A 49,605-nucleotide genomic window follows, 5' to 3' on the forward strand; every position below is an offset into this window, starting at 1 on the left:
TTCGGCATGGTGCACATCCTTCCAGCGCCGACACACATCGACGCAGATCAGATGTCACCTATCCGTGCAGCGGACCCGTCTACCGGATGTCGCTACTCAGTTGATTGCACTTCGGCATCGACCGAAGATGAGGCCGGCGGACTAGATGATGCCTTCGTTCGAGTTGCCGTCAGGTTGGATGCGGTACCGCAGGTTTTTCGCGCACGAGATGGCGCAAACGAAGTCTGGGTGGTGTTCCGGTCCGTCTGGGCAGCGGATAGGTTGCGAACGCTACGGTCTCTCGGTCCGAACGCGACACGAATCGCGTTAGGACGTCGTGCCGATGATGTCTGGGATGATGAACGTATGGCTCGACTTCACGGCTCATACCTTGGCTCACCTCCCCCACAGATAGCGGAATCTCCGCGCTTTACGAGCACCTTGGGAGACACGAAACTCGCCAGCAAGAACAGCGACGATAACGAAGACTCTCAGCCCGTCCTCGAGACCGCAGTACGTGGCGAGGCGGAGGCAGGTTCCGAGGTCCGCGCCTCAAGTCCCTCTCCCGAGCCGGACCCAACACCACGGTTGCGAACGACGACGACGGTGCGTGGCGAAGGCGATGAAACCGAGACAAAGAGCCGTGGCGAGCTGGCCTACACCGAGCCGGTGCCAGAAAGGACCGGCACCTTCAGTCGTGGGGAAAGCGACTACGACCAGCGTCTTGTGAGCCTGGCCAACATGGCATCGACCTTGACCCATGACGACCGGGGCGAGTCGGACGACAACTACACGGCTCTGCACGAGTTACTCGCCGACGATCCGGCCGACCGCCGCCGCATCACTCCACTAGGCGTCATCGCGGCACGCCAAGACGCAGCGCTGAATCGTTGACCAACTTACTGTTCGTCGCGCCCTACGACGACGTCCACGCGCGCGTCGTCGCGGACCACGTTGGTAGCCGTGCGGACGTGCAATACATCGACCTACACGCCGCGGTCACCAAGCCGCTGTACATCGGTCCCGGTGAGCACGTCACCAGCGCCGGCATGAGAGTCGCAGTCTCTGGAACCACGGTCTGGTGGCGCCGTACCGGGTTCGTTCCGCCCGATGACCGCACCAGCAACGCCGAGAACCGCCTCCGAGCGGAGGAAGCGCGCGCCCAACTCGTTGGTGGCTTGCTGTCCCTGGAGGTGACCTGGGTCGACCATCCCGGCGTCGTTGAGACCGCGGAGCACACGTTGCTTCAGCTCGCCACTGCGCGCCGTGCCGGCGCCGTCACCCCGGCCACGGTGGTAACGAGCGACCCGGACGTGGCGCGCGCCTGGCGCGATCAATACTCGCTGATCGCCAAATCCATCTCCTCAGGCCTCGGCATTGCCCCGTACGCAGATCACGTCGACGACGACATCCTCGATTTGGTGCCTAACGCGCCAACCTTGCTTCAAGAGCACATCACCGGAACTGCAGATTTCCGCGTCGTCGTTGTCGCCGACCGTGCGTACGTCTGGCGGCGTGCGAAGGTGCCCGGCGAGCCATTTGACTGGCGAAACCCAGATCCTTCCGGAGCTGGGTTCGAGTTTGTGGGTGACCCTGGCGTCGGTGCCCTCGCCATCGATATCACCCGCCGAATGGGACTGACATATTCCGCCCAGGACTGGGTAGAGACCCCGACCGGCCCTGTCTTCCTCGAGTCGAACCCCGTCGGGCAGTGGCTCTTCCTCCCTGGCTCCGCCAATGTAGTTGGGCCCGCCCTCGCGGACCATCTCCTCGCACACGGATCATCGTGACCGACACGCAGCCGCCCGAACCCGATAACGAGGACACGCCAGCCGAACCGAGCCGCGTGCCCGCCCCTAGGGCACCTTCGGCATCTCCAGTCCGCTGGCGAGCAAGAGCCGGCCATGGTCTCATCAGGCTCTTCCGCGTCCCGCCTGACCGCGTCGACAGCAAAGGGGCTAGGTGGCCGTCCACCAAGGAGCAGTTCATTTGGGACCTGCTCCCCGATGAGCTTGCGCCGAATAAGGACGGCATTATCGAGCCGAAGTTCAGCGACAAGCTCAAGTGGACCGAGGACGTCGCCGACGATGACGTGCTCGACATGTACAGGACGTCGCGCGAGTACCGGCAAGCTGCGGACGACACCACGCGGAACCTCGAGCTCAAGGCTGCGCGCCTCGCCACCGTTCTCGTCGCACTCCTCACCGCGAACGCTGCGCTCGTCGTCTACGAGATCACGCGACTCGGCCACGACCCAAGCGCCTGGCGCTGGGGCCTAGTAGCCAGCAGTGCCTTGCTGGGGCTCGCTTCCGCGGGCTGGCTTGTTGTCGGCCTGACCCGGGCGGTGGATGCTGACCAACGAATGGGTATCACCAGCCGCTCCAGTATTGAGCATGTCGCCCACGACGAGCGTGTGGCAATGGTCTCCGAGGTCCACGGATACTACGTTTCGGACTGGACCCGTCGAAATAAGGCCGACCGACTCTTGAACGCACGCGCAGCAGTGTCCCGCTCGATGGTTTGCCTTATTAGCTCGGCGGTGTTCGCATTGGCCCTCACGGTGCACACGACCCTCGCTGATGAGCCGACAACGCCTCCCAGCGAAACAACCTTCACGCCGCCTCCCACGCCGACGCCGAGCACAACCCCCACCCCGACACCCTCGCCATCGAGAGCCCCTTCGACGAGACCAACCAAGAAGCCCAAGCCCAAGGTGAGGTTGTCCAGCACGCCTTGAATCGGTCGGCACTGGCGGTTACATCATCTCGTGTCACGCTAATCGGCAGTCGTTCCGCGCGAACCGTCGTGGTCGGGTATGTCGAACCAGGGCTCCCCGGTGAACTCCGCCGGAGCATTCATCTTCATCGTGACCGGTTCTGGACTCGGTAGTGGTTCGGGAACGAAGGCCTCATCGTCTGGGTGATGAAAGATGGATTCCGCGGCGTTCGCGACGGTGTAGCTATTCAGGAATTTCTCCATGCTGGTCGTGCCGGCTTCGATCGCGTCCGCACGCCCGCGATGCACATGCTCGACGGGAATTTTCAACTCGATAAGTGGATCAATGCTGCTCATTAGAAGTCCGATCTTCCTGGTCAACGGGAACGTAATGCCCCATGCCGTCATGTAACCGACTCCCTGCCACTGTTCGTCGCGTGGGTCGCCGATAAGGCCGACCGGAGCATCTGAGGTCACGAGCGAGCGTCTGTCGAATCTAATGAGCGTCCAAGGACGGGCGATGATGTATTTGACAAGTTCTTCGGACAACTCGGCCATGTGTTGAATGTGTTCAACATTCGTCTGTTTGATGGGAGGTCCCTCGAGTCGGGTCGCCTGTGCCCAGAGGTCCTCGACAAGGTCGTCGTTTACTTCTCGTCCCTGATCCTCCAACTGGCGCCTAAATGCAGCCTTGCCGCCTGCGCCGATCTGGAGCCGCAGCATCTGTGCGCCGACGTAGTCCATCGTCTTGCGCAGCGCCGGAACCCGCGTTGCCTGAAGGGTAATGAAGTAGCCGAGTGCCGATCGGTCCTCGAGGTCCAATGGCCACGACCCGGCGATGACCTTCTCGAAAATCGTTGCCGTCCGGCCTTCGACCTCCGAGAGCGCCCTCTCGACGACGTCTGCACCCTCCTCATGGCCGTCCACCGTGTAGAAGTGCTTCTCGACTGCAGCGTCGTTGACGGACTGAAGGAATCGCTGATCTCCGGGCAGTCGAATTGTGGCGATCTGGTCCTCGCGGGCAAACCCACGAAGGTAAAACTTGGGGACTGTGTGGTGTCGCTTGGCAACTTGCGACGGGGTGTCGTTCACTCGCCAATCGTTTCGCAGCTATTGCGGGTGGCGCATCGGGACACGGTGTAAGGAGCGAAAGGATTCAAGATCGCGGCGAGGTCGCTGGTGGTCGAGTTGGGCCTAGGCGCGCCTCACCAGCAGTGGCTCCAGGGCTGCGGGCGCGCCACTGATGCGGCGAGCACTCGGGCTCAGCCCAAGTCCGAGTGCGTAACACCGCTGCGTGGTAGTGGTGGCCCGCACGGATATGCAACGCGGCGTGCCACCTCTTTGATTTTCTTAGACCTGGGTGACCCGCTGGACCGACGATGCTCCAGCCGCCGGTCAACCGGATCGACTAGCGATCTCGGTAGGGTGCCAGCCATGGTGACCCAGACAGAGCTCGAAGCCCTGCTGGCCGCCGGGAACGAGATCCGCTCCTTTGAAGTGAAGGGTCCCGGAAGCCCCGGTGGGCTTGGCGACAAGGCGTACGTCGCAAGAATCGCCCGCGCAGCTATGGCCATGGGCAACCACCGAGACGGCGGCCTGGTGGTCCTTGGGATCGACGACAAGCAGATGGGCGCCATGGTGCCCGGCTTGGGTCCGACACAACTCAACGAGTGGTCTGACTACGACAACGTCAGTTCTGCCCTCGCGAAGTACAGCGATCCGCCCGTGACCCTGGCCTTGCACCGATTCACGCTGAGCAGCGGCGCAGAAGTAGTTGTCCTCGAGGTCTCTCAGTTCGAGCACGTTCCGCATGTGTGCAAGCGCAACTTCCCCGATGTATTGCAGGACGGGGCGACCTACGTCCGCTCGCTGCGGAAGCCCGAGTCGGTGCCCATCCCCTCGTCAGTCGAAGGACGTGAGTTGCTCGACCTCGCAACCGACAAGGGCGTGCGGGAGTTCGTTGCTCGGGCCGCCGCCGCTGGGCTACTCCCTGGCGCCTTGACTCCGCCGTCTCAAGCCCAAGTGGGCGAAGCCGCCTTCAACGCCGAAGCCGAGCAGGGGTGGACCCCGTGAGCACCTCAAACACTCAGTTGGAGATCTCGTCCGCCGGCCACTTCGACGCAGCCATCCGCCCCGCACCGCACGACGCCCGCCGCATCCCGCCCGCACACCTAGTGGACTTCCTGCGCAAGCACACCGTCAGGATGCGCGGGTGGCCGGTGCCCTTCATGGACGGCGGACAGCCGGTACATCGCCACGGGAACTGGATCGGCCAAGAATACGAGGACGGTCGGCACAAGGAAGCATGGCGGCTCTTCACGAGCGGCCAATTCCTGCACCGCCGAGTTCTAGTGAGTGACCTCGTCCAGGACCAACAGCTGGCCGCTGACCAAGCGTCCGCAACCGGTTCCGTCGTCGTGTGGGATGTGCTGCTCTACACCGTCGAACTGGTTGAACTGGCAGCCCGAATCGCCACCGATCTGCGCTGCGACACCGTCACGGTCAATCTAAATCTGGTCAATATCGAAGGTCGACAGCTTGTCTCCGGGGACTGGTCTCGAGAGCTACACGGGCCGTACCTAGTCAATAGCGGCCGTCTCCTGGCGCAACGACTCCTCACCACTACCTCACTGCTGGCCGATCCTCGCGGGATCGCCGTGTCTCTAACTCAAGATTTACTCGGGCAGTTCGGCGTCGACGTGCCTGGCCAGGTCCTCATGGACTGGCAGGAGAAGACGTTCAATCGCTGAACGATTCGATCGGTTCTAGTCGAAGGGGAGACCCACTCGAGCGCCCCGACCCTTTCTGGGCCGAGTCCCTGCGTCGCGGCTCCTCCCGGCAGACGCACGTGCCCCGGTTGCATCATTGCCGCCTAACGGCGCAAGGGACACCCGCTATGTCGACGTCCATTGTTGGCGCCTGACGTCGGTGTCCGCGCCCAATCAGGGGGTTGCCCACTCCAGCCCGAGAACGGCCATTGCGGCAATCAGGTCGGGGTGGTCCAGCTCTAGATCGACGTGCTGGCGGTCAGATATCCGGGGCGAAACGTCCGCGTCGCCGGCACGCTCGTAGACCGCCCACAGTTTCAGGTCGTCGCCGTGGCGGGAGAGGAACTCGATGCCGTGGAGCTGGTGTCCGTCGTGAAGCACGATCTCGTACAACCGCGTCGACACAGCCTGCGTGAGCGCCCGGGCGCGCCCGTCCTTAAGCGCGGCTGCGTCGAAGTCGCCGAGCCCCATACCTAGAGCGAGGGCGACAAAGCGCATGTGCAGGGCCGCGATCGAGGCCATCGAGGTGATCTGGCAGTAGCGGCCATCGAGCAGCGCAGTGCCGGCGACCCGCGGGTCCAGCCAACTCCTGGGCAACTGGCCTGCCGGCGCCGTCGGGAAGAGCGCCGCGTCATCGTCGTCCTCGACGATTTCGTCGAGCTCGGCGACCACGCTCGGGTCCGGCCGGAAACCGACGAGGAGCTCGACCAGGCAGGCCATGAGCGAGGCGCCGGCATAGACCGTGCGGAACTGGCCCTCAGCGTCGTCCCAGCGTCCGTTGAAGCGTCCGCCGGTTGCCCAACGCCAGTCCACCCAGCACCACGGCTCAGGTCGGTAGCCAACTCGCCACACCTCTACGTCAGCCAGGTCGACGACATCGAGGGGGCTGCGGCTCGGGTCGGGCACCCTCAGCCCTCGGCCGCGAACGCGCGCGCCGCGGCGAGCACCTGCGGACCAACGTCGTCGAGGTCGCCTTCGCGCAGCAGCCTGGCCGGGGCGACGTCACCGAGCTGCGGATTCATGCCCTGGAACCACACCTGGACGACCTCGGCCGAGTCCTTGTCTCGAAGCAGGCCGGCGACCTGGAGGGCGGTCCGGAGCCGGCGTACGACATCTGCGGAGGGCTCGCGCTCGCCGGCGGCCCACTGGCGCACGGCCCTAGTCTCGCGCACCGACCCGAGGTAGGCGACCAGCTTGGCGCCGAGCATGCTCATCAGGCGCTCGGAGACCTCAGCCGTCGAGAGTCGCATCGCGTCGTTGTACGCCGCTAGGTCGGCGCGGGCGGTGGTCGGGCTCATGACTTGATGATGCCACGCCGTACACCACAACACAATGCATTACACACCCGTGATCACATGCTAATCACAGGTCGAATCACAACAATTAATACCGCTGTCGGCCGAGCCCGCCCGCGTCTGTCCGCCGCCGCCAGCCTGTTAAGCTCAGCTCTTCCGCGGTGGAACTTGGACTAAGCGTCCTGACCCAATGTTTGCAACGCCCGGCACGTCGAGTACAGATGCGAGCTGTGCGGCCACCATGGCCGGACCGTGCGCGCTCCTTGACGAATTGCATGCATCGCCCTCACGGCATCGAGTCCTGTGGCATGACGAGCCTTGGCGCACTAGAACGGGTGCAACGATCACGGCGTGAGTGCGACCTAGAGCATCGACCCGAACGTTGCCGGGACCACGGCTGTCGCCATCGCCTACGGCTTGACGTTCAGGACGCCCTTGGCGTCGTTGATGGCCTTGATCTTGGCCTGCAGCGCCGCCGTGCTGTCGTCGTACAGCGCTGTAATCACGTGGTCGAGGATTGTGACGCCCTCGAGCACCTGGCTGGCCGACAGCAACTCGTCGTGGCTGCCCTCGTTGCCGATGTAACTGATCGCCTTCAGAGCATTCGCCAGGTCCAACTCGGTCGCCTCGTACTCTTCAATGCGCTTGCTGAGGGGGCGGAAGCCACCGAACGAGGTCTTGGGTGCGACGCCCTCATGAGTGAGAAGTTCCTCGGCGGCGTAGCGCAGCCGGTTGGCTGCGGCGCTCGGGCTAGCCCAGATTATTCTCGAGGCACTCTCTACGCCGTCTCGAACCTTCGCCGGCGTGCTGGCAGGGAGTGTCATGAGCCGCACAGGCGGGTTCACGTATTGCACCTGGTAGATGTCGGCGAACTGGCCCTTTGCGGGGTCAGAGCCATCATTAACTACGAACTGCCAGTTTCCGGCGACGGTGACCATCTCGGCACAGCTGCTGTTGTCGCACTGCAGGTGGCCGTGGAACGTACCTTCCAGCTCCTCGGGCGGACCCAAGTTCTTGTGGTGCAGATCGACCATCTCGGTTCCTGCGACGTCAGTGAGCGTGGTCATCTTGGACTCGTCGAGCGCAAGGCTGCCGTCGCCGCAGGTCGGACATGCAACGCGCGGCCAGTCGTACTTGCCCAACCAGCCGTCGAACTCCCTGATGTGCTTCGCCACACGATGAAGGTACGTGAATAGGTTTAGGCGAGACCGATCAATCGTTTGCGTCACTCCGCCCTGGGGTGCATGGCTGAAGTCTGCTCCACTGCTGCAGTCCGCCGGCCGGAGCCCAGTTGGATTGAACGGTTTCGTCCGAGCGGCCAGACGACCGCCTTCGCCCCGGCCGGCAGTGTCCACATCGCGTCAACGCTGGATTGCCGTCAGGTCGACCTCGTGATGGCCAGATGGCGTCGGCAGTGTCGATTCGAGACGTCTTGGAAGCTGACCGAGGACCGAGTCGATCGCCTCACGCGTCCGGTCGTCGGAGTCCGGCCACAGGTGGCTGTAGGTGTCGAGGGTCTCGGACGCGGATGCGTGACCGAGGCGCGCCTGGACCGTCTTCACCGACTCGCCGTACCTGATGAGCAGCGAGGCGTAGTAGTGGCGCAGGGCGTGCATCCCGGGGCCGGTGGCTTGGTTTAGTCCAGCCACCTTCGCGACCGGGCGCCAGACATGCCCGAAGGCCTGGCGGGTGATCGGACGGCCATCAAGCGTGAAGACCAAGTCGTCGTCGCCGATGTCACGAGCCGCCAGATGATCGTTGAGAGCGTCGACGACGGTCACCGGTAACGGGATCGTGCGATAGCTCGCCCTCGTCTTCAACGGCCCGAACTCCGTGACGCGATTCAGGCGCGTCAGGAGCTGACGGTCCACAACGACGACCGGGTTTGCGCCGAGCAGGCGAAGTCTGTTGCGGGTCAGGCCGAAGATCTCCCCCTGCCGCATGCCGGTACCGGCGGCAAAGGTGACCAGCGCCTTGAGGTCGTCGGGCAGGTGCTCGCGCAACGTCTCGACCTGGCTGGTAGTGAGGGGCATGATGCGCCGCCGCTCTACGCGCGGCAGCCGAGTGCCCTCGCAGGGGTTGGCCATGATTCTGCGGTCGCGGATCGCTGAGCGGAAGATCCCTGACACCACCCCGTGGATCACACCCACGGTCGCAGGCGCCAGCGGCTTCCTCTTGTCGGCCCGGTCCCCCGTCCCGAGGAGCTTGACCCACGCCTGCACCTCCGACGGCAGGACGCTGCCGATCGGCCGGGCTCCGAATATCGGGTAGACGTGCCGCCTAAGCACGCCCTCCACGTACGCCTCACTCGTGGGTCGATGCACCTGCGCAGCGCGCCACTGCTCGGCGTACTCCTTGAACGTGATCTTGCCGGCGCGGGGATCGACGTACTGGCCGATGACGATCGAGGTCGTCACCTCGTCGATCCACCGCTGGGCGTCGAGCTTCCGGGTGAAGTGCTTCGCGTGCTCGCGGCCGGCTTCGTCGCGATAGCGCGCACGCCACCGGCCGTCCGGCCGCTTCTGGATGTTGGCCATGGCTTCCTCGGAACGAGGTGGGTGAGCTGTCAGAGAGCGCCTTGCTGCAGTCGGCGCTGCTCGCGGATGAACCGCCGTACGTCGCCGACCGTGGTGACGAGGTGGCGGCCGATCTTGAAGAACTCCGGGCCGACGCCGCGCTGGCGCCACCAGCGCATCGTGTTGATCGGCACCCTCAGGATGTCAGCGACCTCGGACAGTGTCATCAGCTCTTCGGCATCGCGCTCGGGAAACGGAACGTGGGTCGTTGTGGTGGTCACGGGTTCCTCCGTAGGTGTGGTGATGGTCCGTTCGAGAAGCAACCCCACGCCGATGGATTCGGACGTCCGCGTGCGACCGTCGGTGAGGCCGTCCGCCTCACCGTCCGATGCCAGGCCCCTGTGCTGGCCTCGCTTGCGGATGGCCCAGCTCCTCCGGGCGACGCGCTACCGGCGCCGGCGGTCGGATCGCGGGTCGCCTCGGCGCAGTGGGGCCGTACCGGTCGATGTCCTCAGCCGCACGACGGGCAGCGTGCGTCGGTCCGAGGTCGGCGCGGTCGCGGCCGAACACCTCAGCCCACTGACGGCGCGCGTCGTCCGTGGTCTCAGCGACCAGGTGCGCGACGTTGCGCTCACGCCCGCGGGTCATCCCGACGTACGTCGACGCAGCGCCGCTGTGCTCGCCGACCAGCACGTGCGAGGTCGGGACGGTCGAACCTTGCGCGCCGTACGCCGTGGTGGCGAAAGCGAGCTCGAGGTGCCGACGCGCATAGGCCGCGGGAAGGACGCGACGTCCTGCGTCGCCGACGACCTCGACCGAGTCCGGTCCCGCAGCCACAACGGTCCACCTCTCCCGGTTGGCGACCCCGAGCTCGCTGTCGTTGCGACGAGTTGCCACCCTGTCCCCCACCGCGATTCGCTCGCCCGCGGAGGTGATGAGGACGTCGGTGTCCTCCCCTGTCCTGGCGTGGACGTGGTGGACCATGCTGTTGATCCGGGCGACCTGCTCGCGGGTGTCCGCGACCACGAGCTCGCCGCTCGAGGCACGCGCGGCAAGTGCGGCGACCCGTTCGACCTCGCTGGCGTGCACCACCACGAGCCCACGACGTGCCAGCTCGTCGAACACCTCGTCAGGTCGGTCGCCAGTACGCATCCGCAGCGACATGTCGGCGTACTCCGGATCGGCGAAGCGGTGGACGCCCTCGAGCTCGACCAGCCGAGTCGGCGCGAACCGAGCCGCCAGGTCGAGCACGCCCCCGCGTCCGACCGCGGGCAGCTGGTGCCGGTCGCCGACCAGCGTCACCCGAGCACCGGTGGCGTCGGCGAGCTCGAGCAGTGCCCGGGCCGCGTCCTGGTTGAGCATCCCGGCCTCGTCGACGACCAGGACGGTGCGGCGATCCAGACGCGGCGCGTCGGGTGCCGGCTCCGCGCGCTCCCAGCGCCCGTCCTTGTCCCAGCGGTAGCCGTGCTGGTGCAGGAGCCAAGCCACGGAGTACGCCGTGGTGCCGACCTCGGCCGACGCGACCTGTGCAGCCTTGCGAGTCGGCGTCACGATCAGCATCCGTCCACGGCGTGCCTCGACCTCTGCTCGCTTCGCAGCCAACCGACGCGTCTTGCCGGCCCCGGCGGCACCTTCGACCACAGTGATCGTCCTCTCGTCGGCGCGTTGAGCGATGCGGGCAACGAGTTCACGCTCAACCGCTAGGACGCGAGGTGACGTGTGGGCTCTGACGTGCGCCGGGACGTCGTTGCGACCGAGCAGCAGCGAGGAGGCTTCGAGCACCCGCGCTGTGAGGTCCTCGGCCAGCTCTCGGCGGACAGCGCCGTCGACGACCACTCCGGCCGACGCGATCAGCTTCTCCACCTCACCGCGAGCGTCCGCACCGTTCCACGCCGACCGTCGCGAGCCGAGCCTCGCGAGCGCCCTGTCGACGATGACTTCTCGGTCCAGCTCCCCCGGTCGGACCGTGACGAGATGACGCGGCCGGGAGGGTGCAACGAATCCCAGGTCGTCGAGCTCGTCCGACCACCGCTCGCGCAGCTGGTCGCCCGACACTGGAATGACCTTGTCCGGGCGGGCCTCGGACCAGGCGCGCCGGTCCCACGACTGCCGCAGGGCCGGACCCGGCTCCTCGCCCGGATGGTCCGCACGCCAACCGGCCTCGTAGCGGTCGATGTTTGTCTCGATCTGTCGTGCCCGCGCGCTGAACGCTCCGGCGTATGCCTTCAGCTCGACGATCTCGCCGCCGTCGTCGTCGAGCGAGTAGCCGCGCGATGCCAGCGCCGCTCGGAACTGCGGGTCGGTCATCACCGCGGCGTGCCCGATCCCGTTGATGGCCTCGAGGCTGTCGCGGGTCCCCACCGTATGCAATCCGCGCCACGCCCCGGCCGCCTTCACCCGAGCATTGATCTGGAGATGGAGGTGCCGGTGCGGATCACCGGCGCGTGAGGTGAAGTGACGTACGACGGCCGCCTCGATCTGCTCGACCGGCACCTGCACCTGGCGGTCGCGTGGTCCTACCCGGGTGGTCGCGTGCTGGGCCAGCCAGCTGATGATCTCCGCTGCGGCGCGATCCTGCGCAGCGTCGTACGCCTCCGCGATCCCAGGGTGAAGCGTTGCGGCGATGGACCAGGTCTTGGGGCCGTTGACGGTGACCTCGACAAACCGGACCGCTTTATCGTTGGAGCGAAGCCGGCCCTTCGCTGCACCGGACTCGACGTCGTATCCCGCCACCCACCGCTCGTACGTCGCGCCATCCATGTCGTCGCGGCGCTGGACGAGGTTGGGCCCGGCGACGAGGCGCTGCGCCAGGCCGGTCCCTTCTGCCAGGTAGTAGTCATCGGCTCGGGACCGGTCGGCCTCGACGTAGTTGCGCGCGGCTGCGGCGCTGCCGCGATAAATCTTCAGCCCGCCGTGCACCCGAAACGCCCCCATCGACAGCCGTCGACAACCACGAAACCGCAGGTCAGACGGCGTTTTCTGCCCTACCCCTCACGGAAATTCGTAGCATGCGTGCCGCTTGTTTGGGGCAGCCAGAAAGCGCAGGGGCTGACGGATCAGGGAGCCGTCGGTGGTTGGCGGTGGGTGTGTCAGCGCTTCGGATGCGCCGCGCTTGCTGGGTTGGCAGACGAGTTGCCGAAGTACGGTCGCAGACGCTCGCGGAGTGGGCGGTCACACACGTAGACGTACGTCCCCAGCATTCCGCGAGTCAGCAACACGGCGTAGATGTTCTCCACCAACCCGAGGATGTCCTCGTCGGTAAAAGAGATCCCGCGTCGCGGCATGTTGTTCGCAGCCGTGGGGTCGAAGTAGCTCCGGCGGTCGAAACGGAGCTCGCCACGGGCTGCGTCGTACCGCAGGTCCGGTCCGATGATGACCCCCGCGTAATTGAGGTCGTAGCCCTGGATCGTGTGGATGACACCGACTTCGTTGACCGAGCCCGGTGAGTTGACCCAGTCCACGTCGGTGCCGTTCCAGCGCATCCGGACACCGCCGATCTCGATGTCATAGACCGCCTTGTCCTTCCGGCTGCTCCACGGCCAGGCAAAGCCTGCGACCAGACGCGCGAGCCCGACTTCTTGATCCCGCTGAAGGATCAGTTGGCGCATCTGAGCCAGGTCGTCGAAGAACTGAAGGTCATAACCAGCGAACTGTCGAGGCTCAGGGGGTGAGTCGCTGAGCACGCCTCGTACGTAGCCGACATAGTCCTCGCCCGCTCGGACGCGCATCTGCGAGGTCAGTCGATAGCGGCGATGCGAGGCGTCGCTCCGGGCCATCAGGGCATTAAGTGCACGGCTTGGTACGTCGCCGGTGTGGATGCTCTGCGCGGAATCCATGAGGTAGATCTGGTGTGTGCTCTTGGCCCGCACCCAGTCGAGCTGCGTGAGGTCGGGGTCGTCATGTCCGAACAGCTTTACGTTGATGTCGGAGAACATCTTGTACAGAGGGCCGGCGGGCTGATTCCCGCTCTGCCGGAGCCGGTGCGCCTCATCGACGATGAGCAGGTCGAAGCGCTCTCGGCTGTTCCCCATCTCGAACGGCGACATCGCCATCGATGCGTCTAAGCCCGGAGTGCGCTTGAACACGCGTTGGATCGTCCTTCGCAGCGACATCTGCGGTACGACGAACCCGATCCGGAAGCCTTGGAGGAGTTCCGGGTAGCCCTCGACGAAGAACTCTGCAAGCACCGACTCTGATTCAACTTGCTGCGATGAATCAGATGCCCTGATGTCGCTGAGCAGCTTCATCAGGTAGACAGCCACGACGGTCTTGCCGGTGCCAGGTTCACCCTGCACGACGATCTGACTGGGCGTCCCGGACGCGATGTCGTCAAACAGTCCCTCGAGGATGTCGAGGACCACGATCTCCTGATCGTCCGTGAGGGCCTTGAACGGCGACAGCTTGAACAGGTCGGAGTTCTCGATCTCCGGGAGCGAACGGCTGAAGAGTCCGTCGCGGCGCAGCTCCTCGAAGATGTCGGCGAAGATCTTCTGGTACTGCTCGCGACCGTAGTAGTCACGATCGGAGATGCCGACGTTGCGGTTCGTGACTTGATACGTCCCGTCACCGGAGAGTCGCTGGATCAGAAAGGCCTCGAGATCGAGGCACACGGACTTGTTGAAGGTCGAGTCGAGCACGACGCGCGCACCCTTGAGGTGCCGCTTTTCCTGAGACGCGAGGTGCTGGCGGAAGCGGGTCGCGACGTTCATCGACTCGCCGACGTAGATCTGGTCATCGCCGTCGAGCGCGTATACGACGGGCCAGTTGCGGAACCGCGGGTCGAGCCCTGTCCACGCCTCTATCTGGGTAGCCGCGAACGGCCCCTTCTCAATCCGAAAGCCGGTCATACTTCGTGCTTCGGCCAGCCGCCGTCTCGACGGGATACTTCTTCTTGGTCTCCTCGAGTTTCGCTAGCACGATGTCGCTAGGGTCAACGCCCAACTTGTCGGCCAGGAGCAGGCAGTACGTCAACACGTCTGCGAGCTCGGCAACGGTCTCTTCCGCGTCGCCGGCGTCGGACCACTGGAAGCACTCGAGCAGCTCGCCTGCCTCGATTGAGATCGACTTGGCCAGGTTCGCCGGACTGTGGAACTGGTCCCAGTCCCGCTCGGCAACAAATGCCTGGAGCTGGGTCATCACGGGGTCAGCAAGCATGTCCGCAGACTAATCGCACCCTCAGCCCAGGCACTGCGATTCGCTCGAGACACAACCGCCGGTCTGCGGCAGGCAGACAAGAGCCCCGACCCTCCCAGGGTCGGGGCTCTTGTCTTTGGGTCGAACTAGGCGCAAACGGCGAACGCGTACACGTCCACTGCGACTGGGTTGTCACTGTTGTTGATGACCGTTCGCCATCCCGTCGTGGGAGACGGTGCCGCAGGACCACTGGACGCCGGGATGGCGATACTCGCAAAGTAACCGCCGCCGGTGATCTTCTTACCTGCCGCGCAGTACGCGTCGGCGTAGCCGATGCTGTAGGCCGCGACGGTGACGGTCGGCCCCTGCACGATGGCCTGACTGGCGCTTGCACTTGCACCGGCAGGGCCCGTCATGCCGGTCACACCGGCAGGGCCGGCAGGGCCAGCGGGACCGACGAGCTTGCCTCGCTCGCTTGCCTTGAAGTCCTTCAGGGTCAACGTCCCGTTCTTCACCTTCGCGGTGGTGATTGCACTGTCCTTGATCTGATTGGTGGTGATCAGTCCAGCGGCAACCGCAGTGCCACTCCCGGAGAGTCCCGCGACCGCGATCATCGCGCCGGCGATGCCGACGGCCTTCTTGTTGATGCGCATACCTGTCCTTCGGTCCTGTGAGATGTAGGTATGGGTGAAGCTCAGTTGACTTCCCCCCAAGCACGGCCGCGAACAGATTCCGCGACGCGCGGGCCATCGTGTCAGGGCAACCCTGCGCACGAGGCCGAATGGAATTATTCGCGTGAACGCGGCAGCGATCGGGCGACATCCGACGTCTCGAAGCGAGCGCTGCAGGTCGGAATCGGAGACGCCAGCACGCCCCATTCGCGAAAGCCCGTGGATCTCCCGAGTCGAGGACTCGACATGACTCCCACCCCGCCGGGGTGCGAGCGTCAAGAAACGCATGACGGGAGGGCCATGGCGAACGTAGCGTCGGTCCATGCGCCGAACTGTTCTGCTTGCCGCCTTGTCCGCTCTCCTGTCGCCGCTGGCGTTTGTGCCGACCGCGCACGCCGCGAACGAGGTAAGTATCGCCATGTCGGGCGGCGTGCTATTCGACGGCTGTGGCGACTACGCCTTCACCTACGCAGCCGCACTACCCGCGGGATATACAAGCTACTGGAACATGGATCTGCAGCTGTTCGCGCCGGACGGTAACGAGACGTCCGACGCGTACGTCTACGGCTCCGCGGCGAGCGGAAGTGACTCGTTCTTCTTGTGCGACTCACCGAACCTGGCCGGTACCTACCGAGTCCAAGGCACTGGCGAGGCTTGCGACCCGGACTACGACTGCGTGCCCATCACTGCGGCACCAGCCCTTGTCACCTTCCGGTTGCCGATGACCCGCACATCTTTGAAGGCCACACCCAGGTCGCCCGATAAGGGGCAGGTAGTTCGTTTCAACGTGACCGCCAAGGACGAGCGGCCTGCTGGCTACTTCGGTACCTCGTACGCGTCGGTTCGCCTGCAGTCCCGTCGACCCGGCGGCTCGTGGCGCACCGTGAGCAAGACGTCGACGGACGACTCAGGGTCGGCCACCCTGCGGGCCCGGTACCAAGGCAAGAGGGTGGCAGTGCGCGCTGTGACACGGTCCACCAGCGACCTCACTGGATCGGTGTCCCGCACCATCTGGATCGGTTAGTCCAACGCGTACCGTCTAGCGAGCTCTGGTCAGCCCCTGACCTGGCTGACAAGCCGTTCCAGCGGGGGATTCAGTCCGCACAGAGTCCGCAAGAATTTCAGGAACGACCGTTCCGGACAGTCACTCCAAATCACGTTTCCGCAGGTCAGAGGGCATTTCCGGTGAAATCCAACCACATCAACTTACGCGAGAACCCGCCCCGGCCTACAGGCCGACCCACTCCCAGTCGTCCTAGGGTGCCGACATGGCAGAAACCACCCGAGAGTTCCGCGCCAATCCGTACGCCGGGTACGTCGACGTCCTTCCGGCGAAGCGGCTCGCCAACGCCATCGCCACTGTCAAGGCAGTGCTGATCGGTCTGTCGGTGCTGGGCACCATCCTGCTGACCTTCTTCATGAGGTCCGAGGCGGTGGTCGTGGTGATCGTCTACGGCTTCGTCAGTGTGGTCCTGATCTATGTCACCTTCGGCTGGCTCGAGCAGACGCTGCGACTGCTCATCGGTATTGCCTACAACACGGCCGAGTCCGCCGACCTGATGGCGCCAGACGATCCCTCCGCTGAGGACGACGTCGAATAGCCAGGTGCAGATCCTGCCTCGCGCGGGCGTCAGCCGAACTTCACGAACGCGCGCAGGGAGCCGTCATCGAAGTCACGCGTCTCCGCGAAGCCGAGGGATTCGTAGAACGCACGCTGGCCCGGCTCGTCGTCGGTGAGCAGGACCTTCTGCCGGACCGACTCGAACGGGGCGAAAGCTTCCTCGACGAGCCGCTTCCCCAAACCGTGCCGTTGCTCGGCTGGTCGGACCACGACGTCCTGGAGGTAGGCGATCGTGGCGCCGTCACTGATGACGCGGGCGAGACCGAGGAGCTGCCCGTCCCGTCGAGCCGTTGCGACGCGGCTGGACCCCTGCATCGCGCGGTGCAGGGTCGCCGGGTCCCGCGCGTACGTCGCCCACCCGACGGCGTCGTACAGGCTCACGAGCTCGTCCCTGGTCGGGATCTCGGCGGCTGTGATGTCGACAGTCATCTGGGCATCATCGTCCTGATTGCTGCACCCCTGACTGCTCGTGCGGCAGCAGCGGGGACTCACCGATGGACTGGGGAACGACTGCACCGGTGGCTGTGTCGACGACGTCAATGCCTGCGGCGTGGTACCTCTCCCATCCAGCCAGCGCGGGGTTGGCGCGCTCGGCAGACGCGAGGCGCCGGTGCTCATCGCTGGTGACGGTGCAGGCGATAGCGAAGTGGGTGAGCAGCATCTCCACCGCCTCGGGTGACTCCATCATCCGCTCGATGAGCCACTTGCGAGGGAACACGTGCTCGTGCTCGAGATGCGTCGGATCGGTGATGTCCAGGGCACCTGTGGACCGATACCGAGTTCCGTACTTGCCGTTGGCAGTCCCATGGGTGAGGAGGACGAGTACGTACTTGCTCAGCAGCTCCCTCTTGGTCACCTCCCGGATGTCCGGCGCATTGACGGCGAAGGTCGCGATCGCGATCGCATCGCGGCGTACGGCATCCGCCTGCGCCGGGGCGACCCAGCGCCCGGAGACAGGCGGATGGTCGAGGTCGTCAGGACTCATGGCGACACTATGACCGCTGACACCGACGCTCCGTGGCGTCACACGGGACGGCCCTGCCGAGCACCAGGCTCGGCAGGGCCTCGACCACGCATGTTTTGCCCCCATGACATGGTCGTGCCCTGTAAGTGACACGCCACGGCCGCTTGATACATGCGTCTCACCCCTGGGGCGGGGCGCGTCAGGGTGGTCCAGACGCCTGACCCGGATGTGGCCATTCCAGCCCGGTGGGCCGAGGTGTGTCCCTAACCTCGATGAACGTGCGGGCACTGTGGGGTCCCGCCGACAGATCCGGGGGGATTTGATGAACAAGCAGTCATGCCCGTGGCCGGCCGCCGTCGCGCTGGCCCTGGGGCTCGCGTTGTCCAGCTGCGCGCTCGAGGAGCCGGCGTCCGGCGATGCACCGTCGCGGGCCGACAAGGTGAAGGACCGAAAGCAGAAGGCCGCCGCGAAGAAACGGAAGACAGCTGCGGGCAAGGCGCCGTCCAAGAAGGCGACGGCCGCTGCCAAGGCGAAGCCGAAGCCGAAGCCTGCACCCAAGTCTCAACGGAAGCCTGCACCCGAGCAGGTGTGGGTCTGCTCGTGGTCACCCACCTTCGACGACGACTGGCACAACGACGTCTTGTGCGACAACGGCATCGCCAGCGAGCGCCCGCGTCTGCGTGAGGGGGACGACTTCGTCGAGCAGGCGGAGATGATGGAGTCGGCCAAGGAGTACGCGCGCCAGCGCAACGCCGGTTGAGCACCCAGACAGACGACCCCGCCGAGCGGTGGGACTCGACGGGGTCTACGACCACGAGTCCCCCACGCCCTTGGTCGTGCCCTGTAGGTGGACGTCGTGGGGCCGGTGATACATCGCCTTCACCCTGAGGAGGCTCCCCTCACGACGTACCCGACGTCGGGCTGGCCGCCGGGCTCGCGGACTCCGTCGGGCTTGCGCTCGTCGGGGCCGGGGTGGTGGAACTCGGCGACTCGGTCGGGGTCGGGCTCGGCGTCGAGCTGGGTGACTCGGTGGGCGACTCGCTGGGTGACTCGCTGGGCGTCGGGCTCGGCGTCGGACTCAGGGTCGTGGTCGTGCTCTCCGACGGGGTGGGCGTCGGCGTTTCGGAGGTCGTCTCGGACGGGCTCGGCGAGCTGCTCTCGGTCGGCGTCTCCGACTCGGTCGTGGGCGGCTCGTCCGTGGGGCTCGGCGTCTCGGTCCCGCCCAACGGCCCGACGTCCGCCTCGATGATGTCGAGGACCTGCTGCTCGTAGGCCGTGAGCTGGTCCTGGATCTCGTCGAGAGGGACCTGGGTGATGGTCGCGCCGTAGGCGGCGATCTGCTCCCACAGCTCGTTGATCGAGGCGATCGCCTCCTCGCTCAACGTGGCCGGCACGGTGAGGAAGAGCTGCACGGCGAGCGCGTACGTCAGGCAGCTCGTGCACTCGTAGTTGGCGGCGACAGCGAGGTTCTGCGGCACCGCCACGTCCACGTCACCGACGACGAGCACGATCTGGAAAGCGACGGCGACGGCTGCGCAATTGGTGCAGCTGGCCGCCGCGAAGGCCTCGTTGGTGTTCTCGGCCGGCTCGGAGCCATCGGCCCAGACGAGCGCGAACGCGACCGAGTACGACGCCGTGTCGTCGGTGGTGTTGACCGCGACCGCCTGGTTGTCGCCCTCACCCGGCGCCAGCGGCTCGTCGAAGGGGAAGATCCACGTGTCGTCGCCACCCGTCGTGTCCTGCGGGGCTGTCGTCGGCGTCGACGTCGGAGTCGGCGTCGGGCTGGCCGAACCGGTCGGCTCGTCCGTCGGCGTCGAGGTGGGCGTCGAAGTGGGCGTCGAGGTCGGCGTCGCCTGAGTGGTGGGGTCGGTGGTCGCCGCGCCGCCGTCGGGCACGAGGACGGTGGCGAGCTGCGGAGCCCCGCGGGTCGGGAGTGCGACGTCGTCCGGCCACATCACCGTGCCGGCGCCCTCGTCGCCGACGTCGAGGGACTGCGACGCGGAGGCCGGCAGGACGCTGCCGAGCGTCCCGCGCTCGTAGGCCTGGATGGGACGGTAGCGCTCCTCGGAAGGCCACCATGCGAGCACCAGGGCCGCCATGATCGCGAGGGCCGTCACCCCGGCCAGCGCGCGTTGGAGGGGCTTGCCCGCAGTACGCCGCAGCACGGCGCCGCCGACCTGTCGGACCAGCCGGACGAGGACGTAGGCGAACGCCGCGATCGGCAGCACGACGACGACCATGGCGAGCGCACGGGCCGCGACGGAGATCAGGTCGCCGTCACCCCAGGCCGCGGCCATCCGGTCCTGTTGCGCACCCGCAGCGGCCCAGGCCGTGCCGACAAGGCGGGGAAGCGTCAGGATCATCAGCACCGTCACCCCGATCAGCACGGGCACCACGGTGAGCACCCATGCCGTGACCACCGCGCGCGCCCACGGCTTCAGCGCCCGGGCGTCCGGGTGTGCGGGACGCCACGGGACCAGGCTCTTCAGGATCGGTCCGATGCGTGCGAAGAGGTCGGGCACTCCGGTGAGGTCGGCCAGCACGTGGTAGCCGTCGAACCGGACGAACGGCAGCAGCTGGCGAAGCATCTGCAGGATCTGGGTCGCGACGAGCAGGAGGATGGCGTCGTAGCGGGTGACCCACCAGACGCCGACCGTGAGCACCGCGACGATCGCGTTGAAGTAGAGGCCACCCAGGTCCGTACGCAGCCGCCCTGCGCGACCGAGGCGGTAGGAGTCGGTGACGTCGGTGTAGAAGGCAGGCCACACGAGGTAGAGCCCGGCTCCCATCACGCCCGGCGTCGCGCCCCCACGTCGGGCGGCCGCAGCGTGGCCGAACTCGTGGAAGCCGGCCGACAGGACCGTCATCGCGAGGACTGCCAGCAGCAGACCCGGCCGCGCGAAGGCCTCGTGGGTGGCGGAGGCCAGCCCCTTGTCGAGGAGCACCCACCACGTGATCCAGGCGAAGACCGCCAGCAGCGGGACGAACACGACCGGGTGGAACAGGGTCGTGAACGGCTCGGTGAGGCGCCGCGTCTTCTCCTCGTCGGTGACCGCCACCTTGAAGCGCAGCCCGAGCAGCGGATTGCTGCGCGGCGCCGCGGGGGTCGTGCCGTCGTGGGACGTCACCAGACCCGTCGGGTGGAGCTTCTCGACGAGCTCGCGCGCGTTCGCCTCCGACACGGGCTTGCCCGTCGCAGCAGCCACGGCATCTGCCACGTCGGCGTACGACCGGCGCCCGTCCAGTGCGGAGAGCGTGGCGTAGAGCAGGGGCGTCAGCTGGACGGTCTGCCCGTCCGCGCGGCGCGCGAGGGCCGGCGGCGTGCGGTAGCCGGAGCCCTCCATCTCGCCCACCAGCACCACACCGTCGGCGCGCGCGGGCGCGGCGGAGCCCCCGGTCCCGGGCGAACCGGTGACCGGGGGCGAGACCGCGTCGGTCACGGCTGCGGCTGGTCGGGCTGGGAGATCTCCGAGGTCTGGTCCGCGGTCGCGGCGGCGTCGCCGGTGATGTTCTGGTTGATGATCGCGTCCTGCTGGGCAACGGCGACCGCGTCGCTGTCGACGGACCCGATGTTCGCGGCCACGGCGGCATCGATGGGCGCGGCCACGTTGGCGTTGGCCGCCACGGCGCCGTTGATCGGCGCAGCGATGTCGGCGTCGGCAGCCAGGTCGACGTTGACGTTGAGGAGGTTGCCGTCGGTGAAGCCGCCAAGGTCCTCGGTGACGCCGTCCACGCCGTCAGTCACGCCGTCAGTCACGCCGTCGGTCACGCCGTCGGTCACGCCGTCGGTCACGCCGTCGGTCACGCCGTCGGTCACGCCGTCGGTCACGCCGTCGGTTACGCCGTCGGTCACGCCGTCGACGGTGTCGGTGACCCCATCGGTCGCGCCGCCCGTCACGCCGTCGACGGTGTCGGTGACCCCATCGGTCGCGCCACCCGTCACGCCGTCGACGGTGTCGGTGACCCCGTCGGTCGCACCGTCGAGCGAGATCGGACCCGCACCCGTCCCGCCCACGGCGCCATCGATGCCCGTGGTCGTTGCGTCCGTCGAGGTGGGGGTCGCCGCGGCATCGCCCTGCTCGATGGTGCTGTCCTGGGTGGACTCCGCGGTCGCGTCCGCAGTGATGTCCTGGTTGATCATCACGCCCTGGTCGGCGAGCGCCTGCGCGCTCGAGCCCTCCGACAGGATGTTCGCGCCGACGGCGGCGTCGATCGGAGCCGCGACGTTGGCGTTGGCCGCCACCGCCAGGTCGATCGGAGCGGCGGCATCGATGGCCAGGTCGAGGTCGGCGTTGAGGTCGAGGATGGACACGACCTCCTTGTCCGGGAGCGCGGTCGCGCTCTCGGCAGCCATGTCCTCAGCTGAAAGACCTTCGTTGCTCATGGTGCGGACCCCTTGGTGACGTGAGTGAACAGAACAGGTGTTCACCCAACGCTGGATCGCCCACGCGCTCAACACCCCTAGGGGCAGGAACGACGAAGCTCAGGCCAGCTCGAAGGCCACCGAGCGCGAGGTCGGGTCGGCCTGCACGAGCTTCACCTGGACCTCTTCGCCCAGCGGGAGGTCGGTCGATCCGGAGACCCGGGCCTCGATGGCGGGGTCCTGGATGGTGACGTCGCCCTTCGAGGCGTCCTTCTCCTCGACCTCGACCACCACGGCGCTGAAGGTCTCGCCGACGCGCTCCTTGAGCAGCTCGGCCTCGCAGAGGTCGACCACGGCGTTCTCGTAGGCGTTCGCCCGCCGGCCGGACGCGGTCATCGTGTCGGGGAGCTCGGCCATCGCCGAGACGACCCAGTCCGGTACGTCGGTGCCCGCACACAGCGCGACGCAGATCTCGCCGGCGTAGCGGTCGGCCAGGCGGCGCAGCGGCGCGGTGACGTGGGCGTACTCCGAGGCGAGCGCCGCGTGCTGGGCCAGCTCGGGCAGCTCACCGTTGAAGGTCACGTAGCCCGCGCCGCGCAGCAGCCGCGTGCAGGCGACGATCATCGCGGCGTGGGTCGGCCTCGACGGGTCGAGGGTGCGGATGAAGTCGGGGTAGAGCTGCTCGGCCGGCCAGTCGATGCCCAGCGCCCGCGCGGTCCGGTGCAGCCGCTGGACGTCGCGCGGGTCGGCCGGCGGCAGCGTGCGGAGGATGCCGACGCGTGCGTAGACCATCAGCGACGCCGCAGCCATCCCGGTGAGGAGCGAGATCTGGGCGTTCCAGGTCTCGACCGCGGAGAGCCGGCGGAACTCCAGCTCCCAGTGGCCGTCCTCCTCCACCAGCTCCTGCTCGGGCAGCGGCAGGGACACGCCGCCGCGCGCGGCCTCGCGTGCCAGTCGCAGCTCCCCGACCTCCTGCAGCAGGCCCATCAGCTCGCTCCCGCGACCGGCGTCGATGTCGGCCTGGACGCCCTCGTAGGTCAGCTGGGCGCGCGAGCGCACCAGCGCGCGCTCCACGTCGACGTCGAACCCCTCACCGGTCTCGTCGACCTTGATCGTCCACAGCAGCGCGGGCCGGGTCTCGTCGGGCAGCAGCGACGCCGCGCCCTCGCTCAGCACCGGCGGGTGCAGCGGGATCTTCGAGTCCGCGCCGTAGAGCGTCTCGCCGCGACGGTTGGCCTCGACGTCGACCGGGTCCCCGGCCGACACGAAGGCTGCGACGTCCGCGATCGCGTAGTGGACGACGTAGCCGTCACCGTCGCGCTCGATGTGCATCGCCTGGTCGAGGTCCTTGGCACCCTCGGGGTCGATCGTGACCAGCTCGATGTCGGTGCGGTCCAGCTCGGGGAGCCGGGGGTTCGCGGCGGCGTCGGCGGCGGCCCTCTCGACCGCGTCCGGGAACTCCGGTGTGACCTTCTGCTGCTCCTGGATCGCGACGATGCCGTCGCGCATCTCCTGCGCGCTCACGCTGTCGCCGCTCGCTCGGACCTTCACCACACGGTTGCTGGGCATGCCCCCGACCCTAGCCACACGAGCGATCCCTACGCTTGCCCGCGTGCTGATCCTCCTGCCGCCCAGCGAGGGCAAGACCGCTCCGCGCCGCGGCAAGCCGCTCGACCTCGCCGCACTGTCGTCGCCGTCCCTCACCGCGACGCGTACGACGCTCCTGCAGGCGCTCACCGACCTCTGCCGCGACGACCCGGACCGGGCCGCGTCCGTGCTCGGCCTCGGTGCCGGCCAGCGTGACCTCGTGCAGCGCAACGCCGACCTGGCGACCGCACCGACCGCACGCGCCGACGCGATCTACACCGGCGTCCTCTACGACGCCCTCGGCTCCGGCTCCCTGTCCCCCGCCGCCCGCCGGCGCGCCACCGCCCGCCTCGCGGTCACCAGCTCGCTCTTCGGCATCGTCCGCCCGGGCGACCGGATCCCGGCCTACCGGCTGTCCGGCGACGCCACCCTCCCGGGCACCGGCTCGGTGGCCGGCGCCTGGCGCGACGTCCTCGGCGAGGCCGTCCGCGACGCGGTCGGCAGCGGGCTGCTGGTCGACCTCCGCTCCGGGACGTACGCCGCCTTCTGGCGCCCGGAGCCCGACCTCGCGCGGCGCGTGGCGACCGTCCGCGTCCTCCACGAGTCCGGCGGCAAGCGCACGGTGGTGAGCCACTTCAACAAGGCCACCAAGGGTCGGATCGTCCGCGCGCTGCTCGAGGACGGCGCCAACCCCGGCACCCCGAAGGCGCTGGCCGCGACCCTGGAGCGCCTCGGCTGGACCGTCGAGGTCGGCGAACGCACGGCGAAGGGCACCCAGCTCGACGTCGTCGTGTCGGAGGTCTGACCTACCGCAACGGGATCGTGTCCGTCGCCTCGAGCGGGTCCATCCCGCACAGCGCGAGGAGGTCGGCGATGATCGAGCGCACCTGGGCGAGGATCACCTCCGCCGACAGGTCGGCACTGTGCTCGACGTCGGCCGTGGCGCGCCCGAGCGCTATCAGGTCGTCGATGACGGCGGTGGCCATCCGGTCCGCGACGAGCTCGTCAGCCACCCGCTCGGCGAGGACCGCCAGGTCGCGCATGAGCGCGGCGTACGACGGCGGCACGGGCTCGCGGCGGTAGTTGGCCACGGCCACCCGGCGCACCACGACGCGGGTGTTGCGCAGCGCCACGTCGAGCGGCTCGACGAGGTCGGCGAGCTGGCGCTGGTGCTCACCGTGGCGGCGCCGGAAGGGCGACGAGCTCACGACCGACAGCCCCTCCTCGGAGGCGGCGCGCAGCTCGGCGATCAGCACGTCGGTCGAGCGGGCGTCGCGCAGCATCGCCAGCGCACGCTCGACGTCGCCGTCGCCCAGCCGGTCGGCGGCGCAGCGCAGCAGCTCGGCGATCTTGCGCACGACGACCGCCGCCTGGTCCCGCGGCCGGCGCAGCGGCGCGCGCGGGACGACGGTCGCCGCCACCAGCGCCACCGCGCCGCCGATCAGGGCGTCGGTCCACCGCAGGAACGCATCTCCCGGCGCGGGTGCGAGCGCGGCGACGACGATCCCCTGCACGGCCGCCTGGATGATCAGCAGCTGCCCGGCGTCGAGAAGCAGGGCGATCGACATGCCGGCGGCGACGATCAACGCGATCTGGAGACCGCCCGACCCGATGAGGTGGGTCGTGACGTCGCCGAGCAGCACCCCGAGAGCGACCCCGACGGTGACCTCGGCGACGCGTCGCTGCCGCTGGCCGTAGGACATGCCGAGCGAGACCACGGCCGCGATCGGCGCGAAGAAGGGCAGCGTGTGGTCGAAGACGTCGGCCGCCAGCCACCACGCCACCCCCGCCGCGATCGCGCACTGGCCGATCACCCAGCCCTTGGCCCGCAGTCGCGCGACACGGGCGCGCAGCGACGTACGGCTGCGCTCCGCCATCAGGTCGGCGTCGGGCAGGCGCACGACCAGGGGCCCCTCAGAGTCCGGACTCGTCGGTGCGCACCAGGATGCGCTGGCACTCCTCGCACCGGATGACCTCGTCGGCCGGGGCCGAGCGGATGCGGGACAGCTCGGAGGCGTCGAGGGACATGTTGCAGCCGCCGCACTGGCGCGCGCGCAGCAGCGCGGCGCCGACGCCCTTCTGCTCGCGGAGCCGCTCGTAGAGCGCCATCAGGTCGTCGGGCATGCCGTCGGTCGCCGGGCCGCGGGCGGCCTGGACCTCGGTCAGCGACGCGTCGATCGCGGCCTGCTTCTCGTCGCGCTGGGCGACCAGCTCGGCGAGCCGCGCGTCGATGTCCTCGGCCCGGATGCCGAGGCCGTCGAGCACCTGCTGGGCCTCCTCGAGCGCCTCCATCACCTCGAGCTCGGAGTCCTCGAGCGAGGCGATCCGCCGCTCGAGCGAGACCAGCTCGTGCTGCATCCGCTCGAGGTCCTTGGGGTTGGTGATCTGACCGGTGTCCATCCGGTTGCGGTCACGCTCACGCCGGGTCTTGACCTGCTCGACCTCCCGGTCGGCCTTGGTCTGCTCGACCGTGAGGTCGTCGACGACGATGCGGGCGTCGCGCACCTGGTCGGTCAGCGCGGTCCGCTCGGCGGTCAGCGAGGCGATCTCGGCCAGCTCCGGCAGGTGCGCGCGCTGGTGCCGCAGCTGACCGGCGCGCGAGTCGAGGTCGGCGACCTCGAGGAGCTTGACCTGGTGGGTGGGATCGGCCTTCAACGGCTCTCCTGTTGCTGACTTCTGGGGGTTTCAGGGGGTTCAGTGACGGAACGTCCACGGGTCGGTGCACAGCGTGCTGACCCGGGTCTCGACCCTATCGCCCAACGCTTCGCGCAGCCGACCCTCCACCACCGGGAGCCACGTCCACTCCGCCGCCCAGTGCGCCACGTCCACCAGCGCCGCTCCCCCGTGCTCGAGGAACTCCCCGGCCCGGTGGTGCCGCAGGTCGCTCGTGACGAAGACGTCGACGTCCTCGCCGACCAGGCCGTCGAGCAGGAAGTCGCCCGCCCCGCCGCACACCGCGACCCGCCGCACCGGCCGGTCGGACTCCCCCGCGACGCGTATGCCGTGCGCGGTCGTCGGCAGTGCGTCCGCGACGACCGCGGCAAAGGCGCCGAGCGTCGTCTCGTCGACCGTGCCGACCCTGCCCTGACCCGTCGGGGACCCGGGCGACGACGGGAGGATCGGTGCTAGGTCGCGCAGGCCGAGGGCGTACGCCAACGACTCCGAGACGCCGGACACCGCCTGGTCGGCGTTGGTGTGGGCGGTCAGCAGCGCGCAGCCGCCGGAGGTCAGCGTGTGCAGCGTGCGCCCCTTCGGCGTCGTCGCCGCGACCGAGCTCACCGGGGTGAGGTAGAGCGGGTGGTGCACGACGAGCAGGTCGGCACCCCACTCGACGGCCTCCCGGGCGACCTCGAGGGTCGGGTCGACGGCGAACATGACCTTGCCGACCTCGGCGTCCGGCTCACCCGCCACCAGCCCGACGGCGTCGAAGTCCATCGCGGTCTGCGGCGGGTACCACTCGTGCAGGAGCGAGACGACGTCGTCGAGGGAAGGCATGCGGGGAGGCTAGTTGACCTGGCGGTCCTGCCCCTCCCAGTAGGGCTGGCGCAGCTTGAACTTCTGCAGCTTCCCCGTCGCCGTCCGCGCCAGCTCGTCGCGGAACTCGATCGACGTCGGCGCCTTGTAGCCGGCGGCCTTGTCCTTGCACCACCGGATGAGCTCGGCCTCGTCGGCCTGCTGTCCCTCCGCCAGCACGACGAGCGCCTTGATCGTCTCGCCCCACTTCTCGCTCGGCACGCCGATGACCGCGACCTCGGCCACCGCGGGGTGCGAGAAGAGCACGTCCTCGACCTCGATCGAGGAGACGTTCTCGCCGCCGGTGATGATCACGTCCTTCTTGCGGTCGCTGATCGTGAGGTAGCCGTCGTCGCCGATCACGCCGCCGTCGCCGGTGTGGAACCACCCGTCGCGCAATGCCGCACCGGTCTCGTCGGGGCGCTCCCAGTAGCCGTCGAGGATGACGTTGGACCTCGCCAGCACCTCACCGTGCTCGTCCACCTGCAGCCGTACGCCGATCGCAGGCGCGCCGGCCCGCGTGAGCTTGCGGGCCTTCTCCTCCGCCATGTCGTCGTCCCACTCCGAGCGTGAGCGGTTCACGGTGAGGAGCGGCGAGGTCTCGGTGAGGCCGTAGATCTGCATGAACTCCCAGCCGAGCTCCTCCTCCACCCGCACGACGGTCTTCGTCGGCGGCGGCGCCCCGGCCATGATGATCCGCACCCGGTCGCGCCCGGGGATCTCGCCCTCCCAGTCCTGAGCGGCCTCGAGCACCGCCGCGGCGACGGCCGGCGCAGCACACATGACCGTGACGCCGTGCTGCTCGACGCGACGCAGGATCTCGGCGCCGTCGACCTTGCGCAGCACGACCTGCGGCACGCCGAGCCCGGTCATCGCGAACGGCATCCCCCAGCCGTTGGCGTGGAACATCGGCAACGTGTGGAGGTAGACGTCGCGGTCGGTGACGCCGGCGTGGAGGCCGAAGGTCACCGCGTTGGTCCAGAGGTTGCGGTGGGTCAGCTGCACGCCCTTGGGCCGCGCGGTCGTGCCCGAGGTGTAGTTGATCGTCGCCGTCGCGTTCTCGTCCGGCTCCCACGCGCGCGGCTCGGTGCCGGGGGCGGCGAACATCGACTCGTCCTCGCCCAGCACGTAGGTCTGCTCGACGTCGATGCCCTTCACCGACTCGACGAGCTCAGGGTCGACGTAGAGCACCCGCGCGCCCGAGTGGGCCACGATGTAGGCGATCTCGTCGGGCCGGAGCCGGAAGTTGATCGGCACCAGCACCCGGCCGGAGCCGCAGACGCCGAAGAACGACGTCAGCAGGCGGGCGGAGTTGTGGCTGAGCACGGCGACCCGGTCGCCGACCTCCATGCCCATCTCGTCGAGCCGCGCAGCCTGGCGCTGGGCGAGGTCGTACATCTCGGAGTAGGTGAGCCGCCCGTCCGAGCCCAGGGGGGCTGCGGGCTGGTCGGGCTCGTCGGTGACGCCGATCCGGTCGCCGTAGACCGCTGCGGCGCGCTCGATGAAGTCGGAGACGCTGAAGGGGACGATCATGCGAGCCACTCTGGCACGCAGAGGGTTGGTCGAACGATGGTGCGAACGGACTTTCCCGAGCCCCGGATGAGAAAGCTCTCATGCTCCTCTCACGCCTGCTCCACGAAGCACGCGCACGCTGAGCGGCATGACTCCGCTGTGGAAGGCCTTGCTGGCCGTGGCGCTGGTGATCCCGCTCGCCGCCTACGTCGCCGGCTCCCTGGTCGGCTCCGGCGCGGGGTCGCCCGACCCCGGCCGGCAGACCCCGGTGATCCTGCGCGACGCGCCGGCGGGCGAGGAGGACACCACCCGTGAGAAGAAGCGGGGCGAAGGCAACGGCAGCGGCCGAACCGGTCAGGCCGAGCCGCGGACCACCCAGAGCCCCGAGGCATCGACCCCGACACCCGTCCCGACGACCCCGCCCACGACCACCCCGCGCGACGACGACGACGACGATGACGACGGCGGGACCCGCGGCGGCAGTGGAGGCGGTAGTGGAGGCGGAGGAGGCGGCGGCGGTGACCGGGACGACGATGCGATCGTCGTGACACCGCAGCCCACCCCCATCGGGGAGGATGACGACGACGAGGACGACGACGAGACCGACGACGGGGACGACGATGGCGACGAGACCGACGACGGGGACGACTGACGGTGCTCGTCGTCGCCTCGCCCAGGTCTCGGTCCGGACCCGCATCACGGTCGTCATCGCCCTGCTCACCACCGCGGCGATGACCGGGGCCGGACTGCTGGTCTACGCCCTGGAGTCCTCCCGCATCCAGCGCGCCGTCGAGTCCCAGATCACCCAGGAGATCGCGGAATTCCGCAACCTGAGGCGCGACCCGCGGGACGGCCGGGAGTTCGACGACGTACGACGGATCCTGAAGGTGTTCCTGACCCGCAACGTGCCCGACGACGACGAGATGCTCGTGGGGTACGTCCAGGGGGAACGCACCATCCGCACCCTGAACCGCTACGGCCAGGAGTTCCTCGACGAGCCGGCCTACCTCCGCGTCCTCGACGAGCGCGCCGACGACGGCGGCACGAGCATCCTCGACTCCGCGACCTTCGGGGAGGTCTGGGTGACGCTGGTGCCCGTGCGCAACGGGCAGGGCCAGGGGTCCCTGGTCATCGTCAACTTCCTCGCCGACGAGCACGACGAGCTCAACCGGACGATGGGGACCTACACCCTCATCGCGTTGCTGTCGCTCGGCCTGATCACGACGATCGCTGCGTTCCAGTCCGGTCGCCTCCTGGCGCCGCTGCGCACGCTGGAGGAGACCGCGCGGGAGATCACGACCACCGATCTCTCGCAACGCATCCCCGAGCGCGGCAACGACGACATCAGCGCCCTCACCCGCACCATCAACGGGATGCTCGAGCGGCTCGACAGCGGCTTCGCCGCGCAACGCCAGTTCCTCGACGACGCCGGCCACGAGCTGCGCACCCCGCTCACGGTTGTCCGCGGCCACCTCGAGCTGCTCGACCAGGACGACCCCGCCGAGCGGGCAGAGACCCAGGAGCTGCTGCTCGAGGAGGTCGACCGGATGACTCGTCTGGTCGGCGACCTGATGCTGCTCGCGAAGAGCAGGCGGCCGGACTTCCTGGTTCCCGCCGAGGTCGACCTGGAGACCCTGACCCAGACCGTGCTCGCCAAGGCCCGCGGTCTGGGCGACCGGGACTGGACCCTCGACGGGATCGCCACGGGCACGGCCTCGCTCGACGAGCAGCGCATCACACAGGCCCTGCTCCAGCTCGCCGACAACGCCGTCAAGCACACCGACCCCGGTGCCGAGATCGCCATCGGGTCCGCCCGGACCGCCAACGACGTACGCCTCTGGGTGCGCGACACCGGCGACGGCATCGACCCGGCCGATCGCGAGACGGTGCTGCAGCGCTTCGGTCGCAGCCGCGTGCGCCCCGGGGACGAGGGCTTCGGCCTCGGTCTCTCGATCGTCCACGCCATCCTCGACGCCCACGGCGGGACGGTCGCGATCCACGACGCCCAGCCCCGCGGCGCCCGCGTCGAGCTCACCATCCCCACTCACCCCTTCAAGGAGACCTCGTGGCCCAGATCCTGATCGTCGAGGACGAGCAGCGCATCGCTGCCTTCATCGCCAAGGGCCTGCGCGCCGAGGGGCACCAGCCGACGACGGTCCACGACGGCCCCGGCGGCCTGGACGAAGCCCTGTCCGGTCGCTTCGACCTGATGGTGCTCGACATCGGCCTGCCCGGCATGGACGGCTTCGAGGTCCTCGACCAGCTCCGCTCCCAGGGCAGCCGGATGCCGGTGATCATCCTGACGGCGCGAGACTCGGTCACCGACACCGTGGCAGCGCTCGACAGCGGCGCGGACGACTACATGGCCAAGCCCTTCCGGTTCGCCGAGCTGATGGCGCGCATCCGGCTCCGGTTGCGGAGCCTCGTCCCGGCCGACGCCCCTGCCTCCGGCGACGTGCTGGTCGTCGGGTCGCTGCGCCTGGACCGCCGGACGCGCCACATCAGCGGCCCGAGCGGGGACGTCGAGCTCTCGGCCCGCGAGTTCGCCCTGGCCGAGATCTTCCTGCTCAACCCCGGCCAGGTGCTGACCAGGGAGCAGCTGCTCGACCTGGTCTGGGGCTACGACTTCGATCCGGGCTCCAACGTCGTCGACGTCTACGTCGGCTACCTCCGTCGCAAGCTCGGCGGGACGGCCATCTCGACCGTCCGCGGCGTCGGCTACCGGCTCAACCCCTGATCGGCGTCAGCCGCGGATCTTGCTAGCCCCGGATCTTGAAGCCGGCGAGCGACCCGCGCGGCATGCCGGCGAGCACGGGCTCGAGCGCCTCGGCGACCTCGTGCGGCAGCGGCCGCCGGTCCGGGTCGCGCTGGAGGCAGGCGTGGATCACGTCGACGACCGCCGCAGGCACGCCGTCGGGCAGCGGGGCGGGATCCACCGCGAGCTGCGGGAAGCGGAGTCGTACGTCGTCCGCGTCGCGGTCGCCGTGCTCGAACGGGCGGTGCCCGGCGACGGCGTGGAAGAGCGTCGCGCCGAGGCCCCACACGTCGGAGGCGAAGGACGGCACCTGCTCCCCCGGGCCGGTGGGATCGCACTGCTCGGGCGCCATGTAGGCGTCGGTGCCGATCGGGTAGCGCAGCCGTCGGGCGTCCTCCTCGAGCCGGGCGACCGAGAGGTCGATCAGCCGCGCCGGGGCGCCCATGATGACGTTGCTGGGCTTGATGTCGAGGTGCGTCCAGCCGATGTGGCGCAGGTAGTGCAGGGCGGACGCGACGTCGATCGCGAGCGGCAGGTACTGCTGCTCCTGCAGCCGGCCGTAGCGACGGATCAGGCTGGAGAGACGCGGTCCGTCGATGTGCTCCAGCACGACGTGCGGACGGTCGCCGTCCTGCCCGTCGCGCAGACCGCGGACCACGACGGGGTGGTTGACGGTCGCGAGGGCGAGCACCTCCCGGCGCAGTCCGCGCCGGGAGGACTCGTCCTCGAGCTGCGAGGGACGGAGCACCTTGACGACGACGGGTGACCACGTCACCTCGTCGAAGCAGAGCCAGGCCTCGTAGGCGGCGCCGCCGCCGAGGCGCTTCATGGCGCTCAACCCGGGGGCGAGCTCCTCGCCCTCGGCGAGGTGCCAGCCGTCGTCTCGCGTGCTCATCTCGTGCTCCTGTCAGCCGCGGGTGTCGTTGCGGCTGCGGTCGTTGGTCTGGTTCGCCGACTTGTCGCGCGTGCGGTCGCCGCCGTCGCGGGTCCAGTCGCGGGTCTTGTCGCCCCGGCTGTTGTCGCGATCCCGGCTCACGCCCGTCACGGCACTGTTGGTGTTGTCGTTGGTGTCGCGGCTCTGGTTGCTGTACGACGGGCTGTTCGTGGTGTCGTCATCGTCGTCATCGTTGGTGTCGTCGTCGTCGTCGTCCGCGACCAGGACGAGCGACGGGGCGTCGTCCTCGCGCTTGGCGGCCTCGTCGGCGGACGAGGCGACCACGGGGGCCGACATCCCGACCAGGCCGATGACGGCCATCCCGGCGATGCTCAGCAGTGCAGTGGGAAGAAGCTTCCTCATCATGGTTCCTCTCGTCAGGGGCCGTGGCGGCCCGGTGAGAAGAAGAGTGCTGCGCCGGCGTGAGCCACGCGTGAGGCGTCGATGAGAGGGCTCTCATGCACGAGGACTGGTGCGTCGGGACGGTTTCGAACCGCCGACCGCTCGGGTGTAAACCGAGTGCTCTACCGCTGAGCTACCGACGCGGGAACGGCACAGACTACGGGAGCCCGGCTCGGGCACGGAAACCGCACGCGCCCTGCGAAGAAATGAGTCGAGCCGCTGGCGTCTCGGGTCACCAGCGGCTCAACAAGAAGAAGATTACACCAGTGCCCAAACCCGGCATCCGAAACGTGAAATCCCCTCGGATCGGTCTAGACCAGCAACCCGTTCACGCTCACGCAACGGCCGCGTGGAGCTCGCGCAGGTGCTCGTCGAGGTCGCGCCCGTCGGGGTTCGCGTTGTGCACCGACCAGGTCAGCCGGCCGTCCCGGTCCACGACGTACGACGACCGCCGCGGGGCACCCTTCACCTGGTCGAACACCTCGTAGGCCGAGGCGACCGCGCCGTGCGGCCAGAAGTCGGAGAGCAGCGGGAAGTTGAGCCCCTCCGCCTCCGCGAAGGACCGCAGCGCGTAGACCGGGTCGCAGGACAGCGCGAGCACCTCGGTGTCGAAGGTGAGGAACTCGTCGAGCCGGTCGCGCACCCCCGACAGCTCGCCGGTGCACACGCCGGTGAAGGCGAAGGGGTAGAACATCAGCGCGACGGCCTTGCGGCCGCGGAAGTCACTGAGCCGGACGTCCTGCCCGAACTGGTCGCGCAGCGTGAAGTCGGGGGCCTCGTCACCGATGCACAGCCCCTCGCGCCTCACCCCTGCTCCCCGTCGGAGCCGCCCGAGTCCTGGGAGACCTCGGCCAGGTCGCGCTTGAGCACCTTGCCGGTCGCGTTGCGGGGCAGCTCGTCGAGGAACACGATGTCGCGCGGCACCTTGAAGCGGGCGAGGTGCGCCTTGACGTGCTCGCGGAGGTCGTCCTCGCTCACCTCGCCGGAGCGCACCACGAAGGCGCGCAACCGCTGGCCGTAGTCGTCGTCCTTCACGCCGATGGCGGCGACCTCGTGCACGTGCTCGTGCGCGACGAGGCAGTCCTCGACCTCCTGCGGGAACACGTTCTCCCCACCGGAGACGATCATGTCGTCGTCGCGACCGGCGACGTGGAGCCGACCGGCTTCGTCGTAGTAGCCGACGTCGCCCGACGACATCAGGCCGTCGATGCTCTCCTTGGAGTCGCCGCTCGTGTAGCCCTCGAAGAGCAGCCCGTTGCCGACGAAGATCCGGCCGGTCTCCCCCTGCGGCAGCTCGGTGCCGTCCTCGCCGAGGATCTTCACGACCGTGCCGTAGGGGGGCTTGCCCGCTGACGTCGGGTCGGCGCGCAGGTCCTCGGGCGTCGCGATCGACGCGTAGGCGACCTCGGTCGAGCCGTAGATGTTGTAGAGGTTGTCGCCGAAGCGGTCCATCCACGCCTCGGCCAGCGTCGCCGGCAGGGCCGACCCGGACGACGCGACGACCTCGACGCGGCTGAGGTCGATGCCGTCGAGCACCTCGGGGTCGAGCGCGAGCATCCGCTGCAGCATCACCGGGATCACGACCATCGACTGGCAGCGCTCCTCCTGCGCGGTGCGCAGGGCGGTCGCCGGGTCGAAGCTGCGCCGCAGCACGACGGTCGAGCCGAGCAGCATCGCCAGCGCCAGGTGCGCGAAGCCCCACGTGTGGAAGAGCGGTGCCGCGATGTGGGTGCGCCAGCCGGCGCGCAGCGGCATCCGGGACAGCAGCGAGACGGCGGCGTCGATGCCCGCCTCCTTGCGCGGCGCGCCCTTCGGCGTGCCGGTGGTCCCACTGGTGAGGATCACGATGCGGGCATGGCGGTCGGGCGGCTGCAGGTCGCCCTCGTCGTATGCCGTCACCAGCTGCTCGAGCGTCTCGAGCCCGTCGGGCGCGGCGTCGCCGTCGGTCCAGGCGAGGAGGCGCTTCTCGACGTGCGCGCCGGCGAGCAGGCCGGTGAACTCCTCGTCGTGCACGACGAGGCTCGGGGCCTCACGCTCGAGCACGTCGACGAGCTGGGGCCCGGCGAACGCGGTGTTGAGGTAGAGGATGTCGGCGCCGAGCTTGGCGACCGCGATGGAGGCGTCGACGAACCCGCGGTGGTTGCGGCACATCACCGCGACCGAGTCGCCCTCCTTGACCCCTCGCTCGGCGAGGGCGCGGGCCAGCGAGTTCGAGCGGCGGTGCAGCTCGCCCCAGGTGAGCTCGCCGAGCTCGTCGACGATCCCCACCTGGTGGGGCGATCGGGCCGCGAGGGTGGCGAAGCCGCCGGCGGGACCGGTGCCCCAGCGGGCGACGACGAGGCCGATGTTGGCCAGGGTCCGCGGGCCGTAGGGGCGGATGACACCGGCGCCACCGAGCACGCGCACGGTCGTACCGATGCCGGACAGGGTGCCGACCGCCTTCGCGGCGACCTCGCGGGCCGCCGAGCTGCGAGCTGGGGTCACGCGGGTGTCTTCGGAGCGACCAGGCGCGTGGCCTGCCAGTCCTTGCTGACGGACGCGGTCGTGGTCTGCGAGAGACCGGCGATCGGCGCGGCCTCGGAGACGTCGGCAGCGTCGACGGTCCCGGGGCGGCCGACCTTCGGCGTCAGCAGCCAGATCGAGCCGCCGCCGACGAGGTCCGTCAGCGCGTCGACCAGGCCGTCGACCAGGTCGCCGTCGCCGTCGCGCCACCAGAGCAGCACCGCGTCGACCACGTTGCCGTAGTCGCCGTCGACCATGTCGGCGTCGATGACGTCCTCGATCGCGACGCGCAGCTCGTCGTCGGTGTCCTCGTCCCAGCCGAGTTCCTGCACGACCATGCCGGGCTTGAGACCCAGCCGGTCCCCCATGCTGGTCGCCTGGGCGGAATCGCCCACCGTCGAGCTCACGCAGTGCCTCCCATGTCCAGGTCCTCGGCGGTTTTCCCGCTGAGGTGCCCCATAGTCCACCCGAACACCGGATGAGCCGCAACCCCGGCCCCGTCAGGTGGGCCGCGGTGAGACGCCGACGAGGTCCTCGACGCACGCTCCACAGGACTACCGATGGGTAGATTTCGTGGCGCCGACGTGCGTGACACGATGAGCCTGTGAGTGACGCAGAGAAGCCCTCAACCTCCACGCCCGACCAGGCCCCGGCCAAGGTGTCGGTGATCCATGAGGGCCTTCCGACCCAGCTGCCCGACATCGACCCCGACGAGACGCAGGAGTGGCTCGCGTCCTTCGACGCGATGCTCGACGACCGCGGCCGCGACCGGGCGCGCTACGTGATGCTGCGCCTGCTGGAGCGCGCCCGCGAGAAGCAGGTCGGCGTCCCCGCCCTGCGCTCCACCGACTACATCAACACCATCCCGCCGGAGCGCGAGCCGTGGTTCCCCGGTGACGAGGAGACCGAGCGCCGCATCCGTGCGTTCATCCGCTGGAACGCCGCGGTGATGGTGTCCTCGGCCAACCGCAAGGGCCTCGAGGTCGGCGGCCACATCGCCACCTACCAGTCGTCGGCCAGCCTCTACGAGGTCGGCTTCAACCACTTCTTCCGCGGCAAGGACGCCGAGACCGCCGACGGCAGCGTCGGCGGCGACCAGATCTTCATCCAGGGCCACGGCTCGCCGGGTGTCTACGCCCGCGCGTTCCTCGAAGGCCGCCTCAGCGAGCAGCAGCTCTACCGCTTCCGCCAGGAGGTCCAGCACGGCAAGGGCGCCGGGCTGCCGTCGTACCCCCACCCGCGCCTGATGCCGGACTTCTGGGAGTTCCCGACCGTCTCGATGGGCCTGACCGCCATCAACTCGATCTACCAGGCCCGGTTCAACCGTTACCTCGACAACCGCGGCATCAAGGACACCGACCAGCAGCGCGTGTGGGCCTTCATGGGCGACGGCGAGATGGCCGAGCCCGAGTCGCTGGGCGCGATCCGCGTCGCGGCGCGCGAGGAGCTCGACAACCTCACCTGGATCATCAACTGCAACCTGCAGCAGCTCGACGGCCCGGTCACCGGCAACGGCAAGATCATCCAGGAGCTGGAGTCCAACTTCCGCGGCGCCGGGTGGAACGTCATCAAGGTCGTGTGGGGTCGCGAGTGGGACGCCCTGCTGGCCCGTGACGTCGACGGCGTCCTGGTCAACCGGATGAACTCCACGCCCGACGGGCAGTTCCAGACCTACTCGACCGAGGACGGCGCCTACGTGCGCGAGCACTTCTTCGGCAGCGACCCGCGCCTGCGCAAGATGGTCGAGCACATGTCGGACTCGCAGATCGAGAAGCTGCCGCGCGGCGGTCACGACTACCGCAAGGTGTACGCCGCCTTCGACGCCGCGACCAAGCACACCGGTCAGCCGACCGTGATCCTCGCCCACACCATCAAGGGCTGGACGATCGACGCGCTGGAGGGCAAGAACGCCACCCACCAGATGAAGAAGCTGACCCTCCCGGACCTCAAGAAGTTCCGCGACCGGCTCTACCTGCCCATCAGCGACCGCGACCTCGAGGAGTCCTACGAGAAGACCGGCGGTGCGCCGTTCTTCCACCCGGGCGCCGACTCCCCCGAGATCGAGTACATGCTCGAGCGCCGCAAGGCCCTCGGCGGCTCGGTGCCGCGCCGGGTCAACCGCGCCACCGCGCTCAAGCTGCCGGGCGACGAGGTCTACTCCGAGCTCAAGCAGGGCTCGGGCAAGAACAAGTTCGCCACCACGATGGCCGTCGTCCGCCTGCTCCGCGACTGGATGAAGGACCCGGAGATCGGCGACCGCCTGGTGCCGATCGCTCCCGACGAGTACCGCACCTTCGGCATGGACTCGATGTTCCCGAGCGCCAAGGTCTACAACCCCGGCGGCCAGCAGTACGAGTCGGTCGACCGCAAGATGCTGCTCTCCTACAAGGAGTCCGCGCAGGGCCAGATGCTCCACGAGGGCATCTCCGAGGCGGGCGCGATGGCGTCGGCGACCGCTGCGGGGTCGGCGTACACCACGCACGGCGAGCACATGATCCCGTTCTACATCTTCTACTCGATGTTCGGCTTCCAGCGCACGGGCGACTCGATCTGGGCCATGGCCGACCAGCTCGCGCGCGGCTTCCTGATCGGTGCCACCGCGGGTCGCACGACCCTCACCGGCGAGGGCCTGCAGCACGCCGACGGCCACTCGCCGCTCCTCGCGGCGACCAACCCGGCGATCGTGCACTACGACCCGGCGTTCTCCTACGAGATCAGCCACATCATGCAGGACGGCCTCGAGCGGATGTACGGCACGGGCGGCCCCGACGGTGACGGCGAGAACGTCATCTACTACCTCACGGTCTACAACGAGCCCGTCTCGATGCCGGCCGAGCCGTCCGACGTCGACCGCGAGGGCATCCTCAGGGGCATCCACCAGGTCTCGACCGCCGAGGGCGAGGGCCCGCGGGTCCAGCTGATGGCCTCCGGTGTCGGCTACCCGTGGATCGACGAGGCGGCCAGGATCCTCGCCGAGGACTGGGGCGTGCAGTCGGACCTCTGGTCGGTGACGTCGTGGAACGAGCTCGCTCGTGACGGCGCCGCGGCCGAGCAGTGGAACCTGCTCAACCCCGGCGAGGAGAAGCGGACGGCCTACGTCAGCGACAAGCTCGCCGGCGCCCCCGGACCCGTCGTCGCGGTCTCCGACTACATGCGGGCCGTCCCGCTGCAGATCGCGCGCTGGGTGCCGCAGGACTACCGCGTCCTCGGTGCCGACGGCTTCGGCTTCGCCGACACCCGTCCGGCCGCGCGTCGCTTCTTCCACATCGACGCCGTCAGCGTCGTCGTCCAGGCCCTCCAGGCCCTGGCCGACGCCGGCGAGATCGACGTGGCGAAGGTCATCGAGGCGTCCGAGCGCTACAAGATCGACGACCCGACCGCGACCAAGGACATCAAGCAGGAGGGCGGGGACGCGTAGTCCCACGCACCACTCTCTGGTGGGTCATCCCTCTCGTCTGTAGGTCGCGGGAGGGTGGCCCACCAGCTGCGTGAAGGCCCGGATCAGGTGCGGCTGGTCGGCATACCCGAGCCGCACCGCCAGCCCGGCCCAGTCCACGTCGACATCGCCGTGCGCTGCCGAGGTCACGTCGAGCAGCCGGAAGCGCTGCACGACCCACTTCGGACCGATGCCGACGTAGGCGTGGAAGCGCCGCTGCAGGGTGCGCAGGCTGACGCCCGCGATCTCGGCGAGCTGCTCGGCGCGGACGAGGTCGGTGTCCTCCTCCGCCCGCTCGACCAGGGTCGCCAGGTCCTCGACGAGGGGGTCGGGCTCCGGGTCCAGCCCGCGCAGCCAGCGGGCGAGCACGGCAGCCCCGTCCTCCGGCCGCTCGCACGCGAGCACCTCGTCCGCCACCGGGCGATCGTCGAGGCCGAGCAGGTCGGCCACCGGGACCTCACGGCCCTCGAGCTCCCCCACGTCGCCCCGCAGGAACGGCCGGAACCCTGCGGGACGGAAGCCCGCGGCGACGGTCCGGCCGGTGCCCTCCAGTCGCCGCCGGAACATCCGGGACTGGATCCCGGTGACGAGCAGGCGCGGCTCCCCCGCGACGACCTCGGCCGACACGTGCACCACCGGCCGCGGCACGACCTCCTGCTCGTGCGGCTCGGGCGTGTCCCAGCGCACCCACCAGAAGTAGTCCACGAGGTCGGCGAGGTCGGCGGGCGGCTCGATGCGACCGAGGTCGATCAGCTGCTCCGCCGCGCGCGGGCGGAGCACCGCCGCCTGCACACGGCCGGATCGGGAGGGCACGAACGTCACCCTAGGCCGGGGCTCGGACAGTCCTGTCGCCTTTGTCCAAGCCGCAGCCCTGCCAACGGCGCGAGACTGGAGGCCACACAGACCGACGCACGAGGAGACGAGATGACCGACCAGCCGACCGCCCGGATCGCGATGGTGACCCTGGACGTCGCCGAGGTGAAGCCCTCCGCCGACTTCTGGTCCGCCCTGCTCGGCTGGGAGGTCGCGGCCAGCACCGACGACTACGCGATGCTCACCGGTCCCGACGGCAGCCCCGCCCTCGGCCTGGGCAGGACCGACGACCTTCGGCCCCCGTCGTGGCCCGACGACGGCCGCAAGCAGTTCCACCTCGACCTCGCGGTCGACGACGTCGAGGCGATGGCCAGGCGCGCGGTCGAGCTCGGCGCGACGCTGGCGGACCCGCAGCCCGGCGAGACCTGGGTCGTCGTCATCGACCCCGCCGGCCACCCGTTCTGCCTGACCGACGCGGCCAACTGGGGCTAGGCGCCCGCTGCGCGTCGTACGGAGTGCACCGGGGTGAGCGGCGACGAGCCGGCCTGCGCCTGGATGGGCGACACCGACGCTCCCTCGTCGAGCAGCTCGCGCCAGCGCTCCCGGTCGTGGTGGCTCGGCTCGGTCGAGCGGATGAAGTCGCGCACGATCTTGGCGAAGCGCTCGGGGTGGTCCTTGTGCGGGAAGTGGCCCGCGTTGGGCAGCACCTCGATGCGCGCCGTGGGCGCCAGGGCGCTCGCGTTGCTGGCGTGGGTGACCGGGATGACCTGGTCCTCGGCCCCCCACACGACGCACATCGGCATCGCCTCCGTGAGGTACGCCCGGTCGGCCATGGTGACGATCTGGCCCTTCCAGTCGACCACCGCCCGGACGACGTGGGCGATGGCGGCACGCTTGCGCGGGTCCTTGAACGAGTCGTAGATGTCGGCGACCTCGTCGAGGTCGCGCAGCTGGCTCACGCCGGTGGACGCGAGCAGCCGCATCGCGGCGGTCGTCACGTGGCGCAGGCCCGGCGCCGCCAGCACCGACATCGCCTGGTGGAAGCCGGGAGTCGTGATGGCACGGATCGCCGGGCTGACCTCGGGGCCGAGGCCGCCGGACGACACGAGCACCAGCCGCTCGGCACGCTCGGGGAACTGGTAGGCGAACTGCATCGCCACCCCTCCCCCGAAGCTGTGGCCGACGACGGTGACCCGGTCGATGCCCAGCACGGTCAGCAGGTCGCGCATCCCGTTGGCGTAGCCGCCGAGGCTGTAGTCCGCCCGGGGCTTGTCCGACTCGCCGTGCCCGAGCAGGTCGGGGGCGATGACGGTGTGGGTGCGCGCGAGCGACTCCATCACCGGCGCCCAGGTCGTGTGGTCGCACCCGAGGCCGTGGAGCAGCAGGAGGGCCGGGCCGGACCCCCTGCGGACGTAGGCGCGTCGGTGGCCGTGCACGACGACGTGCTCGACGTGCGGGCTGCTGCGACGGGGCACACGACCTCCTGGGACGGACAGGTCCCGGATTCAACCAGAGGGTCGGCGCGGGTGGTGGTCGCGCCCCGCGACGATGCGAAGTCGTGACCTCGTCGCGCCCTCCCGCCCGTTCGTGGGAATCCCACTACGCACGGCGGAGCACTACGCTCGGTCCATGCCCGCCTCCCGTCGCCGTTCAGCCGAGGCCCTGCGCAGCTCGTCGGGGCAGCTCAGCACCGCGGCGACCGCGCGGATGGCCACCGACCTGCCGTGGTTCGACGACCTCAGCGCGGAGGACCGCTCCTGGGTCGGCCTCATCGTGCAGGCCGGCATCCGCGGCTTCGTGGAGTGGTACGACGTCGAGGCCGGCGCGCAGGGCGACGCAGCGGTCCACCACCCGCTGGACGTCGTGGTCTTCGGGGCCGCCCCACGCGAGCTGACGGGCGTGATCTCGCTCCAGCAGACCGTCGAGCTGGTGCGGCTCAGCATCCGGGTCGTCGAGAGCAACATCGACGCGATCCTCGACCCCGAGGACCTGCGCGAGGTGCACGACGCCGTCCTCCTCTACGCCCGCGAGGTCGCCTTCGCGACCGCCGCGGTCTACGCCCGGGCCGCGGAGTCCCGCGGCGCCTGGGACGCGCGCCTCGAGGCGCTCGTCGTGGACGCGGTCGTCCGGTCCGAGGCCGACGAGACCGTGCTCTCCCGCGCGAGCGCCCTCGGCTGGGGCGCCCACGGCGACGTGGCCGTGGTGCTGGGCGCCACGCCTCCCCACCGCGCGGAGCTCGACGTCTTCGAGTCCGTACGCCGTTCGGCGCGCGCCGGCGACATGGACGCGCTGTGCGCCACGCAGGGCGACCGCCTGGTCGTCCTGCTCGGCGGCGTCACCGACCCGCTCAAGGCGGCGACCCGGTTGCTCGACCACTTCGGGGACGGTCCGGTCGTCGTCGGCCCCGTGACCGCCGACCTCGCCCACGCCAGCGCCTCGGCACGAGCCGCCCTCTCGGCGCACCGCGCGGCGAGCGGCTGGCCGGACGCCCCGCGACCGGTCGAGAGCCGCGACCTCCTGCCCGAGCGCGCGCTGGCCGGCGACGGCCACGCGCGGCGCCACCTGGTCGACGACGTCTACCTGCCGCTCGTGGCGACCCGCGGCGCCCTGCTGGAGACCTTGGGCGCCTGGTTCGAGCACGGCGCCTCGATCGAGGGCACGGCGCGTGCGCTCTTCGTGCACCCCAACACCGTGCGCTACCGCCTGCGTCAGATCGCCGACGTCACGGGCTGGTCGCCGACGCGCCCGCGCGAGGCCTTCGCCCTCCAGCTGGCGCTGATCCTAGGGCGTCAGTCGGGCCGGACGGAATTGTAGGAACCCTACAAGGATTCGCGGGTGAGTTTCGTCGGCGTCGGACCCGCGCCGCCACCCGCGGACCCGGCAGAGTGGGGTTCGTGCTCGTCATCGTCGCTCCCGGCCAGGGGGCCCAGACCCCCGGCTTCCTCACGCCCTGGCTGGAGGACCCCGTCTTCGCCGCCCGGTTCGACTGGCTGGCCACCGTCGCCGGCATCGACCTGGCCCACTTCGGCACCGAGGCCGACGCGGACACCATCCGCGACACCAAGATCGCCCAGCCGCTGCTGGTCGCAACCGGCCTGGTCGCGGCGCTCGACCTCTTCCCGCACCCCGCCGACGCGTTCGCGCGCATCGGCGCGGTCGCCGGCCACAGCGTCGGCGAGCTCACCGCCGCCGCGGGTGCCCGTGTCATCACTGCCGAGCAGGCGATGGTGCTGGTGCGCGAGCGCGGCAACGCGATGGCCGACGCCGCCGCGACCACCGCGACCGGCATGACCGCGGTGCTCGGCGGGGACCGCGAGGAGGTGCTCGCGGTGATCGAGCGCCACGGCCTCACTCCCGCCAACGACAACGGTGCTGGTCAGCTCGTCGCCGCGGGCACGATGGAGCAGCTCGCGGCGTTCGCCGAGGACGGGCCGGCCAAGGCGCGGCTGATGCCGCTGAGCGTCGCCGGCGCGTTCCACACCGCCCACATGGCGCCTGCGGTCGAGCGGCTCGCCTCGCTGGCGCGCTCGGTCTCCACCCACGACCCGCGCACCCCGCTGATCTCCAACCGCGACGGCCAGGTCGTCCACGACGGGCGCGACGTGCTGCGCCGCATGGTCGGCCAGATCGCCAACCCGGTCCGCTGGGACCTCTGCATGGAGACGATGAGCGACCTCGGCGTCACCGGCATCCTCGAGATGCCGCCCGCCGGCACCCTCACCGGCATCGCCAAGCGCCAGCTCAAGGGCGTCGAGACCTTCGCGCTCAAGACGCCCGACCAGCTCGACGCCGCCCGCGAGTTCTGCGACAAGCACGGCGAGGCCTCGCAGATCGAGACCACCCCGACCTGGCGGATGATCGTGTCTCCCGCCAAGGGCACGTTCCACCTCGCGTCCGAGGCCCTGGAGCACGACCTCCTGGTCCCCGGGGCCACCATCGGCGCCGTCGCCAGCCTGCGCGACCGCACCGACATCACCGCGCCCCACGGCGGGTCCGTCGTCGAGTGGCTCGTCGAGGACGGCGACCTGGTCTCCCCCGGCCAGCCCCTCCTCCGCCTCCACCCCGAGGGCACGAACTGATGGCGCCGATCACCGCGACGACGGGCGCCCCGCACACGCGCATCATGGGCATGGGCTCCTACCGCCCCACCCGCCTGGTCCCCAACTCCGAGGTCGTCGACGCGATCGCCTCTAGCGACGAGTGGATCCAGCAGCGCTCGGGCATCAAGACGCGTCGCTGGGCCGGACCCGAGGAGTCCGTGCAGATGATGTCGGTCGAGGCGTCGCGCATCGCCATCGAGCGTGCCGGCCTCGAGGTCGGCGAGATCGACTGCGTCCTCGTCGCCACCGTGAGCCACCTGCTCCAGACCCCTGCGGTGGCCACCGCCATCGCCCACGAGCTCGGCACCGACGGCGCCGCCGCCTTCGACATCTCCGCCGCCTGCGCGGGCTTCTGCCACGGCATCGCGATGGCCTCCGACATGGTCCGCGCCGGCAGCGCCCGGCACGTCCTGGTCATCGGCGTCGAACGCCTCACCGACATCCTCGACCTCACCGACCGCGGCACCGCCTTCATCTTCGCGGACGGTGCCGGCGCCGCCGTCGTCGGACCCAGCGACACCCCCGGCATCGGCCCGGTCGTCTGGGGCTCCGACGGCGAGCAGTTCGACCTGATCCGGCAGCGCGAGGACTGGCGCGACGTGGTGGGCACCGAGACCCAGCCCGGCTCCGGCGTGATGCCGCACCTGACCATGCAGGGCAACCCGGTGTTCCGCTGGGCCTCGTTCGCTATGGCCAAGATCGGCCAGCAGGCGCTCGACGCCGCCGGGGTGTCCCTCGACGAGCTCGACGTCTTCGTGCCCCACCAGGCCAACATGCGCATCATCGACGCGATGGCGCGCTCGATGAAGCTGCCCGCGTCGGTGCGCATCGCCCGTGACGTCGCCGACCAGGGCAACACCTCGGCCGCCTCCGTGCCCCTCGCGCTCGACCGGATGATGCTCGAGGGCGAGGCCCGCAGCGGCGACACGGCCCTGCTCATCGCCTTCGGTGCCGGACTGGCGTACGCCGCCCAGGTCGTCACCGTCCCCTGACGCACCACCCGATCCACCTGCTCCACCTGAGTTTTCCACCAGCCAAGAAGCACCACCACCGAAAGAAGGGAAGGCCCCATGGCCACCACCGAAGAAATCCGTGCTGACCTCGCCGACATCGTCAACGAGGTGGCCGGCGTCGACGCCGACGACGTCCAGCTGGACAAGTCCTTCGTGGACGACCTCGACGTCGACTCGCTCTCCATGGTCGAGGTCGTCGTGGCCGCCGAGGAGAAGTTCGGCGTGACCATCCCCGACGACGAGGTCAAGAACCTCAAGACCGTCGGCGACGCCGTCGCCTTCATCGAGCGCTCGCAGGGCTGACGCTCCCCCCACGTCACGGGTGGCCGGCGTCCAGCCCGGCCCCCGTGACCCAGGAACTCCCGCCTCACTCCCGCACGGAACGGAACCCCATCTGATGCCCTCGACCCGCGTAGTCGTCACCGGCCTCGGCGCCACCTCACCCGTCGGTGGGGACGTCGCCTCGACGTGGCAGGCCATGCTGGCCGGCACGTCCGGCGTCGGCTACCTCGACGACGACTGGGTCGACACCCTCCCGGTGCGGATCGGCGGCCGCGTCGCGGTCGAGCCGTCCGAGGTGCTCGAGCGCGTCAAGGCCCGACGGTGGGACCGATCCACCCAGTTCGCGATGGTCGCCGCCGACCAGGCCTGGGCCGACTCCGGGCTCGAGGGCTCCGGGCTCGAGCCCGAGCGACTCGGCGTCGCGGTCGCCTCCGGCATCGGCGGCGTCACCACGCTGCTCGCCAACTACGACACGCTGCTCGAGAAGGGCGCCCGCCGGGTGTCCCCGCTCGCCGTGCCGATGCTCATGCCCAACGCCCCGGCCGCCAACGTCAGCCTCAAGTACGGCGCCCGCGCGGCGGTCCACGCGCCCACGTCGGCCTGCGCCTCCGGCAACGAGGCCATCGCGATGGCCATCGACCTGATCCGCCTCGGCCGCGCCGACGTCGTCATCGCCGGCGGCACCGAGGCCGCGATCCACCCGCTCCCGATGGCCGCCTTCGCCAACATGATGGCGCTCTCCAAGACCGCGAGCGGCGACGACGGCCGCGACCCGGCGTCGGTGTCGCGCCCCTGGGACACCGGCCGTGACGGCTTCGTCCTCGGCGAGGGCGGCGCCGTGCTGATCCTCGAGTCCGAGGAGCACGCCCGTGCCCGCGGCGCCAAGATCTACGCCGAGGTGCGCGGCGCCGGCATCAGCAACGACGCCCACGACATCGCCCAGCCCGACCCCGAGGGTCGCGGCGGCACGCGCGCCATCAAGATGGCGCTCCGCGAGGGTGACGTCGACCCGGCCACCGTCGTCCACGTCAACGCCCACGCCACCTCGACGCCGAAGGGCGACATCGCAGAGGGCCTGATGCTCCACGCCGTCCTCGGCGAGCACGTCGACCGCTGCGTGGTCACCAGCACCAAGTCGATGACCGGCCACCTGCTCGGCGGCGCCGGCGCCCTCGAGGCGGTCGCCACGGTCATGGCACTGCACGACCGGGTCAGTCCCCCGACGATCAACCTCGACGACAAGGACCCCGAGGTCGACCTCGACATCCCGACGTCGAGGCGTGACCTGCCCGACGGTGACATCGTCGCCCTCAACAACTCCTTCGGCTTCGGTGGCGCCAACGTCGCCGTGGCGTTCGGATCCATCTGATGACGACGACCGCCGCTCCCGCAGCCAAGCCCGCCAAGCTGCCCCGCGAGGAGGACCCGCGCAACCCGGTCCACCGCCTCACCGCGCTCCTCGACGAGGGCACGCTCGAGCTGATCACCGCCGACGACGACTCCGGCATGCTCGCCGCGGTCGGCCGCGTCGACGGCACCCAGGTCGTCGCCTTCTGCTCCGACGCGACCGTCATGGGCGGCGCGATGGGCGACGTGGGCTGCCGCGTCGTCGTCGACGCCTACCACCGCGCGATCACCGACAACGTCCCGATCATCGGGTTGTGGCACTCCGGCGGCGCACGGCTCGCCGAGGGCGTGCTGTCCCTCCACGCTGTCGGCCGGATCTTCCAAGTCATGACGCAGGCCTCCGGCGTGATCCCGCAGATCTCCGTCGTCCTCGGCCCGGCCGCCGGCGGGGCGGCGTACGGGCCGGCGCTGACCGACGTCGTCATCCTCGGCCCCGAGGGCCGGATCTTCGTCACCGGTCCCGACGTCGTCCGCTCCGTCACCGGGGAGGACGTCGACATGCTGCGCCTCGGCGGCCCCGAGCCGCACGGCCGGCGCTCCGGCGTGGTGCACATCCTCACCGACTCCGAGCGCGAGGCGCTCGACAAGGCCCGCACGGTCGCCTCCCTCCTCGGCGCGCAGGGCAGCCTGGCCGCGGACGAGGTCGAGGACCGCGAGCTCAGCGAGCTGCTCCCGGAGTCCAAGAAGCGCGCCTACGACGTGCACCCGCTCGTGGAGGGCCTGCTCGACGAGGGCACCATGCAGGAGATCCACGCCCGCTGGGCCCCCAACATCGTCACTGCCCTCGGCCGCTTCGGCGGCCGCACGGTCGGCGTCGTCGCCAACAATCCGCTGCGTCTCGGCGGGTGCCTCGACTCGCTCTCGGCCGAGAAGGCCTCGCGGTTCGTGCGCATGTGCGACGCGTTCGGCGTACCCCTCGTCGTCATCGTCGACGTGCCCGGCTACCTCCCCGGCGTCGGCCAGGAGTGGGACGGCGTCGTCCGACGCGGCGCCAAGCTCCTGCACGCCTTCGGTGAGTGCGTCGTGCCACGGGTGACCCTGGTGACCCGCAAGACCTACGGCGGCGCCTACATCGCGATGAACGCCCGCTCGCTCGGCGCCACCAAGGTGTTCGCCTGGCCGGGCGCGGAGGTCGCCGTGATGGGCGCCGTGGCCGCGATCCGCGTGCTCCACCGCCGCAAGCTGGCCGAGGTCTCCCCCGAGATCCGGCCGCAGGTCGAGGCCGAGCTCGCCGCGGAGCACGAGCGCATCGCCGGCGGGGTCGACAAGGCCGTCGAGATCGGCGTCGTCGACGAGGTGGTCGAGCCCGGCCGCACCCGCAGCGCGATCGCTGCCGCGATGCGGCACGAGATCGACACGGTCGGCGTACGCCGTGGGCGCCACGGCAACATCCCGCTCTGACCCCACGGCCCGAGCGGGCCCGTGACCGTCACCGAGACCTTCCGGCTGCGTCGCCGCAACCCCTGGACGGCTGTCGTCTCAGACGACCTGGTGCAGCCAGCGCACCGGTGCGCCCTCACCCGCATGCCGGAAGGTCTCGAGCTCGTCGTCCCACGGCTTGCCGAGGAGCGCGTCGATTTCGTTGAGGAGCGTGGTGTCGCCCAACGCGGACTTCACGACCGCGGCCTTGAGCCGGTCCTCGGGGATGAGGATGTCGCCGTGCGGTCCGGTGATGGCGTGGAAGATGCCGAGGTCGGGCGTGCACGAGAAGCGCGTGCCCTCCGTCGAGCTCGTCGGCTCCTCGGTGATCTCGAAGCGGAGGTGGTTCCACCCGCGCAGCGCCGATGCGACGGCGGCAGCGGTCCCGGCCGTGCCGGTCCACGACAGCTCGGCGCGGTAGGACCCCGGCTGGGCAGGCTGCGGCGTCCAGTCGAGCGAGACGGCGACCCCGAGCACTCCGCCCACGGCCCACTCGATGTGCGGGCAGAGTGCGGAGGGAGCAGAGTGCACGTACAGAATGCCCCGCGTCCCCGGACCGTCCGGGCGGGAAGCAATGCGTGTGGTCACCACGACCTCCTTGAGTTCCGACGCTCCAGATGCGCCTTCCCCAGCGGTCTGTCGTCGTTGCTCAACGGTGGTCGAGTGACACGTATGTGATTAGTGGCTCCATTGTGGCCCATGAGGCGCCCGAACGCCAGCGGGACACGTTCGAGAGGGCGCCGTCAGGACTGGCGACGCTCCAGCTGGTCCGCGCGCTCCGCGGCATCGGTGATCTCATCGGAGTCGATCGCGTGCGTGCGGTGGAACCACGCCAGGGCGTCCGCCTCGCGTCCGGCCGACTCCAGGGTGTCGGCGTACGCGTAACGCAGCCGCACCGCCCACGCCGAGCGGCTCTTGGAGGTCAACGGCGCGAGCTCCAACGTACGGAGGGCAGCGTCGAGCTGTCCCATGTCGCGCCGGGCCCCAGCCTCGACGAGGGTCATCTCGGCCTTCGCCTCGGTGCTGAAGTTGGCCACCGACGGGCTCTTGGCGAGCTTGATCGCCTGCTCCGGATTGCCGAGGGCGCGGTGGCAGTCGGCCATGATCGGCAGGTAGTCGGTGGCACCGTTCATCCGCTTGGCGGCGCGCAGCTCGGCGAGCGCGACGTCGTAGTGGCCGGCTGCGTACGCCGCCTCCCCCGTCGCCTCGCGCACGACGGCCAGGCGCGACGCACGGGCGCGCGCAGCCAGGGTGTGGCGGTAGGCCAGCTCGGGGTCCTCGTCGATCAGCACGCCGGCCGCAGCCAGGTGACGCGCGACCCGAGCAGCGAGCTTCTCGGGCAGGCCCTTGAGCTGCGCCCGCACTCCGCGATCGAGCTCGGCGCCGGTGACGTCCTCCGGCAGCTCAGGACCGTCGTACTCGGCCTGGTCGGCCGTACGAACCTTCGGCTCGGCGCGGCCACGGAAGGCACGGTCCTGCGAGCGGGAGTCGCTCTTGCCCTGGTAGCCCCCACGGGAGGAGCCACCCTTGGCGCCATCCTTGCTACCGCCACGCGGAGCATCGCCGCGGGAGCTGCTGCGACCGCGCGAGTCCCCGGACGAGGACGACGAGCGCCCGGATCCGCCGCGGGCGTCGCTCGAGCGCGACGACGAGCCACCTCGTCCGGCGCTGGCGCCACCTCGGGCTGGTCGCTGTCCTCGACGGTCCTCGGCCACGGCCGCACACTCCTTCTCAACGTATCGGCCCCCGCCCACGGGCCACCGTACTCATACCGGGGCGTGAAATGACGCAGAGGCCACCAGATGTCTGGTGGCCTCTGCCCAATGATTGTCCGGCGGCGTCCTACTCTCCCACAACCTCTCGGTTGCAGTACCATCGGCGCTGAAAGGCTTAACTTCCGGGTTC

Annotated in this window: 48 protein-coding genes, 1 tRNA gene and 1 rRNA gene; 20 read left to right on the forward strand and 30 right to left on the reverse strand. The window is 69.4% G+C overall.

Annotation, left to right across the window (positions count from 1 at the left end):
• The 3 genes from EUA06_RS22830 to EUA06_RS21475 all read left to right on the forward strand — a co-directional run.
• Positions 1-873 (forward strand): hypothetical protein (locus EUA06_RS22830; protein ID WP_207208488.1); only part of this gene is annotated, 873 nt, incomplete at its 5' end.
• Positions 870-1,769 carry an MvdC/MvdD family ATP grasp protein gene (locus EUA06_RS21470; RefSeq protein WP_129479619.1) on the forward strand — a complete coding sequence of 300 codons (900 nt, stop codon included), beginning with the start codon at positions 870-872 and terminating at the stop codon, positions 1,767-1,769. The genes EUA06_RS22830 and EUA06_RS21470, both read left to right, overlap by 4 nt.
• Complete coding sequence (locus EUA06_RS21475) at positions 1,766-2,716, forward strand: hypothetical protein (protein ID WP_129479621.1); 951 nt, start codon at positions 1,766-1,768, stop codon at positions 2,714-2,716. The genes EUA06_RS21470 and EUA06_RS21475 overlap by 4 nt, the downstream gene beginning before the upstream one ends.
• A gap of 38 nt (positions 2,717-2,754) precedes the next feature.
• Here EUA06_RS21475 and EUA06_RS21480 read toward each other — a convergent pair whose 3' ends face one another.
• The gene (locus EUA06_RS21480; protein ID WP_129479623.1) at positions 2,755-3,786 is read right to left on the reverse strand and encodes a DUF4238 domain-containing protein; all 1,032 of its coding nucleotides are present in this window, start codon (positions 3,784-3,786) and stop codon (positions 2,755-2,757) included.
• A 342-nt stretch (positions 3,787-4,128) separates the two neighbouring features.
• Between EUA06_RS21480 and EUA06_RS21485 the strand changes: the two genes are divergently transcribed.
• The gene (locus tag EUA06_RS21485; protein ID WP_129479625.1) at positions 4,129-4,767 is read left to right on the forward strand and encodes an RNA-binding domain-containing protein; all 639 of its coding nucleotides are present in this window, start codon (positions 4,129-4,131) and stop codon (positions 4,765-4,767) included.
• Positions 4,764-5,444 carry a hypothetical protein gene (locus tag EUA06_RS21490; RefSeq protein WP_129479627.1) on the forward strand — a complete coding sequence of 227 codons (681 nt, stop codon included), beginning with the start codon at positions 4,764-4,766 and terminating at the stop codon, positions 5,442-5,444. The genes EUA06_RS21485 and EUA06_RS21490 overlap by 4 nt, the downstream gene beginning before the upstream one ends.
• 192 nt (positions 5,445-5,636) lie before the next feature.
• Here the strand turns inward: EUA06_RS21490 and EUA06_RS21495 are convergent, their stop codons facing one another.
• From EUA06_RS21495 to EUA06_RS21535, 9 genes are all read right to left on the reverse strand, one after another.
• Positions 5,637-6,368, reverse strand: a complete 732-nt coding sequence (locus EUA06_RS21495; protein WP_165354496.1) for an RES domain-containing protein — start codon at positions 6,366-6,368, stop codon at positions 5,637-5,639.
• A gap of 2 nt (positions 6,369-6,370) precedes the next feature.
• Positions 6,371-6,760, reverse strand: a complete 390-nt coding sequence (locus EUA06_RS21500; RefSeq protein ID WP_129479631.1) for a hypothetical protein — start codon at positions 6,758-6,760, stop codon at positions 6,371-6,373.
• 407 nt (positions 6,761-7,167) lie between these two features.
• Positions 7,168-7,932: a DUF4145 domain-containing protein gene (locus EUA06_RS21505; RefSeq protein ID WP_129479632.1), complete on the reverse strand. Its 765-nt coding sequence runs from the start codon at positions 7,930-7,932 to the stop codon at positions 7,168-7,170.
• Positions 7,933-8,118: 186 nt separating this feature from the next.
• Positions 8,119-9,294, reverse strand: a complete 1,176-nt coding sequence (locus tag EUA06_RS21510; RefSeq protein WP_129479634.1) for a tyrosine-type recombinase/integrase — start codon at positions 9,292-9,294, stop codon at positions 8,119-8,121.
• Positions 9,295-9,323: 29 nt separating this feature from the next.
• Entirely contained in the window at positions 9,324-9,554 is a 231-nt protein-coding gene (locus EUA06_RS21515; RefSeq protein ID WP_242498310.1) for a helix-turn-helix domain-containing protein, read from the reverse strand.
• A gap of 97 nt (positions 9,555-9,651) precedes the next feature.
• Positions 9,652-12,207 carry a MobF family relaxase gene (gene mobF / locus EUA06_RS21520; protein ID WP_242498311.1) on the reverse strand — a complete coding sequence of 852 codons (2,556 nt, stop codon included), beginning with the start codon at positions 12,205-12,207 and terminating at the stop codon, positions 9,652-9,654.
• 155 nt (positions 12,208-12,362) lie between these two features.
• Positions 12,363-14,120 carry a DNA/RNA helicase domain-containing protein gene (locus EUA06_RS21525; RefSeq protein WP_129479636.1) on the reverse strand — a complete coding sequence of 586 codons (1,758 nt, stop codon included), beginning with the start codon at positions 14,118-14,120 and terminating at the stop codon, positions 12,363-12,365.
• A complete protein-coding gene (locus EUA06_RS21530) occupies positions 14,101-14,427 on the reverse strand; it encodes a nucleotide pyrophosphohydrolase (protein ID WP_129479638.1) in 327 nt (108 codons plus the stop codon). Before EUA06_RS21530 ends, EUA06_RS21525 begins: the two co-directional genes overlap by 20 nt.
• A gap of 125 nt (positions 14,428-14,552) precedes the next feature.
• On the reverse strand, positions 14,553-15,059 hold the full coding sequence (locus EUA06_RS21535; RefSeq protein WP_129479640.1) for a hypothetical protein: 507 nt from the start codon (positions 15,057-15,059) through the stop codon (positions 14,553-14,555).
• 340 nt (positions 15,060-15,399) lie between these two features.
• On the opposite strand from EUA06_RS21535, the gene EUA06_RS21540 reads away from it, so the two are divergent.
• Together EUA06_RS21540 and EUA06_RS21545 are read left to right on the forward strand one after the other, a co-directional pair.
• A complete protein-coding gene (locus EUA06_RS21540; RefSeq protein ID WP_129479642.1) occupies positions 15,400-16,101 on the forward strand; it encodes a hypothetical protein in 702 nt (233 codons plus the stop codon).
• A gap of 244 nt (positions 16,102-16,345) precedes the next feature.
• A complete protein-coding gene (locus EUA06_RS21545; RefSeq protein ID WP_129479644.1) occupies positions 16,346-16,678 on the forward strand; it encodes a hypothetical protein in 333 nt (110 codons plus the stop codon).
• Positions 16,679-16,707: 29 nt separating this feature from the next.
• Here EUA06_RS21545 and EUA06_RS21550 read toward each other — a convergent pair whose 3' ends face one another.
• Together EUA06_RS21550 and EUA06_RS21555 are read right to left on the reverse strand one after the other, a co-directional pair.
• Positions 16,708-17,127 carry a GNAT family N-acetyltransferase gene (locus EUA06_RS21550; protein ID WP_129479646.1) on the reverse strand — a complete coding sequence of 140 codons (420 nt, stop codon included), beginning with the start codon at positions 17,125-17,127 and terminating at the stop codon, positions 16,708-16,710.
• Between the two features lie 7 nt (positions 17,128-17,134).
• The gene (locus EUA06_RS21555; RefSeq protein ID WP_129479648.1) at positions 17,135-17,683 is read right to left on the reverse strand and encodes a hypothetical protein; all 549 of its coding nucleotides are present in this window, start codon (positions 17,681-17,683) and stop codon (positions 17,135-17,137) included.
• 301 nt (positions 17,684-17,984) lie between these two features.
• Here EUA06_RS21555 and EUA06_RS21560 point away from each other — a divergent pair, with 301 nt between their 5' ends.
• Positions 17,985-18,422: a hypothetical protein gene (locus EUA06_RS21560; RefSeq protein ID WP_129479650.1), complete on the forward strand. Its 438-nt coding sequence runs from the start codon at positions 17,985-17,987 to the stop codon at positions 18,420-18,422.
• A gap of 139 nt (positions 18,423-18,561) precedes the next feature.
• On the opposite strand, the gene EUA06_RS21565 is transcribed toward EUA06_RS21560, so the two are convergent.
• The 3 genes from EUA06_RS21565 to EUA06_RS21575 form a co-directional block, all read right to left on the reverse strand.
• Positions 18,562-21,102, reverse strand: a complete 2,541-nt coding sequence (locus EUA06_RS21565; RefSeq protein ID WP_129479652.1) for a hypothetical protein — start codon at positions 21,100-21,102, stop codon at positions 18,562-18,564.
• On the reverse strand, positions 21,099-22,016 hold the full coding sequence (locus tag EUA06_RS21570) for a hypothetical protein (protein ID WP_207208489.1): 918 nt from the start codon (positions 22,014-22,016) through the stop codon (positions 21,099-21,101). The genes EUA06_RS21565 and EUA06_RS21570 overlap by 4 nt, the downstream gene beginning before the upstream one ends.
• Positions 22,017-22,145: 129 nt before the next feature.
• On the reverse strand, positions 22,146-23,594 hold the full coding sequence (locus EUA06_RS21575; protein ID WP_129479656.1) for an RNB domain-containing ribonuclease: 1,449 nt from the start codon (positions 23,592-23,594) through the stop codon (positions 22,146-22,148).
• A gap of 43 nt (positions 23,595-23,637) precedes the next feature.
• Here EUA06_RS21575 and yaaA point away from each other — a divergent pair, with 43 nt between their 5' ends.
• Complete coding sequence (yaaA, locus tag EUA06_RS21580; RefSeq protein WP_129479658.1) at positions 23,638-24,417, forward strand: peroxide stress protein YaaA; 780 nt, start codon at positions 23,638-23,640, stop codon at positions 24,415-24,417.
• Position 24,418: 1 nt separating this feature from the next.
• Here the strand turns inward: yaaA and EUA06_RS21585 are convergent, their stop codons facing one another.
• Genes EUA06_RS21585 through EUA06_RS21600 form a run of 4 tightly spaced genes read right to left on the reverse strand, consistent with a single transcriptional unit; the run spans position 24,419 to position 28,658 of the window.
• Positions 24,419-25,513: an FUSC family protein gene (locus EUA06_RS21585; RefSeq protein ID WP_242498312.1), complete on the reverse strand. Its 1,095-nt coding sequence runs from the start codon at positions 25,511-25,513 to the stop codon at positions 24,419-24,421.
• Between the two features lie 13 nt (positions 25,514-25,526).
• Positions 25,527-26,267, reverse strand: a complete 741-nt coding sequence (locus tag EUA06_RS21590) for a zinc ribbon domain-containing protein (protein WP_129479660.1) — start codon at positions 26,265-26,267, stop codon at positions 25,527-25,529.
• Positions 26,268-26,306: 39 nt separating this feature from the next.
• On the reverse strand, positions 26,307-27,107 hold the full coding sequence (locus EUA06_RS21595) for a Nif3-like dinuclear metal center hexameric protein (protein WP_129479662.1): 801 nt from the start codon (positions 27,105-27,107) through the stop codon (positions 26,307-26,309).
• A gap of 9 nt (positions 27,108-27,116) precedes the next feature.
• Positions 27,117-28,658 (reverse strand): AMP-binding protein, encoded by a 1,542-nt coding sequence (locus EUA06_RS21600; RefSeq protein ID WP_129479664.1) that lies wholly within the window; start codon positions 28,656-28,658, stop codon positions 27,117-27,119.
• Positions 28,659-28,785: 127 nt separating this feature from the next.
• Between EUA06_RS21600 and EUA06_RS21605 the strand changes: the two genes are divergently transcribed.
• Genes EUA06_RS21605 through EUA06_RS21615 form a run of 3 tightly spaced genes read left to right on the forward strand, consistent with a single transcriptional unit; the run spans position 28,786 to position 31,374 of the window.
• Positions 28,786-29,289, forward strand: coding sequence for a hypothetical protein (locus EUA06_RS21605; RefSeq protein ID WP_129479666.1), 504 nt, complete (start codon positions 28,786-28,788; stop codon positions 29,287-29,289).
• A complete protein-coding gene (locus tag EUA06_RS21610; protein ID WP_242498313.1) occupies positions 29,258-30,718 on the forward strand; it encodes a sensor histidine kinase in 1,461 nt (486 codons plus the stop codon). Before EUA06_RS21605 ends, EUA06_RS21610 begins: the two co-directional genes overlap by 32 nt.
• Positions 30,703-31,374: a response regulator transcription factor gene (locus EUA06_RS21615; RefSeq protein ID WP_129479670.1), complete on the forward strand. Its 672-nt coding sequence runs from the start codon at positions 30,703-30,705 to the stop codon at positions 31,372-31,374. Before EUA06_RS21610 ends, EUA06_RS21615 begins: the two co-directional genes overlap by 16 nt.
• Before the next feature lie 22 nt (positions 31,375-31,396).
• Here the strand turns inward: EUA06_RS21615 and EUA06_RS21620 are convergent, their stop codons facing one another.
• From EUA06_RS21620 to EUA06_RS21645, 6 genes are all read right to left on the reverse strand, one after another.
• Positions 31,397-32,287, reverse strand: a complete 891-nt coding sequence (locus EUA06_RS21620; RefSeq protein ID WP_129479672.1) for a serine/threonine-protein kinase — start codon at positions 32,285-32,287, stop codon at positions 31,397-31,399.
• 12 nt (positions 32,288-32,299) lie between these two features.
• Positions 32,300-32,689: a hypothetical protein gene (locus tag EUA06_RS21625; RefSeq protein WP_129479674.1), complete on the reverse strand. Its 390-nt coding sequence runs from the start codon at positions 32,687-32,689 to the stop codon at positions 32,300-32,302.
• 107 nt (positions 32,690-32,796) lie between these two features.
• A tRNA-Val gene (locus EUA06_RS21630) sits at positions 32,797-32,871 on the reverse strand.
• 191 nt (positions 32,872-33,062) lie between these two features.
• Positions 33,063-33,536, reverse strand: a complete 474-nt coding sequence (locus EUA06_RS21635) for a peroxiredoxin (protein WP_129479676.1) — start codon at positions 33,534-33,536, stop codon at positions 33,063-33,065.
• Entirely contained in the window at positions 33,533-35,212 is a 1,680-nt protein-coding gene (locus EUA06_RS21640; protein ID WP_129479678.1) for an AMP-binding protein, read from the reverse strand. Before EUA06_RS21640 ends, EUA06_RS21635 begins: the two co-directional genes overlap by 4 nt.
• Positions 35,209-35,598, reverse strand: a complete 390-nt coding sequence (locus EUA06_RS21645; protein WP_129479702.1) for a DUF3052 domain-containing protein — start codon at positions 35,596-35,598, stop codon at positions 35,209-35,211. Before EUA06_RS21645 ends, EUA06_RS21640 begins: the two co-directional genes overlap by 4 nt.
• Before the next feature lie 290 nt (positions 35,599-35,888).
• On the opposite strand from EUA06_RS21645, the gene aceE reads away from it, so the two are divergent.
• Positions 35,889-38,648 carry a pyruvate dehydrogenase (acetyl-transferring), homodimeric type gene (gene aceE / locus EUA06_RS21650; protein ID WP_242498316.1) on the forward strand — a complete coding sequence of 920 codons (2,760 nt, stop codon included), beginning with the start codon at positions 35,889-35,891 and terminating at the stop codon, positions 38,646-38,648.
• Between the two features lie 24 nt (positions 38,649-38,672).
• Here the strand turns inward: aceE and EUA06_RS21655 are convergent, their stop codons facing one another.
• Entirely contained in the window at positions 38,673-39,479 is an 807-nt protein-coding gene (locus tag EUA06_RS21655) for a DUF6597 domain-containing transcriptional factor (RefSeq protein ID WP_129479682.1), read from the reverse strand.
• 111 nt (positions 39,480-39,590) lie between these two features.
• Between EUA06_RS21655 and EUA06_RS21660 the strand changes: the two genes are divergently transcribed.
• Positions 39,591-39,971, forward strand: a complete 381-nt coding sequence (locus EUA06_RS21660; RefSeq protein ID WP_129479684.1) for a VOC family protein — start codon at positions 39,591-39,593, stop codon at positions 39,969-39,971.
• Here the strand turns inward: EUA06_RS21660 and EUA06_RS21665 are convergent.
• A complete protein-coding gene (locus EUA06_RS21665; RefSeq protein ID WP_242498314.1) occupies positions 39,968-40,954 on the reverse strand; it encodes an alpha/beta fold hydrolase in 987 nt (328 codons plus the stop codon). The genes EUA06_RS21660 and EUA06_RS21665 overlap by 4 nt on opposite strands.
• A 154-nt stretch (positions 40,955-41,108) precedes the next feature.
• Here EUA06_RS21665 and EUA06_RS21670 point away from each other — a divergent pair, with 154 nt between their 5' ends.
• The 6 genes from EUA06_RS21670 (at position 41,109) to EUA06_RS21695 (ending at position 47,682) form a co-directional block, all read left to right on the forward strand.
• Positions 41,109-42,293, forward strand: a complete 1,185-nt coding sequence (locus EUA06_RS21670; protein ID WP_129479686.1) for a PucR family transcriptional regulator — start codon at positions 41,109-41,111, stop codon at positions 42,291-42,293.
• Between the two features lie 80 nt (positions 42,294-42,373).
• A complete protein-coding gene (locus EUA06_RS21675) occupies positions 42,374-43,558 on the forward strand; it encodes an acyltransferase domain-containing protein (RefSeq protein ID WP_129479688.1) in 1,185 nt (394 codons plus the stop codon).
• Positions 43,558-44,571: a beta-ketoacyl-ACP synthase III gene (locus EUA06_RS21680; protein WP_129479690.1), complete on the forward strand. Its 1,014-nt coding sequence runs from the start codon at positions 43,558-43,560 to the stop codon at positions 44,569-44,571. The genes EUA06_RS21675 and EUA06_RS21680 overlap by 1 nt, the downstream gene beginning before the upstream one ends.
• A gap of 78 nt (positions 44,572-44,649) precedes the next feature.
• The gene (locus EUA06_RS21685) at positions 44,650-44,895 is read left to right on the forward strand and encodes an acyl carrier protein (RefSeq protein WP_056599877.1); all 246 of its coding nucleotides are present in this window, start codon (positions 44,650-44,652) and stop codon (positions 44,893-44,895) included.
• 94 nt (positions 44,896-44,989) lie between these two features.
• Positions 44,990-46,243 (forward strand): beta-ketoacyl-[acyl-carrier-protein] synthase family protein, encoded by a 1,254-nt coding sequence (locus EUA06_RS21690; protein WP_207208490.1) that lies wholly within the window; start codon positions 44,990-44,992, stop codon positions 46,241-46,243.
• On the forward strand, positions 46,243-47,682 hold the full coding sequence (locus EUA06_RS21695) for an acyl-CoA carboxylase subunit beta (protein ID WP_129479692.1): 1,440 nt from the start codon (positions 46,243-46,245) through the stop codon (positions 47,680-47,682). The genes EUA06_RS21690 and EUA06_RS21695 overlap by 1 nt, the downstream gene beginning before the upstream one ends.
• Before the next feature lie 78 nt (positions 47,683-47,760).
• On the opposite strand, the gene EUA06_RS21700 is transcribed toward EUA06_RS21695, so the two are convergent.
• The 3 genes from EUA06_RS21700 to rrf form a co-directional block, all read right to left on the reverse strand.
• The gene (locus tag EUA06_RS21700) at positions 47,761-48,240 is read right to left on the reverse strand and encodes a DUF3145 domain-containing protein (protein ID WP_129479707.1); all 480 of its coding nucleotides are present in this window, start codon (positions 48,238-48,240) and stop codon (positions 47,761-47,763) included.
• A gap of 203 nt (positions 48,241-48,443) precedes the next feature.
• The gene (locus EUA06_RS21705) at positions 48,444-49,415 is read right to left on the reverse strand and encodes a tetratricopeptide repeat protein (protein WP_129479694.1); all 972 of its coding nucleotides are present in this window, start codon (positions 49,413-49,415) and stop codon (positions 48,444-48,446) included.
• Positions 49,416-49,529: 114 nt separating this feature from the next.
• Positions 49,530-49,605 (reverse strand): 5S ribosomal RNA (rrf, locus tag EUA06_RS21710); the annotation flags it as partial.

This window comes from Nocardioides glacieisoli (assembly GCF_004137245.1).
Classification (GTDB): Bacteria; Actinomycetota; Actinomycetes; order Propionibacteriales; family Nocardioidaceae; genus Nocardioides; species Nocardioides glacieisoli.

Excerpts from the sequence above, each read along its gene's own strand:
- EUA06_RS21620 (WP_129479672.1), bottom strand. The coding sequence starts at position 32,287 with ATGAGCACGCGAGACGACGGCTGGCACCTCGCCGAGGGCGAGGAGCTC.
- EUA06_RS21570 (WP_207208489.1), bottom strand. The coding sequence starts at position 22,016 with ATGGCTGCCGAGAGCGCGACCGCGCTCCCGGACAAGGAGGTCGTGTCC.
- EUA06_RS21545 (WP_129479644.1), top strand. The coding sequence starts at position 16,346 with ATGGCAGAAACCACCCGAGAGTTCCGCGCCAATCCGTACGCCGGGTAC.
- EUA06_RS21600 (WP_129479664.1), bottom strand. The coding sequence starts at position 28,658 with ATGATCGTCCCCTTCAGCGTCTCCGACTTCATCGAGCGCGCCGCAGCG.
- EUA06_RS21680 (WP_129479690.1), top strand. The coding sequence starts at position 43,558 with ATGGCGCCGATCACCGCGACGACGGGCGCCCCGCACACGCGCATCATG.
- EUA06_RS21510 (WP_129479634.1), bottom strand. The coding sequence starts at position 9,294 with ATGGCCAACATCCAGAAGCGGCCGGACGGCCGGTGGCGTGCGCGCTAT.
- EUA06_RS21610 (WP_242498313.1), top strand. The coding sequence starts at position 29,258 with ATGGCGACGAGACCGACGACGGGGACGACTGACGGTGCTCGTCGTCGC.
- mobF (WP_242498311.1), bottom strand. The coding sequence starts at position 12,207 with ATGGGGGCGTTTCGGGTGCACGGCGGGCTGAAGATTTATCGCGGCAGC.
- EUA06_RS21525 (WP_129479636.1), bottom strand. The coding sequence starts at position 14,120 with ATGACCGGCTTTCGGATTGAGAAGGGGCCGTTCGCGGCTACCCAGATA.
- EUA06_RS21550 (WP_129479646.1), bottom strand. The coding sequence starts at position 17,127 with ATGACTGTCGACATCACAGCCGCCGAGATCCCGACCAGGGACGAGCTC.
- EUA06_RS21535 (WP_129479640.1), bottom strand. The coding sequence starts at position 15,059 with ATGCGCATCAACAAGAAGGCCGTCGGCATCGCCGGCGCGATGATCGCG.
- EUA06_RS21500 (WP_129479631.1), bottom strand. The coding sequence starts at position 6,760 with ATGAGCCCGACCACCGCCCGCGCCGACCTAGCGGCGTACAACGACGCG.
- EUA06_RS21685 (WP_056599877.1), top strand. The coding sequence starts at position 44,650 with ATGGCCACCACCGAAGAAATCCGTGCTGACCTCGCCGACATCGTCAAC.
- EUA06_RS21660 (WP_129479684.1), top strand. The coding sequence starts at position 39,591 with ATGACCGACCAGCCGACCGCCCGGATCGCGATGGTGACCCTGGACGTC.
- EUA06_RS21540 (WP_129479642.1), top strand. The coding sequence starts at position 15,400 with ATGCGCCGAACTGTTCTGCTTGCCGCCTTGTCCGCTCTCCTGTCGCCG.
- EUA06_RS21485 (WP_129479625.1), top strand. The coding sequence starts at position 4,129 with ATGGTGACCCAGACAGAGCTCGAAGCCCTGCTGGCCGCCGGGAACGAG.
- EUA06_RS21605 (WP_129479666.1), top strand. The coding sequence starts at position 28,786 with ATGACTCCGCTGTGGAAGGCCTTGCTGGCCGTGGCGCTGGTGATCCCG.
- EUA06_RS21555 (WP_129479648.1), bottom strand. The coding sequence starts at position 17,683 with ATGAGTCCTGACGACCTCGACCATCCGCCTGTCTCCGGGCGCTGGGTC.
- EUA06_RS21690 (WP_207208490.1), top strand. The coding sequence starts at position 44,990 with ATGCCCTCGACCCGCGTAGTCGTCACCGGCCTCGGCGCCACCTCACCC.
- EUA06_RS21695 (WP_129479692.1), top strand. The coding sequence starts at position 46,243 with ATGACGACGACCGCCGCTCCCGCAGCCAAGCCCGCCAAGCTGCCCCGC.
- EUA06_RS21560 (WP_129479650.1), top strand. The coding sequence starts at position 17,985 with ATGAACAAGCAGTCATGCCCGTGGCCGGCCGCCGTCGCGCTGGCCCTG.
- EUA06_RS21595 (WP_129479662.1), bottom strand. The coding sequence starts at position 27,107 with ATGCCTTCCCTCGACGACGTCGTCTCGCTCCTGCACGAGTGGTACCCG.
- EUA06_RS21575 (WP_129479656.1), bottom strand. The coding sequence starts at position 23,594 with ATGCCCAGCAACCGTGTGGTGAAGGTCCGAGCGAGCGGCGACAGCGTG.
- EUA06_RS21625 (WP_129479674.1), bottom strand. The coding sequence starts at position 32,689 with ATGAGGAAGCTTCTTCCCACTGCACTGCTGAGCATCGCCGGGATGGCC.
- EUA06_RS21530 (WP_129479638.1), bottom strand. The coding sequence starts at position 14,427 with ATGCTTGCTGACCCCGTGATGACCCAGCTCCAGGCATTTGTTGCCGAG.
- EUA06_RS21645 (WP_129479702.1), bottom strand. The coding sequence starts at position 35,598 with ATGGGGGACCGGCTGGGTCTCAAGCCCGGCATGGTCGTGCAGGAACTC.
- EUA06_RS21670 (WP_129479686.1), top strand. The coding sequence starts at position 41,109 with ATGCCCGCCTCCCGTCGCCGTTCAGCCGAGGCCCTGCGCAGCTCGTCG.